We start from the raw sequence: 55,069 nt of genomic DNA on the forward strand, positions 1-55,069 counted from the left end.
CGGGCGCGTACATCCGTGAGCACTTCTTCGGCGGTGACCAGCGGCTTCGCGCGATGGTCGAGAACATGACCGACTACCAGATCCAGCACCTGGGCCGCGGCGGTCACGACCACAAGAAGGTGTACGCGGCGTACGCGGCGGCCAAGGCGCACAAGGGCCAGCCGACGGTGATCCTGGCGCAGACGGTGAAGGGCTGGACGCTCGGCCCGAACTTCGAGGGCCGCAACGCCACGCACCAGATGAAGAAGCTGACGGTCGACGACCTCAAGCGCTTCCGTGACCGCCTGCACATCCCGATCACGGACGCGCAGCTGGAGAGCGGCGCGCCGCCGTACTACCACCCGGGCCGCAATTCGCCCGAGATCCAGTACATGCACGACCAGCGCAGTGCGCACGGCGGCTACGTACCGACCCGCGTGGTGCGCGCCAAGCCGCTGCAGCTGCCGGACGAGAAGACCTACGCGGCCGCGAAGAAGGGCTCGGGCCACCAGTCGATCGCCACCACGATGGCCTTCGTCCGCATCCTGAAGGACCTGATGCGGGACAAGGAGATCGGCAAGCGCTTCGTGCTGATCGCGCCCGACGAGTACCGGACCTTCGGTATGGACGCCTTCTTCCCGAGCGCCAAGATCTACAACCCGCTGGGGCAGCAGTACGAGGCGGTTGACCGCGACCTGCTGCTCGCGTACAAGGAGTCCCCGACCGGCCAGATGCTGCACGACGGCATCTCCGAGGCGGGCTGCACGGCCTCGCTGATCGCCGCGGGCTCGGCGTACGCGACGCACGGCGAGCCGCTGATCCCGGTCTACGTCTTCTACTCGATGTTCGGTTTCCAGCGCACCGGTGACCAGTTCTGGCAGATGGCCGACCAGCTGGCGCGCGGTTTCGTACTGGGTGCCACCGCGGGACGGACCACCCTCACGGGTGAGGGCCTGCAGCACGCGGACGGTCACTCCCAGCTGCTGGCCTCGACGAACCCGGGCTGTGTGGCCTACGACCCGGCCTACGGGTACGAGATCGCGCACATCGTCCAGGACGGCCTGCGCCGGATGTACGGTCCCGAGGCCGAGGACGTCTTCTACTACCTGACCGTCTACAACGAGCCGATCCAGCACCCGGCGGAGCCGGCGGACGTCGACGTGGACGGCATCCTCAAGGGCATCCACCGGGTCTCCCAGGGCGCGTCGGGCTCCATCCCGGCCCAGCTGATGGCGTCCGGTGTGGCCGTGCCGTGGGCGCTGGAGGCGCAGCGGATCCTCGCCGAGGAGTGGAACGTCAGGGCGGACGTCTGGTCGGCGACCTCGTGGAACGAGCTGCGGCGCGAGGCCGTCGAGGTGGAGGAGCACAACCTGCTCCACCCGGAGGAGGAGCAGCAGGTCCCGTACGTGACGCGGAAGCTGTCGGGTGCGGAGGGGCCGTTCGTGGCGGTCTCGGACTGGATGCGCTCCGTTCCGGACCAGATCTCGCGGTGGGTGCCCGGCGCGTACACCTCGCTGGGCGCGGACGGCTTCGGCTTCGCGGACACGCGCGGTGCGGCCCGGCGCTTCTTCCACATCGACGCCCAGTCGGTGGTACTGGCGACGCTGACCGAGCTGGCCAAGGCGGGGAAGGTGGACCGCTCGGCGCTGAAGCAGGCCGTCGACAAGTACCGGCTGCTGGACGTGGCGGCGGCGGACCCGGGCGCGGCCGGCGGCGACGCCTGACCCCTGCCGGGGGCCCGACGGACGGGGTGGGCGCGGGCCGGTCGAGCCCGGGCCTCACCCCGCCCGCCCTCTGCCGACGGCTGGACGCCGCGTGAGCGGTGCTGGGCGCGGGTCCCGGCTCCGGCCGGGGCCCGCGCCCTTTTATGCGTTGCTTACGATGCTGCGCATGAAGGAACCATCCCGCCAGCTGCTGTGGGAGCGGCGGACCCAGACCCCGCTGCTCGTCCTCGCCGTGGCCTTCGCAGTGGCGTACGCCGTGCCCATCGTCGCTCCGGACGCGAGCGCGCGGGTGCACGGCGCCTGCACCTCCGTGGAGTGGGTGGTGTGGGGCGCCTTCGCCGTCGACTACCTGGTGCGGCTGGCCCTCTCGGCGGACCGGCGGCGGTTCGTGCGGACCCACTGGCTGGACCTGGCGGCCGTGGTGCTGCCGCTGGTGCAGCCGCTGCGGCTGCTGCGGCTCGTCGCCACTTTGATGCTGGTGGGCCGGCGGGCCCGGATGGCCCCGCAGATCCAGTTGACGACGTACGTGGCCGGGGCGGTCGTCGGACTGCTGATGTTCGGCTCGCTGGCCGTGCTGAGCGTGGAGCGGGACGCCCCCGAGGGGAACATCAAGAACCTGGGCGACGCCGTGTGGTGGTCCTTCACCACGATGACGACGGTCGGCTACGGCGACCACTCGCCCACCACCGGCCTCGGCCGTGTCCTGGCGGTCGGGCTGATGCTGTCCGGGATCGCGCTGCTCGGTGTGGTGACCGCCAACATCGCCGCGTGGTTCATCTCCCGCTTCGAACGCGACGACCAGGCGGAGCGGCTCCAGCTCGCCGCGATCCGGGAGCTCCAGGCGGAGGTACGGGCGCTGCGCGGCGAGGTCGCCCGCCTGGGCGGCGCCGCGGAAACGGCCACCGCCCCGGCAGCCATCGCCCAGGTGACCACCGCCCCGGCAGTCATCGCCCAGGTGACCACCGCCCCGGCGGCCGCCGCCGGGCCGGGCGACCTCGCCGCGCAGCGTGGGACTACCTCTCCCACACCTTGAAGGCCCGTACCTGGTAAGGGGACTGGGGCAGCCAGACCCCGTCGCCCGGATAGGTCTGGAACTCGCCGGTCTCCGCGCATTCCGCCGACTGGTACGTGGTGACCGGGCGCCCGGTGCGGTTGACCAGCGACTGGGCGCTGGTGCCGGCGGGCAGGGCGGTGCAGCTGTTGATGTCCAGGGTGCTCAGCTCGTGGGTCTGCCGGGTGCCCTTGAAGTCCGGTTTCGCCCACAGGCACAGCTGTCCGCTCGCGCAGGCCCCGAGGCCCGGCGGGCCCGCGGCGTGCGCCGTGGCGGCGGTGCTCGGGATGAGGGCGGTGAGGGCCAGGGCGGTCGCGGCGAGGGTGGTGGTGACGCGCGTGGTTCCACACGTACGCATGACGGGTCAACTCCTTGTGGACGGCGGGCGCCCGGACCGCTTCCGGTGCTCCGCCGACACCACGCTGACCTGCGGTGACGGTTGAGGGGAAGGGGCCCGGGGAGGGTCCACCCTGATAGGCGACAGTCCCGGTGGAACCGTCCGGCGGGCCTTTCGCCCCGTGCGGAGTTGACCCGTCCGGGGCCTGCTCGGAAGCCCGCGCCCGCCCCCTTGGAGCTGCGGGCGCTCCCCGTGGCCGACCCGAACGTGTCATGCGCGACCCGCCGTTCGCGTGCGGCCGTGCCTGCCGGCCGTTCGCAAAACGGCTCAACGGATCGGCCGCGGCGCCGTCGGGCACGGGTAATCTGACCGCCCACCCGGCGTCAGGAAGGAGCCCGGCGGTGACGATCGACAAGCGGACGGCGCCGGCGGCGCCGGTGGGCGGACTGCGCGAACGCAAGAAGCTGCGCACGCGGAGCGCGCTGCTGCGCGCCTCGCTCGCGCTCTTCGTCTCCCAGGGGTACGAGCGCACCACCGTCGACGAGATCACGGCGGCCGTGGCGGTGTCGCAGCGCACCTTCTTCCGCTACTTCGCCAACAAGGAAGAGGTCGTCTTCGCCGTCCAGGACCTGGTGGAATCGCATTTCGTCGCCGAACTGCAGGCCCGGCCGGCGGCCGAGGGGCCCCTGGAAGCGATGCGGGGCGCCGTGCTCGCGGTGTGGGACACCGTCGACGACGCCCTCCGCGAGGTGGTCCCGGTCGACCTCTACATGCGCAGCTACCGGCTGATCGAGTCCACGCCGGCCCTGCTCGCCGTACACCTGCGGCGTTCCACGTGCCTGGAGGAGCGGATCTCCCGGCTGATCGCCGCCCGCGAGGGCCTGGACGTGGACGCCGACCCGCGGCCCCGGGTGGCGGTCGCCGCGTTCTTCGGCGTGATGAGGGTCACGGGGCGGCTCTGGGGACGGGGCGACGACACCAGCGTGGAGGCGATCCGCCGGCTGACGGACACTTACCTCGACGGCATCGGCCCAGCTCTGGCGGGGCGCTGGCACTGAGCCACTCCCGAAACGCGCATTCCGGATCTTTCGCCCAGGCCCTGGCGGCCGCCCGTTCGCCCCGCCCGGGGTCCCACGGTCGGGCGTGAACCCCGTCACCCGGCGCGGCGCGCCCGGAATCGGTCTCCTACGCTGATCCCAGTGAATCTGCCCGGCCTCGCCCACACCACCGTTCCAGGCGCCGACCCGCGCCCGGCCGCCCTGCGCGCCCTGCTCGCGCTGGCGGTCGTCTTCATCATGCTGGCGACCACCGGCTGGACGGCCGTGCACCGGCCGAAGGGCGGCCCGCCGCTGCGGGCCGCGGCCCTCGACGCCTGGTCCAAGGCCCGCTTGGACGGCCGTCCGGTGCCGCCGGCGGACGCCCCCGTGCGCACGGTGGCGCGTTTCTTCGCCGGCCTCGACGGCGCGCAGCGGGCCCGACTCGCCGACGGCTACCCGCTCGTCGTGGGCAACCTCGACGGGGCGCCGATCGCCACCCGCTACCGGGCCAACCGACACGGCCTGGAGAAGGCCCGCCTGGTGGAGGACGCCCGCAGTCGCGACGTCGCGCTGACCCCGGCCGACCGGGCCGAGGCCACCCGGCGCTCCCACCGCTTCGCCTCGCTGGCCGAACCGGGGCGGCAGATCCTCGCGTTCGACCCCACCGGCGGCGGTCGGGTGGCCGAGGTCTTCGGCGACCTCGCCGGCGCCGAGCGGGTCTCGGTGATCGTTCCCGGCGTGGACACCGACCTCCTCACCTTCGAGCGCACCCAGCGCCGGCTGACCTCCCCGGTCGGCATGGCCGAGGCGCTGCACACGGCCGAGCGGGCGGCCGCGCCGAACAGCCGGACGGCGGTCATCGCCTGGGCCGACTACACCGCCCCCACCGGGGTCGGCATGGACGCCGCCACGGGCCGGATGGCCTTCGACGGCGCCGTCCGGCTGAAGGCGCTGACGGTCTCCCTCCCCGGGAATTCGAGCGTGGCGCTGTTCTGCCACAGCTACGGGTCGGTGGTGTGCGGGGTGGCCGCGCACGAGCTGCCGAACCGGGTGACGGACGTGGTGGTGGCGGGCAGCCCCGGCATGCGGGCGGAGAACGTCGCGGGTCTGCGCACCTCGGCACGGGTCTGGGCGACGCGGGACGAGGGCGACTGGATCGCGGACGTGCCGCACCTGGAGGTCGGCGGGCTGGGCCACGGCGCCGATCCGGTGTCCCCGGACTTCGGCGCGCGGCTGCTGTCCTCGGCCAGGGCCAAGAGCCACACCGGCTATTTCGCGCCAGGTACGGACTCGGTGGCCAACTTCGCCAAGATCGGAACCGGGGCGTTCGCTTCCGTTGTGTGCGCGACCGGCGACGACACGTGCCGGCAGGGAATTTCCGGGACAGAGCGGGACTGACGCGCGTAGAGGCGCGGAAAACGGCTCCCGCTTCGAGGGGGACGCGCGGGGGCGGAGCCCTCTACCATGTGGCGCATGGGTGACGTACTGGCCGGAAACCATGCCGTCTGGGAGTTCGACTCGGACTCGGTGCTCATCCGCTTCGCTCGGGGGATGCGAACGCCAAGACTGTGGCAAGCGCTGGGTTCGCGCCGGATCCCCCTGGAAGCGGTGTCCGCTGTGACCGTGACCGCCGGAAGGCGGGACACGGTGGTCCTGCGTGCCGTGCCGCGGCCGGGCGCCGACCCGCTGATGGAGGCCGCCGCCGGACAGCTGAAGGACGCCTGCGACCCGTACCGGATGGTGCTGCCGGGCGAGCGGGCGACGTCGGCCGCCGCGTTCGCCGCCGCCCTGCGCTCCCGGCTCGGGTCCGACGCCGCCGAGCCCGCCCCGCGCTTCCTGGTCGACGTCCCGCAGCCGCCGCTCCAGCTGAAGGCGTACGACGCACGGGTGGGCTTCGACGGCTCGTCGGTCGGCTTCCACTGGTCACGCACCGGTGCCACCGGCACGAAGTGGAAGGCGGGCGACCAGCAGTACCCGCTGGCCGAGCTCACCGGCGTCGAGTGGCGCTCCCCCGGCGGAACCGGCGGTCACCTGCGCCTGCTGCTGCGGGAACCCCAGCAGACCCCGCCCGACCCCCGCCCGGACCACGATCTCGCGACGGCCGTCTTCAGCGTCGGCTACGGGGCGGTCCACGAGTCGCTGCCGTTCGCCGCGGCCGTCCTCGCCGCCACGCGCAGCCGCACCCCGGTCGCCGCCGCACGGGGCCGCTCCGGCGACGAGCGGCTGCGGCACCTGAGCGAGCTCTACTCGGCCGGCCTGCTGACCGACGGCGAGTACGCCGCCCTGCGGGACCGTTTCACCGCCGAGTCCCGCTAGACGGCCCGGTCCCCAACCCGCCCGACAAAGGCGCCCGTTGACATGTGACGCGGCGTGCAGCACCCTTTCACTACTTAACTAGTGAAAGGGGGCTGCACGTGCTGGAATACCGCATCGACCGGCGCAGCGGCATGGCCACCTACCTGCAGATCGTCCACCAGACGAAACAGGCCCTGCGCCTGGGACTGCTGGAACCGGGCGACAAGCTGCCCACCGCGCGCGAAGTCGTCGAGGCGACGGCCATCAACCCGAACACGGTGCTCAAGGCCTACCGGGAGCTGGAGCGCGAGGGCCTCGTGGAAGCACGCCGGGGCATGGGCACCTTCGTGCGCAGGTCCCTGGGGGGCGCCCCGGCCGACTCGCCCCTGCGAGAAGAACTGGCCGACTGGGCACGGCGCGCGAGCGCCACGGGGATGGAGCGGGACGACGTGGCCGCACTCTTCACCGCAGTACTGGACCAACACTTCAAGGGGGACGACAGATGACGGACGATCCGGTGATTGAGGCGACGGGGCTGGGCGTGCGCTACTCACGGCGGCGCGGCTGGGCCCTGCGCGACTGCTCCTTCGGGCTGCCGGCCCACCGCGTCTGCGCGCTCGTCGGCCCCAACGGCGCGGGCAAGTCGACCCTGCTGGCGCTCGCTGCGGGACTGCTCCGGCCGACCGAGGGCACCATCAGCGCGCCGCCGCGCGAGGAGACGGCGTACGTGGGCCAGGACAAGCCCCTCTACCCGCAGCTGACCGTCGACGAGACCCTGCGCATGGGACGCGAGCTCAACCCGGGCCGCTGGGACACGAAGAGCGCAGCGCGGATCGTCGGGGAGGGCGGGCTCGACGCCGGCGCCAGGATCCGGTCGCTCTCGGGCGGCCAGCGCACCCGGGTCGCCCTGGCCCTCGCCCTCGGCAAGCGCCCCCGCCTGCTCCTGCTGGACGAGCCGATGGCCGACCTCGACCCGCTGGCCCGGCACCGGCTCATGGGCGCGCTGATGGCCGACGCCGCGGAGAACGGCACGTCCGTGGTGATGTCCTCGCACATCGTCGCCGAGCTGGAGGGCGCCTGCGACCACCTGCTGCTCGTCGACGGCGGTCGCGTCCGCCTGTCCGGCCCCGTCGACGACATCGTCGCGGCACACCGGCTGATCACCGGACCGGCGGCGGCCCTCGCCGACCTGGCCTCTCATACCGTCGTCGAGTCACGGACGACCGGCCGCCTGCTCACGGCGCTCGCGAGGCCGAACGGCCCGCTCGCCACCGACACCTGGCAGACGACCCACCCGTCACTGGAGGAACTCCTGCTCGCCCATCTGCGCTCCCCCGACGCCCCGGCCCTCGCCATCGGCCCCCGCGCCGCCGAGGCGGTGCGGGCATGAGCATGCTGACCTTGAAGGGCCCGCGCTGGGTCACCGTCCGCCAGCACCGCCGCACGCTGTGGGCGCTGCCCGCCGTCGTCGCCGCGAGCCTGGCCGGCGTCGTCGCGCTGCGGTGGTGGGCACAGAACGCCGCCGACCTGTACCCGGCCGACCCGGACGGCCCGCTGCGGTCCGCGATGGATGCCGCCGGCACCGCCATGCTGCTCCTGCCGCTGCTGGCGGGGGCCTTCGTCGCCGGTCCGATGGTGGCCCGCGAACTGGAGAGCGGCACCTACCGCCTCGCCCTGACCCAGTCGTCGACGCCCAGGGCCTGGCTCGCCTCGAAGATCACGGTCGCTGCGGCGGCCACCACGGCCTGCTCGGCCGGGCTGGTCGGGGTGTACCGCCTCGGCCTGATCCCGCTCGGCGGCACGTACCGGTTCAGCTGGCCGGACCGGGGACCGTACGAGTCGACCGGCACGGTGGTGGTGGCGTACTGCCTGCTGGGCGTGGCCACCGGAGCCCTCGTGGGCCAGCTCGTGCGGCGCACCCTCCCCGCCATGGCCGCCACCGGCCTCGTCACCGGCCTGGTGATGCTGGTGCTGGGCGCCCTGCGATGGTCCTTCCTGCCCGTGCAGACCATCACCGCGCCCCTGGGCTCCGGAACCCCGAAGCTGCCGAAGGACGCCTTCATGATGGACCTCGGACTCACCACGGCCTCGGGCGGACGGCTGCCCGAGTGGGCCTGCTTCCGGCACACCCACAGCCTGAACCAGTGCCCCGCCGACCTGAACGTGACCGGGTGGTACGTCGAATACCACCCGGTCAGCCACTACTGGCCGACCCAGTCCATCGAGACGGCCGCGGTCCTGGTCCTGGCCGCCCTCGCCCTCTGGGGTGCCTTCGCGGTACTGCGGGCCCGGCACCCATGACGCGGCCCGCCTCTACGCCTCCCGCGCCGCCGAGGTGAAGGTCATGTCCGGGTAGCGGTCGCCGGCGACCTGCGCGGCGATCGGCTCCAGCAGGGCCAGCTGCGCGGGCGTCAGGGCGATCCGGGTCGCCGCGATGTTCTCGCGCAGCCGCTCCGCCCGGCGGGTGCCCGGGATCGGGACCACGGTCAGCCCGTGCACCGCCGCGCGCTGCTGGACCCAGGCCAGGGCGATCTGCGCGGGGCTCGCCCCGAGCTCCCGCGCGATCTCCCGGACCGGGGCCAGCAGTGCCGCGTTCGTCTTTGCGTTGTCGCCGGTGAAGCGCGGCTGGTGGCGCCGGAAGTCGCTCTCCGACAGCTCCGCGGACGCGTCCGCGAAGGACCCGGTCAGGAAGCCCCGGCCGAGCGGGGAGTACGGCACGAAGGCCACGCCCAGTTCCGCCGCCGCGGCCACCGCGCTGCGCTCCACGTCCCGGCTGAACAGCGACCACTCCGACTGGAGCGCCGCGATCGGGTGCACGGCGTGCGCCTCGCGCAGCTCCGCTCCGGTGACCTCGCTCAGCCCGAGGTGGCGCACCTTGCCCTCCCGCACCAGCTCCGCCATGGCGCCCACCGACTCGGCGAGCGGCACGGCCGGGTCGCGCCGGTGCATGTAGTACAGGTCGATGACGTCCACGCCGAGCCGGCGCAGACTGCCCTCGACGGCACCGCGGACGTACGCGCGGTCGTTGCGGATGCCCCGGTGGGCGGGGTCGTCGGTGCGCTCTATGGCGAACTTCGTCGCCAGGGTGATCTCGTCCCGGTGCGCCGCCACGAACGGGGCGAGGAACTCCTCGTTGCGGCCGCGGCCGTAGACGTCGGCCGTGTCGAAGAGGGTGACCCCGGCGGCCAGCGCCGCCTCCAGGGTCTCCCGGGCGGCTGCCTCGTCGGTGTCGCCGTAGAACTCGCTCATGCCCATGCAGCCCAAACCCTGGACGCCGACCCTCGGGCCGCCCTTGCCGAGCTCGGCCCGGTCCAGGGTGTTGCCGTAATCCGTCATCGCTGTCCCCTCCGCGAAACCGTCTTCATCGTGTGCCCGCATACATGTCGATCTTGTAGTCAAGTACGGCCAGTGCGTCCGTCAGCTCCGTGATCCGCGCCCGCACCTCGCGCCGCGTCCGTTCCAGCAGCTCACGGCGTTCCCCGCGGGTGTGCTCGCCCTCGCGGACCAGTTCGGCGTACCGGACCATGTCCGCCACCGACATCCCCGTGGCACGCAGCTTGCCCACGAAGCCCAGCCAGTCGAGGTCCTGGTCGGTGAAGCGGCGCTGGCCCGAGTGGGAGCGGTCCACGTGCGGCATCAGCCCGATCCGCTCGTACCAGCGCAGGGTGTGCTGGCTCAGACCGGTCCGGGCCGCCACCTCGCTGATCGTGTACCGCGTCTGCGTCAGGCTCAGGCTCTGGCTCATGGCCCCACGCTAAAACCCTTGAGTGCACTCCAAGCAAGTAGGCTCGGCCGCATGGACAGCAAGGAGGCCGTCAACGGCATGGAAAGCCTGCGGATCATCGAGACCTGGCCGGTGGACACCGCCGCGGCGGCCGTCGTACGTGCGGACGGGAGCCTCGCCGGCTCGCACGGGCCCGTCGACCACCGCTTCGCGCTGGCGTCGGTCACCAAGCCGCTCGCCGCGTACGCCGCCCTCGTCGCCCACGAGGAAGGCGCGATCGAGTTGGACGAGCCGGCCGGACCGGAGGGGTCGACGGTCCGTCACCTGCTGGCGCACACCAGCGGCCTGGCCTTCGACGAGCACCGCGCGATGGCCGCGCCCGGCACGCGCCGGCTGTACTCGAACGCCGGTTTCGAGGTGCTCGGCGACCACATCGCCAAGGCCACCGGCATCCCCTTCGCCGAGTACGTGCACCAGGCCGTCTTCGAGCCGCTGGGCATGGCGTCGACCACGCTGGACGGCTCGCCCGCCAAGGACGGCGTCTCCACCGTCGCCGACCTGCTGCGCTTCGCCGCGGAACTGCAGGCGCCCCGGCTGCTCGACGTCCGTACGGTCGCCGAGGCGACCTCCGTCGTCCACCCCGGGCTCAAAGGCGTCCTGCCGGGGTACGGCAGCCAGTCCCCCAACGACTGGGGCCTCGGCCTGGAGATCCGCGACCGCAAGTCCCCGCACTGGACCGGCAGCACGTCCTCGCCCCGCACGTTCGGCCACTTCGGGCAGGCCGGCACCTTCCTGTGGGTGGACCCGGACGCGCGCGCCGCGTGCGTGGCGCTCACGGACCGGCCCTTCGGCCCGTGGGCGGTCGAGGCCTGGACGCCGTTCACCGACGCGGTCCTGGCCGAACTCCGCTCCCTCTAGGTTTCCCCTAGGCCGGCAGTTCCCAGATCAGCAGCTCCCCCGGGGACCCGGCGATGATCTCCAGCCCTTTCTCGGCGGTGATCCGCGCCGAGTCCCCGGGTCCCAGCTCCGCGCCGTCCAGGCGCAGGTCCCCGCGCACGACGTGCAGGTACACCCGCTCGGCGGCCGGTACGGCGACCCGCTCGCCCGCGCCGGGACGCCGTACGTGCAGGGCGGCGCCGGCTGCGGGGACCTCGTAGGGCGTGCCGTCGGGGACGCCGCGCAGCACCTCGTACGAGGGGTCGCCGCCCGCGGCGAGCGGCGAGAGCCACATCTGGACGAAGCGCAGCGGCCGGTCGCCGTCGTTGCGCTCGACGTGGCGTGCCCCGGATCCGGCGCTGAGCCGCTGGACGTCACCGGGCAGGACGGTGCTCTTCTCGCCGGTGCTGTCCTGGTGGGTGAGTTCGCCGTCGATCACCCAAGTCACGATCTCGGTGTGGCTGTGCGGGTGCTCGTCGAAGCCGGCGCCGGCCGCGAGGGTCTCCTCGTTGCAAGCCAGGACGGGGCCGAAGCGCAGGTTGTCCGGGTCGTAGAAGGACCCGAAGGAGAAGGCGTGGCGGGTGGTGATCCCGGCCGCCGGGTCCCCTCCCTCGTACCGGTCGGCGCCGCGGCGTACATCAATCATGAGGGCCACCGTAGCGGCCGGACTGGGGCCCGGCGCGGGACCGGACTCGGCGCAGCCTTCCCGATAAGGCAGTCTTGTCCCGTGCCTCAACCCGAACGTGAGCATTCGCCCGCCACACACGCCGCGCATCCCGCTCCCGCCCATCCGCACGCCGCGACGCTGCGCCGCCTGGAGAAGTCCTCCGGCCGGCTCGCCGCCAACGCGATCGCGCGCATGGACGAGACCCTGCCGTGGTACCGGGCGATGCCACCCGAGAACCGCTCGTGGATCGGCCTGGTCGCGCAGGCCGGTATCGCCGCGTTCACCGAGTGGTTCCGGCATCCGGAGACTCCTCAGGCGATCTCCACCGACGTCTTCGGCACGGCTCCGCGCGAGCTGACCCGGGCGATCACACTGCGTCAGACCGTCGAGATGGTCCGCACCACGATCGAGGTCATGGAGACCGCGATCGAGGAGGTGGCGGCCCCCGGCGACGAGTCGATCCTGCGCGAGGCGCTGCTGGTGTACGCGCGGGAGATCGCCTTCGCGACCGCCCAGGTGTACGCGCAGGCCGCCGAGGCGCGCGGGGCGTGGGACGCGCGGCTGGAGTCCCTGGTCGTCAACGCGGTGCTGTCCGGCGAGGCCGACGAGGGCGCGCTGTCGAGGGCGGCGGCGCTGGGCTGGAACTCCCCGGAGCACGTGTGCGTGGTGCTCGGCACCGCCCCGGAGGGCGACAGCGAGCTGACGGTCGAGGCGATCCGGCGCGCGGCCCGGCACCACAAGCTCCAGGTCCTCACGGGTGTGCTCGGGGACCGCCTGGTCGTCATCGCGGGCGGCAGCGACAACCCGATGCAGGTGGCCAAGTCCCTGATCGGGCCGTTCGCGGCGGGCCCGGTGGTGGCCGGCCCGGTGGTGCCCGACCTGCTGAACGCGACGAAGTCGGCGCAGGCCGCGGCGGCCGGACTGAAGGCCTGTACGGCGTGGCAGGACGCGCCGCGGCCGGTCCTGGCGGATGATCTCCTGCCGGAACGCGCGATCGCCTCCGATCCGGCTGCCAGGGAACAGCTGGTGGAGGAGATCTACAGACCGCTTGAGGAGGCGGGGTCGGCACTGCTGGAGACGTTGAGCGTCTATCTGGAGCAGGCGAGCAGCCTCGAAGGGGCTGCTCGGATGCTGTTCGTGCACCCCAATACGGTGCGCTACCGGCTACGACGTGTGACCGACGTCACCGGCTGGTCGCCGTCGGATGTCCGGTCGGCGTTCACGCTGCGGATCGCCCTGATTCTGGGGCGTCTGGCTGACGGCGATACCCAGTCCTAAGATTTTGTGGGACATCAACAATTACCCCGACGGTTCTTGGTCCCTGTCCCCACGGGCGGCAGGGACCATCCACAAGAGAGAGTGTGAGGGTGCTCGTACTCGTCGCTCCCGGCCAAGGCGCTCAGACGCCCGGCTTCTTGACTCCCTGGCTCGACCTCCCCGGTGCCGCTGACCGCGTCGCCGCCTGGTCGGACGCCATCAAGCTGGACCTCGCGCGCTACGGCACGACGGCCGACGCCGAGGAGATCCGCGACACCGCGGTCGCCCAGCCCCTGCTGGTCGCCGCCGGCCTACTGTCCGCCTCCGCGCTGGGTTCCACCTCGGCCTTCGGCGCCGTCGCGGGCCACAGTGTCGGTGAGATCACCGCCGCGGCCATCGCCGGCGTGCTGCCCGAGGAGGACGCGCTGTCGTTCGTCCGGACCCGCGGGCTGGGCATGGCGGAGGCCGCCGCCGTCACCGAGACGGGCATGGCCGCGGTACTCGGCGGCGACCCCGCCGTCGTCGTCGCGCACCTGGAGAACCTCGGCCTGACCCCGGCCAACATCAACGGCGCGGGCCAGATCGTCGCCGCCGGCACGATGGAGCAGATCGAAGCCCTGCAGGCCGACAAGCCCGAGGGTTCCATGAAGGTCGTTCCCCTCAAGGTCGCGGGCGCCTTCCACACGCACCACATGGCCCCCGCGGTCGCCGAGCTGGCGAAGGCCGCCGAGGCCCTCTCCCCGGCCGACCCCGCCTTGAAGTACGTCTCGAACAAGGACGGCCTCGTCATCACCACGGGCGCCGACGTCGTCGCCCGCCTGGTCGGCCAGGTCGCGAACCCGGTCCGCTGGGACCTGTGCATGGAGACGTTCGCCGAGCTGGGCGTCACGGGGATCATCGAGCTGTCTCCCGGTGGCACCCTGACGGGTCTGGCCAAGCGCGCGCTGAAGGGCGTACCGAGCGTGGCGCTGAAGACCCCGGACGATCTCGAGAAGGCCGCGGCGCTGGTCGCCGAACTGACGGCCTGAGAGAAGGAGCCCACACAGCATGTCCAAGATCAAGCCGGCCAAGGGCTCCCCCTACGCCCGCATCCTCGGTGTCGGCGGTTACCGCCCGACCCGTGTGGTGCCCAACGAGGTCATCCTCGAGACCATCGACTCGTCCGACGAGTGGATCCGCTCCCGCTCCGGCATCGCGACCCGGCACTGGGCCTCGCCCCAGGAGACCGTCGCCGCGATGTCGGTGGAGGCCTCGGGCAAGGCGCTGGCCGACGCCGGTGTCGCCCCCGAGCAGATCGGTGCGGTGATCGTCTCCACGGTCTCGCACTTCAAGCAGACCCCGGCCGTCGCGACCGAGATCGCGCACCGGATCGGCGCCGTCAAGCCCGCCGCCTTCGACATCTCCGCGGGCTGTGCCGGTTTCGGCTACGGCCTGACGCTCGCCAAGGGCATGGTGGTGGAGGGTTCCGCGCAGTACGTCCTCGTCATCGGCGTGGAACGGCTCTCGGACCTCACGGACCTGGAGGACCGCGCGACGGCCTTCCTGTTCGGCGACGGCGCCGGCGCCGTGGTCGTCGGCCCCTCGGACGAGCCTGCCATCGGCCCCACGGTGTGGGGTTCGGAGGGCGACAAGTCCGACACGATCAAGCAGACCGTGCCGTGGGACGAGTACCTCGGCAAGGACGCCGGAGAGAAGTTCCCGGCCATCACGCAGGAGGGTCAGGCGGTCTTCCGCTGGGCCGTCTTCGAGATGGCCAAGGTGGCCCAGCAGGCGCTCGACGCCGCCGGGATCACCGCGTCGGACCTGGACGTCTTCATCCCGCACCAGGCGAACATGCGGATCATCGACTCGATGGTGAAGACTCTGAAGCTGCCGGAGCACGTCACGGTCGCCCGCGACGTGGAAACCACCGGCAACACGTCGGCCGCCTCGATCCCGCTCGCCATGGAGCGGCTCCTGGCGACCGGAGCGGCGAAGAGCGGCGACACCGCGCTCGTCATCGGCTTCGGGGCGGGGCTCGTCTACGCCGCCACGGTCGTTACCCTCCCCTAGGGCCGGGATCCACATCCCGGTCTTCCTACCCAGTTACCAGAGAAGGAGCGCCACATGGCCGCCACGCAGGAAGAGATCGTCGAGGGCCTCGCCGAGATCGTCAACGAGATCGCGGGCATCCCGGTCGAGGACGTCGAGATCGACAAGTCCTTCACCGACGACCTGGACGTCGACTCCCTGTCCATGGTCGAGGTCGTCGTCGCCGCCGAAGAGCGCTTCGACGTCAAGATCCCGGACGAGGACGTCAAGAACCTCAAGACGGTCGGCGACGCCGCGGACTACATCCTGAAGAACCAGGCCTGAGCCTGACGAGCGTTTGTCGCCACCCGGCGGTGGCGCCGTGACAATTCAGCACCCCCTGAGACGTGGAGAAAGAATTCCTGTGAGCCCGACCAATCGCACCGTGGTCGTCACCGGTATCGGCGCAACCACTCCGCTGGGTGGCGACAGCGCTTCGACCTGGGAAGGTCTGCTCGCCGGCCGTTCCGGCGTCAAGCCCCTGGAGGGCGAGCGCTTCGCCGAACTCCCGGTACGCATCGCCGCCCCTGTCGCCGTGGACCCGAGTGAGGTCCTCCCCCGGCCGCTGGCCCGCAAGCTGGACCGCTCGGCGCAGTTCGCCGTCATCGCGGCCCGCGAGGCGTGGGCCGACGCCGGCTACACCGCCCCGGCCGGCGAGGACGAGTCCATCGCACCCGACCGGCTCGGCACCGTGATCGCCTCCGGCATCGGCGGTGTCACCACACTGCTCGACCAGTACGACGTACTGAAGGAAAAGGGTGTGCGCCGGGTCTCCCCGCACACCGTTCCCATGCTCATGCCGAACGGCCCGTCGGCCAACGTCGGCCTGGAGGTCAACGCCCAAGCGGGCGTGCACACTCCGGTCAGCGCATGCGCGTCCGGCGCCGAGGCCATCGGCTACGCCGTCGAGATGATCCGCACCGGCCGCGCCGACGTGGTCGTCGCGGGCGGCACCGAGGCCGCGATCCACCCGCTGCCGATCGCCGCCTTCGCCAACATGATGGCGATGTCGAAGAACAACGAGAACCCGCAGACGGCCTCGCGTCCGTACGACAAGGCCCGTGACGGCTTCGTCCTGGGCGAGGGCGCGGGCGTCGTCATCCTGGAGTCCGCCGAGCACGCCGCCAAGCGCGGTGCCCGGGTCTACTGCGAGGTGCTGGGCCAGGGTCTGTCCGCGGACAGCCACCACATCGCGCAGCCCGAGCCGACCGGCCGCGGTGTCGCGGCCGCGGTGCAGAACCTGCTCGACAACACGGGTCTCGACCCGGCCGAGCTGGTCCACGTCAACGCGCACGCCACGTCCACCCCGCAGGGCGACACGGCCGAGATCAAGGCCCTGCGCAAGGTCCTGGGCGACGACCTCGACCACATCGCGATCTCCGCGACCAAGTCGATGACCGGTCACCTGCTGGGTGGCGCGGGCGGTATCGAGACCGTCGCCACCGTGCTGGCGCTGTACCACCGGCTGGCCCCGCCGACGATCAACGTCGACGCGCTCGACGACGACATCGACGCCGACATCGTCATCGGCGAGCCGCGCAAGCTGCCGGCCGACGGTCCGATCTCCGCGATCAACAACTCCTTCGGTTTCGGCGGCCACAACGTCACCCTGGCGTTCCGCACGGTCTAGTGCGCCCCTGAAACACGTCAGAAGGCCCACCCGGGTGATCCCGGGTGGGCCTTCTGCGTTGGACGGGGGGTCAGACCACCTGGTGGAGCCAGCGGACGGGCGCGCCCTCGCCCGCGTAGCGGAAGGGCTCCAGCTCGTCGTCCCAGGGCTTGCCGAGCAGTTTGGCGATCTCCGCCTCCAGCTCGGTCTCGCCGCGCGCCGACCGGGCCAGGGCGGCGCGCAGCCGGTCCTCCGGGATGAGGATGTCGCCGTGCATACCGGTGACGGCGTGGAAGATGCCGAGCTCCGGTGTGGAGCTGTAGCGCTCGCCCTCTGCGGTCGGACAGGGCTCCGCGGTCACCTCGAAGCGCAGCAGGTGCCAGCCGCGCAGCGCGGAGGCGAGTTTCGACGCGGTGCCCGCTTCGGCCTGCCAGGAGAACTCGGCTCTCCAGGTGCCCGGGGAGGCGGGCTGCCTGATCCAGTCGAGGTTCGCCCGCACCCCGAGCACGCCCGCTACGGCCCATTCCACGTGCGGGCAGAGCGCGCGCGGTGCGGAATGCACGTACAGAACTCCACGTGTCGTCACCGGGACCTCCAGTGGTGGACGAGGTCGGGAATAAACTCCAGAAAACGGACAGTTTGTGACGTGATGTAATGTAACGGAAATTATTTGACATTGCGCTACGGGACCTGCGGCCGAAACGCCACGGGAAAAAGCTACCGTGCGCCAGGGGTCATGGTGTGACGTACGGTCGCTCCAAGACCGGTAAACACAGAGCTTTCACTCACCAGGCCCCCCGGTCGACGTGGGGGCCACAAGGAGGGGTCCTTCCCATGCGCACCACCGCCGCCGGACGCCGCGCGCGCCGTACTCTCGCGGGCGCGGGCACGGCGGTCGCGCTGCTGGCCGGGGCTCTGAGCGGGTGTCAGTCGGGCGGGTCGCCCGACCGCGGCGAGCGCGGAGCGCAGTCGGGGCCCCGGTGGAACACGGCGCCCACCTCGGTCGCGGCCGCCGGCGACTCCATCACACGTGGTTTCGACGCCTGTTCGGTCCTCGCCGACTGCCCCGAGGTCTCCTGGGCCACCGGCAACGACCCCGCCGTCCGCTCCCTCGCCAGCCGGCTGCTGGGGCAGGCCGCGGTGCCCGAGCGCAGCTGGAACTACGCGGTGACCGGCTCGCGCATGGCGGACCTGCCGGCCCAGCTGACTGCGGCCGCCGCGCACAAGCCCGACCTGGTCACGGTGATGGTGGGGTCGAACGACGCCTGCCGGCCCACCGCTTCGTCGATGACCCCGGTGGCGGACTTCCGGTCCGGCTTCGAGCAGGCCCTCGCGCAGCTGCGGGCCGCGTCCCCGACCTCCCAGGTGTACGTCTCCAGCGTGCCGGACCTGCAGCGGCTGTGGGAGCAGGGCAAGGACCTCCCGATGGTGCGCCAGGTGTGGAAGCTGGGCATCTGCCAGTCGATGCTCGCCGATCCGCTGTCGCTGGCCACGGGGGCCAAGGCCCGGCGCGAGCAGGTGCGGGCACGGGTGGTCGAGTACAACGAGGTGCTGCGCGAGGTCTGCGGGAAGGACGCGCTGTGCCGCTACGACGGCGGCGCGGTGTTCCAGTACCCCTTCGCGGCGGAGCAGTTGAGCCGCTGGGACTGGTTCCACCCGGGCAAGGACGGACAGGCGCGGCTGGCGGAACTGGCACACCGCCAGGTGACGGCGGCGGAGCCGCCGCGTTGACGTCAGTGCGCGGAGGGTCCGGGGACGGGTGTCAGGGCCCGTCCCCGGACCGGTTCTCAGGGGTGGTTTCCGGCCATACGGAGTGTCACGCGATGTCGAGCGTCACGGTCAGCCGGGTGTCGCCGTGCGCGTGGCTCGCGCGCACCTCGTAGGCACCGCCGATCCGGCGCCAGCCGCGGGCCTCCTCGTCCCAGACCTCGAAGGCCCGGGCGGGCAGCGGGATCTCGGTCTCGACGCTCTCGCCGGGGCCCGCGGCGACGCTCGCGAAGCCCGCCAGCCAGCTCGCCGGACGCTCGACGGCCGTGCTCCGCGCGCCGTCGGACGCACCGTCGGACGCGGTGTCCACGGGCGCCAGGTAGACCTGGACGACCTCGCGGCCGGGCCGGGTGCCGGTGTTGGTGACGCGGACCCGTACGGTCTCGGCGGTGGCCTCCAGGGACTCGTACGCCCAGTCGGTGTAGCCGAGGCCGTGCCCGAAGGGGTAGGCGGGGGTGACGCCCCGCCGCTCGTAGGCCCGGTAGCCGATGAACAGGCCCTCGCCGTACTCCAGGCGGCCGTCCGTGGGGACGACCTCGGTGACGGGCGCGTCGGCGAACCGGGCGGGCCAGGTGGTGGGCAGCCGGCCGCCCGGCTCCGCGTCCCCGAGGAGTACGTCGGCCAGCGCGGCCCCGCCCTCCTGCCCGGGGAACCAGGTCAGCAGGACGGCGGCGACGTCCTCGCGCCACGGGAGCTCCACCGGGGAGCCGGCGTTGACGACGACGACGGTGTTCGGGTTGACGGCGGCGACGGCCCGCACCAGGTCGTCCTGGCGGCCCGGGAGGGCGAGGTCGCTCCGGTCGAAGCCCTCGGACTCCACGCGCTCGGTGGTGGCGACGACCACGACGGCGGTGTCCGCGGCGCGGGCGGCCTCGACCGCCTCGGCGATCAGCTCGTCGGGGTCGCGCCGCGGGGGGAGGTGGAGCAGCGAGAACATGATCGCCCTGAGCGGCAGCGCACTCATGTCGGGGACCTGGAAGGTCAGTGACACCTCGACGGGCTCGCCCTCGGCGAGGGTGACGCGGGCGCGCTCGCTGGGCGCCCCGAAGAAGGCCTCGAAGGGGTCGGCCTCGTCGCCCATCTCCTGGACGCCGCTCCACAGCCGCCGTCCGCCGACGGCGAGGGCGAAGGCGCCGAGTCCGCGGGTGCCGAAGGCGTGCTCACCGCTCTCGCGCGGCACGAACGTACCGCGGACCTCGATGCTCGCCATGGCCTCGTACGTGGCGCCCGCGGGCAGGTCGTCGCCGATCCACTGGACCTGGCCGGTGGGCAGGCCGCCCTCGCCGAGGACGGCCCCCGAGGCGTCGCGGCACACGGCGACGAGCTCGAAGCCCTTGTCGGCAGGGGTGAGTTCCTCGGAGGGGTCGGCGCCGACCGCGTAGCTCAGGGCCCCCTCCGGGAGGGCCGCGGCGAGTCCGTCGAGCGGGGAGACGACCCGTTCGGGGAAGACGGTGGCACTGCCGCCGCCCAGCACCCGGGCATCGCGCGCGGCCGCCCCGAGGAGGGCGACGGTACGGCCGGCGGAGGCGTCCAGCGGCAGGGCGCCGTCCTCGTTGCGGACGAGGACGAACCCGCGGGCGGCGAGTTCGCGGGCCAGCGCCTGGCCGTCGACGGGGGCCGGGGGAGTCTCGACGACCGGGGGCGCGCCCTCCAGGGCCCCGACGCGGGCGGCGAGGCGCAGGACGTTGCGCACGGCTTCGTCGACGGCGGACTCGGGGACCTCCCCGGCGCGCACGGCCTCGGCGAGGGCGGGTCCGTAGACGGTGGTCGGGCCGGGCATCGCCACGTCCATGCCGCCCAGGATGTCGCCGGTGGTGGAGCGGGCGGCCATCCAGTCGGAGACGTTGGCGCCGTCGAAGCCCCACTCGCCGCGCAGGACCTCGTTCACGAGGTACCGGTGCTCGGTCATCGTCGTGCCGTTGACCTGGTTGTAGGCGGTCATGATGCCCCATGGGCGGGCATGGGCGACGATGGCCTCGAAGGGGGCCAGGTACAGCTCGCGCAGCGGGCGTGGGGCGATGACGCTGTCGACGGTGAACCGGTCGGTCTCGGCGTCGTTGCCGACGAAGTGCTTGACCGTGGTGCCGACGCCGCCGTCCTGGACGCCGTTGACGTAGCCGCTGCCGATGGCCCCGGTGAGGTACGGGTCCTCGGAGTAGCACTCGAAGTGCCGTCCGCCGAGCGGGGAGCGGTGCAGGTTGACGGTGGGCGCGAGCAGGACGTGGACGCCCTTGCGGCGGGCCTCCTGGGCGAGGAGCCGGCCGGCGCGGCGGGCGAGCTCCGGGTCCCAGGCGGCGGCGAGCGAGGTCGGGGAGGGCAGGGCGACGGACGGGTCGTCGGCGGTCCAGCGCACGCCGCGGACCCCGACGGGGCCGTCGGACATGACCAGGGACTGCAGCCCGATGGCGGGGATCGCGGGCAGGGACCACATGTCGCGGCCCGCCAGGAGAAGGGCCTTGGTGTCGAGATCGAGCTTGCCGAGCGCCGCCTCCACGGCGTCGTCCCGTATCTGGTCGCGGACCTGATCGGCATCGGTCACGGCCGAGCCTCCTCGTCGAGAGCGGTGCGGTTGCGCGGAGCGGTGCGGTGCGGTGCGGTGCGGTGCCCCCATCGTGAACCTGTTGCCTGTTGAACGGTCGGGTTTGTCATCTCTTCGTGATGTTCGAATGCCGTACGGTCCTCCTACGGTCCTGCGGACGGGAGTGGACGGAAGGAGTGCCATGGCGATGGCCAGGGCGAGGAGCGAGGAACGCCGCGGGGAGATCGTCCGCGCGGCCGTCGAGGTGATCGCGGAGCGCGGCTACCGGGGCGCGTCCCTGGGCACGGTCGCCGAGCGCGTGGGCCTGACCCAGCAGGGACTGCTGCACTACTTCCCGACCAAGGAGGCGCTGCTCGTCGCGGTGCTGGAGGAACGCGACCGGTGGGACACGGGCGGCGGCTCGCGCGCCGCGGCGGACACCTGGCGCCTCGACCTGCTGGCCTCGCTGGTGGAGTACAACGCCATGCGCCCGGGCATCGTGCAGACCTTCTCGGCACTGCTGGGCGAGAGCGTCACCGAGGGGCATCCGGCCCGGGAGTTCTTCACCGAGCGCTACGCGCAGGTCCGCTCGGAGATGGCGGCGGTGCTGCGCGCCGAGTTCGGCGACCGCCTGCCCTCGGGGCTCACCCCGGAGCAGGCTGCCCCGCTTCTGACGGCGGTCATGGACGGACTGCAGTACCAGTGGCTGCTGGCCCCCGAGTCCGTGGACATGCCCGCCGCCTTCCGGGCCTTCCTGACCCTGCTGCGAGGGCCCGACGCCGCCTAGTCGATCTGGAGCTCGCCCATCCGGCTCCAGCCGTTCGCACCCTCGACGGTCGTGCTGACGATCTCGGGCGTACGGGTCACCATCGGCCGCATGGTCTCCAGTGCGGCGCGGAAGTGCTCCGAGGTGACGTGCGCCTCGGCGGCGCCGTCCTGGAAGGCCTCGACCAGGACGTAGGTGTCCGGCTCCTCCAGGCTGCGCGACCACTCGAACCAGAGGTTCCCGGGTTCGGCGCGGGTGGCGCGGGTGAAGGGCGCGACCTTGTCGGGCCACGCGTCGACGTATTCGGGCTTGACGGGGAATTTCACCACAATGAAGATCACACAGGCATTTTATGCAGGTTGATCCGGACCGTGGGGCGAAGTCCCGGCCCGCCGACCCGGCCTGGTCAGGCGCGGAGGGCGGAGAGGTCCCGGTCGGCCAGGTCCGGACGGGACGTCAGGGCGGCGTGGACCGACTCCAGGACCGGCAGCGCCGCGTGGGCGGTGGCCAGGGCCACGTCCTTCGCGGCCAGGGAGACCGGGAAGTCCGAGGCATCGGCGTACGCACGGGCCACCGCGCCCGCCAGCGGCCCGCGGGCCAGCTGTCCGCGGACCAGCTCCTCCGGCAGGCCCAGGGCGCCGCCCAGCCTCAGCACCTCGGCCACCAGGGCCACCCCGCCGACCGCCGCGTTGATCAGCACCAGCTTCAGCGCCGCGCCGGAACCGGCCGGGCCGCACACGGTGACCCCGCCGAGGCTGTCCAGGACCCGCCGGACCGGACCGGGCAGCGGGTCACCGCCCGCCAGCACCCACAACTCCCCCGCGGTCGCCCGGTCGACGCTCCCCATCACCGGCGCGTCGGTCAGCGTCACCCCCGCCGGCAGCCGCCCGGCGAGCTCCCGTACCGCGTCCGGCCCGACCGTCGAGGTGTCGATCCAGTGGACGCCGGGCCGCAGCGCGGGCAGCACGCTCTCCGCGACGGCCCGCAGGGCCGCCGGATCGGCCAGCATGGTGATGACGAGGTCCGCGTCGCGGACGGCCCCGGCGGGCGAGGCGGCGACCGTCGCGCCGGCCCCGACCAGCGGCCGCGCCTTCTCCGGCGTCCGGTTCCACACCGTCAGCTCGTGGCCGCGCGAGAGCAGGTGACGGGCCATCGGAGCCCCCATGCTGCCGAGCCCGAGGAATGCGATCTTCTGCGCTGTGTCCATGCCCACGACGCTAGACACGGCCCGTCCATGCGACAAGCGACTGTCTAGCATGGCCGCCATGCCCACTCCGCAGAGCTTGTACGAGGTCTTCCTGCACGTGGCCCGCCTGGGCTCCCTCACCGCCGCCGCCCGCTCCCTGGGCTACACCCAGTCCGCCGTCTCCCGGCAGATCCAGACCCTGGAGGACGAGTGGGGCGCCCCGCTCTTCGACCGCCTCCCGCGCGGTGTCCGCCTCACCGAGGCCGGCCACGTGCTGCTCCCGCACGCCGAGGCCGTCGGCGAACGCCTGCGCACCGCCCGCGCCGAGTTCGAAACGCTGCGCACCCTCGGCGCCGGGCGGCTGCGGATCGGCTCCTTCTCCACCGCCGACGCCGCGCTGCTGCCGCGGGCGCTGGCCGCCTTCCGGGCCCGCCATCCCGGCGTGGCCGTCACCCGTACGGAGGGTCCCTCCGCCAAGCACCTCGCCCTCCTCTCGGCCGGGGAGCTCGACCTCGCCGTCGTCGCCGAGACCTCCGGCCGGCCGCCCCGGGAGTGCACCGCGCACCACCTGCTGGACGAGCGGATGTACGTGGCGCTGCCGGACGGCCACCGGCTGGCCGGGCGGGCCGGGCTGCGACTGGCCGAACTGGCCGACGAGGAGTGGATCGCCGCCGGCACCCGCCCCGAGGAGACCCTCATGCACTCGGCGCTGGCGGGCGGTTTCCGCCCCAGTACGGGCTTCGTCGCCGCCGACTGGATCGCCAAGCAGGGCTTCGTCGCCGCCGGGCTCGGCGTCACGCTGGTCCCGGAACTCGCCGCCTCCGCGGTACGGCCCGACCTCGCGCTGGTCCCCCTGCACCCGGACGACGCCCCCCGCCGCGGGGTGTACGCGGCCACCCCGCGCGGTACCGCCCCCTCCCCCGCCGCCGCGGCCCTGCTGGCCTTGCTGAAGGAGGCCGCGGACGGACTGGCATCCTGAGCCGGTGAAGATCGCCGCCGCACAGATGACGTGCGTCCCCGCCGATGTCCGGTCGAACGCCGCGCGGGCCGCCGCCCTCGCCGTGACGGCCCGTGAGCAGGGCGCCGCGCTGGTCGTGTTCCCCGAGTTCACGCTCACCGGCTACGAACTGGAGGCGCTCGCCGGCGACCCCGGCCTCTGGACGGCCGCCGACGACCCCCGGCTGGACCCGGTGCGCGCCGCCGGTATCGCCACCGCGGTCAACGTGGCCCTGCCCGGTGAGGGCCCGCGGCCCGCCATCGCGACGCTGGTCCACGACGCGGACGGAGCGCACGTGACGACGTACCGCAAGCAGCACCTGTTCCGCCGCGAGCAGGACGTCTTCGAGGCCGGCACGGAGGACGGGAGCTTCGAACTCCTCGGCGTCCGCTTCTCGCTGGGCGTCTGCTACGACAACCACTTCCCCGGAGTGCCGGGCCGCGGCGCGGCCGACGGCTGCCGGGTCCACCTGGCGAGCTCCCTCTACGGCACCGGCGACGGGATCCACGAGCGCGCCACCGTGTACCCGGGGATCGCCGAGCGGCACGGCCTGTACGTCGTCCTCGCCAACCACGTCGGCCGGGCGGGCCCGTGGACCGGCTGTGGCGGCGCGGCCGTATGGGCGCCGGGCGGGGCGCTGCTCGCCGAGGCGGACGACCGCACCCCGTCGGTGGTGACGGCCGAGATCGGCCCCGCCGAATGACGGGGCCGCCCGGCCGCGGTGCACCCGGCCGCTACGGCCGTGCGGCGCAGGGCCGCCTCGGCCGCAGTGCACCGAGCCGCTTCGACCTCGGTGCGCCGGGCCGGTTCGGCCGTGCGGCGTCGCGTCAGGCCGTTACGGCCGTGCGGCGTCAGGCGGGCTCGTGGACCCGCGGGTGGCGGTCCGGACGCGGGGCGGCGCGGTCCGGGTGCCGCGCGGCGGCGTTCTCGCGGTCGGGGAGCAGGGCGGGCAGCACGACGGCGACGGCGGCCACCGCGTACACGCAGGTCCACAGGGCCCAGCCGCCGGGCGGCGCCCAGTGCGCCGAGGTCGCCACCCACGAGCCCTTGGTGCCGACGGCGAACCGCCGCAGCGTCCAGTAGAAGGCCGCCACGTCGGCCAGGGCGAGGCCGGCGACGGAGAACCCGACCAGCCGCCGCCAGGGGAAGCCGTGCCCGGGGGCGCGCGTGGCGCAGACCAGCACGGCCATCAGCGGCAGCCCGACGGCGAAGGGCAGCAGGTAGCGGCCCTGCCACACCATGCCGATCCGCTCCGCCTGGGAGGCCTGCGCGACCACCGGCACCATCACGACGGCCGCGAGCATGCCGAGGACCGCCACCACGTCGCGCGTGCGGCCGTGGACGAGAGCCAGCACGACGACGGTCGCGAGGACCCCCATCCACACCAGGTACATGAGGGCGGGGGCGGGCGTGTCCAGCCAGCCGAAGAATCCGAGCATCTGCTTGATGTAGACCTCGGTGTTGCCGAGGGTCTTCTTCGCGGCCACGCCCGTGGTCAGCGAGTCGGGGATGTCGATCTTCGAGTTGTCGGGGTGCCCCGCCGCCCACAGCAGCGCACCGGCCGTCGCCAGGCCCAGCAGGCCCGTCCAGAGCCACAGCGCCTTGCGCCGCAGCACCTGTCCCAGCACTCCGCGCCGCTGCGTCAGCAGCAGGCAGAAGACGACCGCCCCACCGAACCAGATGAGGCCGAGCGGCCGGATGTTGATCAGCACCAGGCCGCCGATGCCCAGCCTGGCCAGCCGGCGGTTCAGCAGCACCGGGTCGGGTGACAGGACGATCGACAGCAGGGCCGTCCATACCAGGATCCCGGCGGCGATCTCGCCGCCGCTGGGGTTGACCATGCCGGCCATGTAGAGCGTCATCGGCGTGGCCGCGGCGAACACGCCGAGCATCGCCAGCGACCGGCGCCGCCATTCGGCGGCCGTGACCACGGCGCTCGCCAGCAGCGCCGAGCAGAGGAGCGCCGACATGAAGCGCATGAGGTACAGCCCCTTGGGGCCGTCGACCAGCAGGCTCGGCCAGCCGGTCACCAGGTAGTAGCCCGGGTGGTAGCGGCCGGCGGCCGTGGTGGCCTGCTGAATCTTCTCGGAGTTCCCGAGCGAGGGTGTGCAGGACGCCGGCTGCGCCTGCCGCCACGAGTAGCACTCGTGCACGGCGGGCAGGTTCCGGTACCACTCCGGGAGCTGCACCCCGGTCTCGGCGAAGTGGCCATCGATGCCCGCGACCGTGTGCGGGACCATCACCTCGGTCCCGCCGATCTGGCCCCTGGCGACGGCGGCGCCGCGGATGAAGTGCGCGTGCTCGTCGGGAGAGCTGCCCAGCGGGCTGGCGGCCGCCCACGCGCCCGTGAGCGTGAAGAACAGCGCGAACGAGATCAGCCAGAGCCGCTTGGGTGTCCTGGCCGACCAGTCGGCCAGCCGCGTCAGTGCGGAAGTCATCGGTCCCCCGGGGTCATCGGATGAAGCTGAGCCAGCTCTGGTCGCCGTCCTTGGAGCACGTGCCGCCGGGCGCGTACTTCGGGCAGCTGCCGTCCTGCTCCGTGATGGTGTGCGACACCCACGGCAGGATCCGGTACGTGTTCTCCTTGGCCGGCATGTAGCGGTCGGCCATCGAGGAGGAGACGGTGCCGAGGAGCAGCAGCAGGGCGCACATGGCCCCGATCACCGCGCCTTCGCGACCCGGGAAACCGGTGCCCCCCGCGTCCGCGGTGGCCGCCGTGGGTTCGGCGTCCGCCGAGGACTGCGCGCGGCGCGCGGCCATCCGCTGCGAGACCAGGTGGACGACGAGCGCGCACAGCAGCAGCCCGCAGTAGAGCAGCTGGTTGTTCGTGCGGGTGTAGAGCTGGACGGTCTGCGTCTCGTACATGTGCGAGGCGATGTACATGCGCATCACCCACGCGCTGATGAACATGGCGGCGATGGTGACCACCATCGGCTTGCGCATGCCCAGCCAGATCGCGGCGCCGAGGCCGACGAAGGTGACCAGGGCGAACAGCCCGACCCCGCCGTACTCGCCGGGCAGCGGCCACTCGCCGACCTTGCCGGGCATGTCCGTGCGCCACATGAGGTAGTACGCCGGGTCGGTGAAGTTGTCGAACCGGAAGTTGTAGTCCTTGGTGGTCTGCCCCTCGGTCAGCATGACCATGAGGTAGCGCCCGGCGACCACCAGGAACGCCGCGAGGGAGGCTCCGAGGAAGGCCGCGCCCTTGATCCGGCCGAGCCGGCCGTCCCGCCACGGGAAGTACAGCAGTGCGGCGAACAGCACACCCGCCGCGCTCCACAGGAACCAGCCCGAGTAGGTGAGGAAGAGCACGCCGAGCAGCGCGCCGAATCCCGCGCCCTTGAGCAGCAGGGGGCGCCAGCCCTGCGTGCCGCTGCGGCTCAGCGACACCACCATCGCCACCAGGACGGGCACCAGCACGACGAGGACGGTCTGGCTGTACGGCTTGTACGCGTCGATCAGCGCGAAGGCGGGGGCGACGCCGAAGGCGAGGGCCCGGACGGGACCGAGCAGCATGCGCCAGGAGAGGTAGACCAGCGGTCCGAACGCGGCGGCACCGAGGATCTGGAGGTCCTTGAAGGCATACGCGGTGTTGCCGCCGCGGAACCACTCGGCGTAGTGGCCGAGGGTGTGCAGGGGGGCCGGCGGGTAGACCGGCGAGCCCGAGGGGCGGCCGTTGGCCACGGCGTGGGCCCATTCGACGATGCGGCCGCTGTCGCCGTTGAGGCCGAACATCGGCCAGGGCGTCCCGTGGAGGGCGACGACGGCGCCGGCGGCGACGAAGCCGCTGGCCAGGCCTGCGAGGGCGGCGGAGGCGAACCGGGTGGCCAGGTCGAAGTGCCGGCCCCCGCGCAGTCGTACGGCCAGCGCCACCGCGCCGATGAAGACCAGGCCTATGAGCGCGAACCGCAGCTGGATCGCGGCGAGGCCGCTGACCTGCGCGATCCGGTCGAGGGGGTTGAAGTTGAAGCCGCGCGCCAGCAGCGGGAGCACGAGCGCCGCGGCGAAGGCGACGGCGGCTTCGAGGAGCAGGAGCGTGCCGCGTGAGCCGAGCCCGCGCCGGGCGGCCGGTATCGGGCGGGCGGGCGCGGCCGGTCCGCCCGGGGGCAGCACGGTCGCCGTGCCCTCGGTACTGACTGTCACTGCTGTGTCCCTACTGCTGGTCGGTCCTCGGCCCGGTGGCCGGTCCTGGCGGCAAGCCGCTGCGCGACTCCGGCCCCCCGCCGAAGCTCCGGGCCAGGGCGAACTCAAGGGCAGTGAGAGACAGCCTTGGCACTTGCTGGGATGCATCCTACGGGCCCGGCCCCTTGGGCCGAATCCGGGAGGAGGTGCTTGGTGCCCCACTCCCCCAGCGGTTCCAGGGCGGCGTTCAGGTCCTGGCCCAGCGGGGTCAGGGAGTACTCGACGCGCGGCGGGACCTCGTCGTAGACCTCGCGGTGCACGATGCCGTCGGTCTCCAGCTCGCGCAGCTGGGCGGCGAGCACCTTCTCGGAGACGCCGGGGACGAGCCGGCGCAGTTCACCGAAGCGGCGCGGGCGCTGCTCCAACTCCCACAGGAGCGACACCTTCCATTTGCCGTCGATCACGGACATCGCCGCGGCGATCCCGCAGTGATCCGCACCGGGCCTTCGTGCCACCGCCATCGCGCACCCTCCCGACCTGCTCGCTCACCTTGGGGTAACCACCCACTCCGAAGTGCGTACTTGAGCGCCCCACTGCCTGCTACCAGGCTAAACGCCATGACCGACACCACACCGCAGAAATCGCTCACCCTGCTCGGACTCGGCGACATGGGCACCGCCCTCGCCCGTACCTGGCTCGCGGCCGGGCACTCCCTGACCGTATGGAACCGCACCTCCGCCAAGACCGGGCCGCTCGCCGCCGAGGGCGCCGTCGTCGCCGCGAGCGCCGCGGCCGCGGTCGCGGCGAACACCCTGGTCGTGACCTGCCTGCTGGACGACGCCAGCGTCCGCTCCACCCTGGAGGGCGTCGACCTGACCGGCAAGGACCTCGTCGACCTCACCACCGGCACCCCCGCCGAGGCCCGCGCCCGGGCCGCCTGGGCCGAGGCCCGGGGCGCCCGGTACACCGACGGCGGGATCATGGCCACCCCCACGATGATCGGCGTCCCGGAGGCCGGCGGGTACGTCTTCTACAGCGGCTCGCGCGCCCTGTTCGACACCCACCGCGCGACGCTGGAGGTCCCTGCCGGGGCCCGCTTCGTCGGGGAGGACCCCGGGCACGCCGCCCTGCACGACGTGGCGCTGCTCAGCGCGATGTACGGGCTGTTCGCCGGCATCTCGCACGCCTACGCGCTGACCGAGGGCGAGGACATCGCCCCGAAGGACCTGGCTCCGCTGCTGTCCGAATGGCTGGGCGCGATGGGCTTCTTCGTCGGCAACGCCGCCGATCGGCTCACGTCGCGGGACTTCACCACCGGGGTGGTGTCCAACCTCGCCATGCAGGTCGCGGCCAGCGGCACCCTGCTCCGCACGGCGCAGGAGCAGGGGGTCAGTGCCGAGCTGATCTCCCCCTACCTGGACCTGATGCGCCGCCGGCTGACGGCGGACCCGGCGGTCCACGGCGGGGAGGACACGGCGGGGGCCATCCTGCTGCTGAAGCCGTAGCCGATCCGGGCCTGCGACCGGACCGGCGGCCGGCGGCCGGCGGTCTACGAGAAGGCCGGCGGCGGTCCGAAGTCCGCGGGGGTGGCTTCGGCGGCCGGTGACTCGTCGGTGCGCATCAGGTCGCGCGCCATCAGGGTGGCTCCAGCCACCGCGCCCGGCATCAGGAACACCGCGACGAGCGGGACCAGGAACGCCAGCACCAGCGGCACTCCGAAGCCCAGCACCAGCAGCCGCCGGGACCGCAGCAGCACCAGCCGCTCGGGCAGCCCCACCTTGCGGCGCTGGAGGGCGACGGAGGTGAGCTCCTGGGTCAGGAAGTAGCCGGAGACGCAGAACCCGAGCGCCGGGACGACGGTCTGGCCGATCACCGGAACGAAGCCGAGGACGAAGAGCCCGATGCCGTACAGCACCACCCGCCCGAGCACCTTCACGCTGTCCCGGGCCGAGATCCACAGCTCCCGCCAGAGCGGGAGGCCGGACCGCGGGACCTCCCCGCCCTCGCTGCGGTCGACCTGCTCCGAGAGGGACTCGTAGAAGGGCTGGCCGATCAGCAGGGTGACGGCGGTGAAAGTGATCACGGAGAGGAAGAGCCCGAGGCCGAAGAAGAGGGCGGTGAGGAAGCCGCGGAAGAGGCCGCGCCAGGGGGCGGACCAGTCGTCGGCGAAGGGGGTCGACCAGGCGGTCAGGTCGTCGGCGCCGTAGCCGAGCCCGATGAGGGCGCCGGCGTAGAGGGCGAGCGAGACCAGGCCGGGCAGCAGCCCGAAGCCCAGCCATCGCCCGTGTCCCAGCACCCATCGCTGTCCGGCCAGCAGATACCGGAAGCCCCCCGCAAGATCGCGCATGGCGCCAGTCTACGGCGAAGGCCGCACCCCGAACGGGGTGCGGCCTCCGCCGTGCGGCTGCCGGATCAGACGGCGAGCTCGACGGTGATGTTGCCGCGGGTGGCCTTGGAGTACGGGCAGACCTCGTGGGCCTTCTCGATGAGCTCCTTGGCGGTGGCGGCGTCCACGTTCGGGATCACGGCGGAGATCTTGACGATCAGGCCGAAGCCCTCGTCGTTCTTGCCGATGCCGACCTCGGCGGTGATCGTGGAGCCGGAGATGTCGGCGTTCACGTTCTTGGCGACGACGCCCAGAGCGCCCTGGAAGCAGGCGCTGTAGCCGGCGGCGAAGAGCTGCTCCGGGTTGGTGCCGGCGCCGCTGCCACCGAGTTCCTTGGGCGGGTTCACGACGACGTCGAGCTGGCCGTCGTTGGTGGCGACGCGGCCGTCGCGGCCGTTCTCGGCGGTGGCCACGGCGGTGTACGCGACGTCGGACTGCTGGATGGACATGAAGAATGTTCCTCCTGGTAATCGCCGCGACTCGCGCCCACGGTCACGACGGTTGTGGGGTGAGCCTAACCGGTGAAGGAAACGATCATCTTTCCGGTGTTCTCCCCGCGGAGCATGCCGAGGAAGGCGGAGGTGGCGTTCTCGACGCCCTCGACGACCGTCTCGTCGTAGCGCAGCTCACCGGAGCGCAGCCATCCGGCGACGTCCTGGACGAACTGCTGCTGGAGCCCGGCGTGGTCGCTGACCAGGATGCCCTGCAGGCGCAGCCGCTTGCCGATGACCTGCATGAGGTTGCGCGGGCCGGGGGCGACCTCGGTGTCGTTGTAGTGGGCGATCGCACCGCAGAGGGTGGCGCGGCCACCCACGTTCATGGAGGAGATGGCCGCCTCCAGGTGGTCGCCGCCGACGTTGTCGAAGTAGACGTCGACGCCCTCCGGGGCGGCCGCGCGCAGCTGCTCTGCGACGGGGCCGTTCTTGTAGTTGAAGGCGGCGTCGAAGCCGTACTTCTCCGTGAGGAGCGTCACCTTCTCTTCCGAGCCGGCCGAGCCGATCACCCGGGACGCGCCCTTGATCTTCGCGAACTGGCCGACGAGGCCGCCGACCGCACCCGCGGCGCCGGAGACGAAGACGGAGTCGCCCTCTTTGAAGGAGGCGACCTCGAAGAGGCCGGCGTAGGCGGTCAGGCCCGGCATGCCGAGGACGCCGAGGTAGGCGGAGAGCGGGGCGAGGGAGGCGTCGACCTTGGTGGCGTGCTTCGCGTCGAGCTCCGCGTACTCGCGCCAGCCCAGGCCGTGCAGGACGTGGTCGCCGACGGCGAAGCCCTCGGCGTTGGAGGCGACGACCTCGCCGACCGCGCCGCCGTCCATGGGCCGGTCGAGCTGGAAGGGCGGGATGTAGGACTTCACGTCGTTCATCCGGCCGCGCATGTACGGGTCGACGGACATGTGCAGGTTGCGCACGAGGATCCGGCCGGCGGCGGGTTCGGCGGACACGGGCACCTCGCGCAGGGCGAAGTCCTCGGCGACGGGCCACCCCTGCGGGCGACGGACGAGGTGCCACTCGCGGCTCACGGCGGGAATCTCAGGCATTGCGGCGCTCCTGGTAAGAACGAAATTGCTTCACTAGGTGAAACAACCATGCGCCTGGATATTTCATGTTGTCAAGTAAATGGTTACTCTGGATCCATGCCCAGTCGTCGTGTAGACCCAGTGACCGTCGAGGTCGTCGAACTCATCGGTGACGTCGTGACCCGGTACCACATGGAGTACGAGCACGCGGCGGCCAGCCATCAGCTGACCGGTGCCCAGGCCAAGGTGCTGAACCTGCTCGCGATGGAGCCGACGCCCATGCGGCGCATCGCACAGAAGCTGCGGTGCGAGCCGTCCAACGTGACGGGCATCATCGACCGCCTGGAGGGCCGGGGCCTGGTGGAGCGCCGCCCGGACCCCGCCGACCGGCGGGTCAAGCTCGCCGCCCCCACCGAGGAGGGCCTGCGGACGGCGGAGCGGCTGCGCGAGTCGCTGGACTTCGCGCGCGAGCCCCTGGCCGGGCTGTCCCCGGCGGAGCGGGCCGTGCTGCGCGACCTGCTCAAGCGGATGCTGGCCTGACCGGCCGGCCCCTAGAACCAGCAGAACAGCCAGCAGTCCTTCGTCGGCGTGGGCGTGGGGGCGGGGCTCTGGGACTGGGTCGGTGTCGGCTTCTGGCTGCCGCCGGTGCCGCCCGGCGAGGGTGAGCCGGAACCGCCGCCCTGTACGGAGGGCTTCGGGCCCGGGCTGCGGGAGGCCCTCCCGGACGCCGAGGGGCCCGGGTCGGACACGGCCTCCGTCGGCTCCGGCTGCCCGGCGCTGCCGGAAGGGACCCCGGTCCCCGACTTCTTCGTGGTCGAGCCGCCGGCCTTCGCGGTGGCCTTGCCGGAGCCCGTGGGCGCACCGGCCGTCGGCATGTCCGGCAGCGGGGCGGGCTGCTGGGGGCCGTCGTCGGTCAGCACCACCGTCGAGGCCCGGTCGGTGCGCTCCCCGTCGGCCGCCATGCCCGCCACCATCACGGAGCCCGCGGCCGCGAGCAGCACGCCCAGCGAGAGGGTCACCACGGTCCGGCGACGGCGCCGGTTCGCGGCCCGCCGCCGGGCGCCGGCCCTGCGCTCGTTCGGGGTGGAGAGCACCACGAGCGAGTCCGCGAACACATCGGCCAGCGCGGCCGGCGGGTCCGCGGCGGGCCCCTCCACGACGGGCGGCCCGGCGGCGGCGGGCGCGGCAGGTATCAGGTACTCGGCAGGCGTTCCGCATCCGGCGCACGCCAGCGCGCCGTTGAGGTGCCTCCGGCAGGCGTGGCAATAGTTCATGGCGCCCGCAGGCTACGCCGTGTGCGGCAACATCCGGATCCCGAGAACGTAAGGATCCTGTGTGGAATCGTTCCCTCCATGACATTTTTCGGGCCGGTCGGGTTCCAGTTGGTGCTGTTGCGGCGGATGGCCGACTTCCAGCCCGACCTCGCCGACGAGGCCCGCCGCCGGCTGGGCGCCTCGCTCGCGGACCAGCGGGAGGCGAACAAGCGCTGGCAGGCGATGGTGCGCTCGCCGCGCGCCCGCGGGGCGCTGGCCCGGTACCGCTCGGTGCTCGGGGCACCGGAGTCGGCCGAGCACCGCACGATCGGCGACCTGGAGTGCGAGGCCCTGCTGTGGCCGCTGCCGCTCTGGCCGGACCTGCGGTTCGAGGTTCTGGCGGCTCCGGACGGGGCGGTGTGGAACGAGTGGCTCGTACGGGCCCCGGGTGCGCGGGGGCCCGTACTGGAGTCGCCGGGCGACCTGCTGCCCTGGTCGGCGACGGTGGACGAGGTGGCGCGGGCCTTCGCGCCGGTCCGGCCGATGGAGGGCACCGCGCCGACGCGCTGGCGCCTCGCCTTCACCGCGCAGGGCCGGCCCTGCCTGGCCGAGTTCACCTACGGCCTGCTCCAGCGCGTGGACACCCCTTAAGTCGTGTCGTCATGGTCCCGCCTGGCCGGCGGGGCCTGGCACGCATGCCCTTCGGGCGGCCGAGGCTGCTTTGCGGACACTTCCCGGCGGTGGGCGTTTCGGGCGCTGTGCGCGATCCGCCGGAGCGGCGACAGCGCGTACCCGGCCGTCACGTACGCCGCGCCGACCGACAGGGACCCGAGCGCGGCGAGGACCAGCAGCGCGGAGGACCCCGGCGGGGCGTGGGGCCGCGCCCGCCCGGGGACCGGGCAGCCGGCGGGCGCCGGTACGACCGGACCTTCCGGTCCCAGTTCGAGGACGGGGCCGTTCGGATGCGCGCCTACGAGGTGAGGAAGGCGCGCACCGCGGCCGAGGTGCCGTCGTCGCCGAGCAGGTCGTTGTGCGCCAGGCAGCCGACCGGCGTGTTGCTGGCGCCCAGGAGCGGGACGCTGTCGTCGGGGTTGATCACCTCGTCGCAGTTCGACCAGAAGGTCGCGTACCTCACCGTGCCCGGGGTCGGGTCCCCGCCGCCCAGGTTCTTCACGACGTACGAGCCGGGGGTCATGTCCCGGCACGCCTGGTCCCACAGGGCGCAGGCCCAGGCGGTGGAGGTGCCGCGGTTGGGCCCGGCCAGCGAGACCCAGTGGCCGACGGCGGCCGCGCCCCCGCCGAACTTGACGTACCAGCGGCTGACCAGCGAGCCGAAGGAGTGCGCCACGAGGTCGACCTTGGCGGCGCCCGTCTCCCGGCGGACCTGCTCGACGTAGGCGGCGAGCCGGCCGGCGAGGACCTCGTTGACGGACTGGTGGGTGTCGTAGCCGAAGGAGAAGAGCTCCGCGTCGGTGTACCCGTCGGCGCGCAGGTCGGCACTGAGGGACCCCCAGACGCCCGGGCCGGCGTTGTACCCGTGCACGAAGACCACCGGGCTGCGCGGTGATGCCCGGTCAGGAGCGGGGGCCGGTCCCCGGCCGGCGGCATGGGCCGCGGCGGGTGCCACGAGCGCCAGGCAGAGCGCCAGGCAGAGCGCCAGGAGCACGATCGGTCCCTGTCGGGCCGTCAGCATCGGTTCCCCCTTACCTTGTTACGCGCGAGTAGCGCGTGCAGTGCGGGCATGCTGCTGCCTGTCGGTACAGAAATCCACCCCCATGCAGCCGCGACGCACCCCCGGCCGGAGCATTCCAACGGGCGCATAGTCCGAAATACCCGGGATGATATGAAAAGTGACCGGCACTTCCGCCGGTCCTCTTGCGTCAGCGCTCTCGGGAGGTTCTGCCGTGACCGTCAGTCTTGAGCAGTTGCGCCGCTGCCACGTCGCCGTCGACCTGGGGGCCGCCAGGACCCGCGTGTACGTCAAGGGCGCCGGCCTCGTGGTCGACGAACCCAGCGTCGCCGCGGTGAACACGCGCACCGGCGCACTCATCGCCGTCGGAACCTTCGCCGAGCGGATGACCGGCCGCACGCCCGACTACATCAGGGTCGTGCGCCCCGTCTCCGGCGGCACCGTCGTCGACATCGAGATGGCCCAGCGGATGCTGCGCCACCTCCTCGGCGAGAAGCTGCGGCGCGCCCTGCGGCGCAAGCCGCGGCTGCGAGCCGCCGCCTGCACCCCGCACGACGCGGACCCCCTCGCCCAGCGGGCGGCCGTGGAGACCCTGGTCGGACTCGGCGCACGGCGTGTCGAACTGGTCGACACCCTGATCGCGGCGGCCGTCGGCTGCGGACTGCCCGTGGAGCAGCCGACCGCGACGATGATCATGGTGTGCGGGGCCGCGGCCACCCAGGTCGCCGTCCTCTCCCTCGGTTCGATCGTCACCGCCCAGCGGATCCCCGTCGGCGGCGAGGCCATCGACCACGCCGTCGTCCAGCACCTGCGCCACGCGCACGAGCTGATGCTGCCCAGCCAGGCCGTCCGACCGCTCCAACTGGCCCTGCACGGCAACGGCCTCACCTCCGGGGGGCCGGCCTCCACCCTCATCCACGGCCGTGACGTCGCCACCGGACTGGCGCGTTCCGTCCACGTGGACACCGCTGCCGTGCGGGACGCCATCCACACGCCGCTGACCGCCGTCCTCGACGGGATCGGCAAGGTGCTGCGGGACTGCCCGCCCGACCTGGTGGCCGACCTGACGGACCGGGGAATCATGATGGTGGGCGGCAGCGCCCTGCTGCCGGGCCTGGACCAGATGCTGCGGGACGCCACCGGAATGCCCGTCGCCATCGCCGAACGGCCCGACGTGTGCGCCGTCATGGGTCTCGGCGCGATGCTCGAAGGGAAGATCGCCCCCATGGTCCTCAACCCGCTGGCCGGATGACGGACGAAGGGCACGGGAGGCCCGCCGACCGGTCCGACGAGCGCCGTCGACCGTCTGCTCACCTCGCAGTTCGCCTCCCGGGCCGCGCTGGCCCTCGTACTGGCGGACAAAATCGGGGGCGCGGGGCACGACGGTGACGTGGGAGTCGGCGCTCTGACGCGGGCCCCGCGTCAGGGCCGGCCCGGGCGGTTGGCCGCGCGCAGGGCGATCCGGGTGTTGGACTGGGCCACCCCCGCCTCCCGCTTCAGGCGGCGCAGCAGACCGTCGAGGGCGGCGGGATCGGCCGCCCGGGCGCGTACGAGGTAGTCGTGCGCGCCGGTCACGTGGACGACCTCGGTGATCCCGGGGAGCTTGGCGACCTGGCGCTCGAACTCCTCGTTGGTGGTGTCCTGGCGCAGGGTGACGTCGATGAAGACGACGAGGCCGCCGGCGGTGTCGGCGGCCGGATCCACCACGACGGTGAACGCGCGGATCACCCCCTCCCGGCGCATCCGCCGCACCCGGTCGGCGGTGGCGTTGGCGCTGAGGCCGACGCGGGCTCCCAGGTCGCGGTACGAGATCCGCGCATCCTGCTGCAGAATGCCGAGGATTTCCCTGTCGAGGCGGTCCATGCCGCGATTCTCGCAGTCCGAGCCGATACTCGCGCTCGTACCGCGGGGGTGCAGGAGGACGCTTCCCCGCATGAGCGAACTGATGACGCCGGCTCTGGCGGGCGCCGCCGCCGGTCTGGGCGTGGCGATGCCGATGGGCGCGATGAGCGTGCTGCTGCTCCAGGAGGCGATGCGGCACCGCCGGACCGCGATGGCCGCGGCCACCGGCATCGCCGCGGTCGACCTCGGCTACGCGGCCCTCGCCACCGCCGTCGGCCCCTGGGTGGCCGCCCACATCTCCCCGGTCGAGGCGTGGGTCCGGCTGGCCTCGGCGGCGATCCTGCTGGCCATCGCGGCCCACGGCCTCGCCGGAGCCCGCCCGAAGTACGCGGTCCCGCCGGCGCCCGGGGCGGACGGCCCGGGCGCGGCCGCCGGCACCTCGGGCGCCGCGCGGACCGCCACCGGCCTCCGGCCCGCCAGGACCTTCGCCCGCTACGCCGCCCTGACCGCGGTCAACCCCACCACCGCCCTCTACTTCGCCGCCCTCACCACCGCCCAGGGCGCCACCCTCGGCTCCGGCCCGGCGGGGGCCGCCTTCCTCGTCGGCGTCGGCGCGGCCTCCCTCCTCTGGCAGCAGGCCCTCGTCGCCCTCGGCGCCCTCACGGGCGCCCGCATCTCCGCCACCGCCCGCGTCTGGACCTTCCGCCTGGGCTACGGCCTGGTCGCCGCCTACGCGGTGAAGATCGCCCTGCCCCTCCCCTGACGGGCGTCCGGCCCGCGAATCGGCGGCGGCTCCCTCCTCGGCCCGATCCTGGTCGGCCGCGGAGCGCCGGTCGCCACCGTCGCCCCCGCCGCGCTCGCCGCGCCGCCGCGGCCTTCGTCACCTCGGTCGTCGGCGCGGCCACGTACGCACTGCTCTCCCTCGCCGCCACGGGCTCCGTCGCCCCGGACCGGGCCCTCGGGCCGTCGTGCGGGGCGGGCGGCCTGCTCGGCGGACACCTCGGCGCCCGGCTCCAGCCCCGGCTGCCCGAGACCGCGCTCCGGCTCCTGCTCGCCTCCCCGGCCGCGGCCATCGGGCGCTGTACGCCGTCCAGTTCCTGCGCTGACGGCACGGGCTCCGGCCGAAGTACTGTCGCCCGGACACGACTTCGGCCTATCCGACCTGGGGTGAACCCGTGACGACGACCCGACTCTCGGCCCGCGCGGCCATCGCCTCCGTGACCGACACCGGCAGCTTCACCGAACTCCCCGCACCCCGCGGGGAGTCCCCCGCCGACGGCCCGCTGGCCTGGGCCGGCTACGACGACTCCCGTGCCCGCGCCACCGAGCGCACCGGCGAAGACGAGTCCGTCGTCACCGGCACCGCCCGCATCGGCGGCCGCGAAGCCGTCCTGGTCTCCTTCGAGTTCGGCTTCCTCGGCGGCTCGCTGGGCCGGCGCACCGGAGACCGGCTCGAAGCCGCGTACGCGCACGCCCGCGAGAGGCGCCTCCCCCTGGTCTCGCTCATCGCCACGGGCGGCTCCCGCATGCAGGAGGGCATGCTCGCGCTGACCCAGCTGCAGCGCGTGGCCCGCCAGAGCGTCCTGACCCGGGCCGCCGGACTCCCCCAGCTCGCCGTGCTGCGCGATCCGACCACCGGCGGCGGCTGGGCCACCCTCGGGGCCGGGGCCGACGTCGTCCTCGCGCTGCCCGGCGCACAGGTCGGCTTCGCCGGGTCCCGGGTCCGTCCGGCGGACGCGGACCCGGCGGCTTACACCGCCGAGGGGCAGTACGCCGCCGGCCACGTGGACGCCGTGGTCCCCGCCGCCCACCTGCCGGGCACCCTCGCGAACTGGCTCCGCGTCCTGGCCGCGCCCCGCTCCGGCGGGCCGGTCGAGCCGCCGGCCGCGCTGGCCGGCGTACGACCGCCCGACACCGGCTGGGACGCGGTACGGCAGGCCCGCGACCCCGGCCGGCCGCACGCCGAGGCGTACCTGGACGCGTACTTCGAGCTCCGCCTGCACCTCTCCGGGGACCGGGCGGGCGGCACGGATCCGGGCATGCTGTGCGGATTCGGGCTGCGGGAGGGCCGGGCCGTGGCCTACGCCGCCCAGTGCGGCACCGCCACCCGCCCGGCGGGATACCGCACGGCCGCCCGCGTGGTCCGCCTCGCGGACCGGCTCGGGGTCCCCGTCCTCACCCTGGTGGACACGCCGGGCGCGGCCAACGACGCCGCCGCCGAGCACGCGGGCGCGGGCGCCGCCATCGCCGACACCTTCGCGGCGCTGGCGGCGGCCACCGTCCCGGTCACCACCCTCCTGATCGGCGAGGGCGGTTCGGGCGGCGCCCTCGCGCTGGCCGCGCCGGGGAACACCTGGGTGACCCCGGACAGCTACTTCTCGGTCATCGCCCCGGAACTGGCCGCGGCCATCCTCAAGCGCCCCCCGTCGGCCGCCCCCGCCACGGCGGACCAGCTCCGCATCCGGCCCCAGGACCTGGTGGCGCTGGGCGTCGCCCGCGGCATCGTCGGCCCGGAGGACACCCGCTAGAGGGGCGGGCCCGCAGCCGGAGTTCGATCCGGTAGGACCGTGGCACCTGCTGGGCCGGCTCGTTGTCGTCGCTGACCAGCAGGACCCAGCCGCTAGGTCGTGTCGTCAAAGTCCCGCCTGCCCGGCGGGGCCTGCCCCGCCCTTCGGGCGGCCGACGCCACTTTGACGACACCCCTAGGCCTGCGGCGAATCGGCGTTGTAGCGGGCGAAGTTGCGCCATCTCAGGGCCAGCAGACCCACCACCAGGACGCAGGCCAGTCCGCCGCACGTGACGGCGACGGCCGGGGAGGTCAGGTCGGCGGCGGTCCCGGCGAGGAAGTCCCCGAGCCGGGGCCCGCCGGCGACGACCACGATGAAGACGCCCTGGAGGCGCCCGCGCATGTCGTCGGGGGTGGCGGCCTGCAGCATGGTGGTGCGGAACACCATCGAGACGGTGTCCGCGTAGCCGGCCAGGGCCAGGAAGAACAGGCCGAGCCACAGGTTCCGCGTGAGGCCGAACACCGCGATGGCCGACCCCCATCCGGCCACGGCGAGCAGGATCGCCAGCCCGTGCCTCCGGATGCGGGACTGCCAGCCGGAGAACAGACCGCCCATCAGCGCCCCGGCGGCGATCGCGGCCACCATCAGGCCGACCGTTGTCGCCTCGTCGCCGTACCAGAGGAGGGCGATGGCGGGGAACAGCGCCTTCGGCTGGGCCAGCACCATCGCGGCCATGTCGGTGAAGAACGTCATCCGGATGTTGGGCCGGGTACCGAGGAAGCGCAGTCCGTCGGCGACGGAGGCCCTCCCCCGCGCGCCCTCGGCCCGGTCCGGCTTCATCGACGGCAGCCGCCACATCGCGTAGAGCGCGGCGGTGAAGGTCACGGCGTCGATCAGATACGCCCACTCGCAGCCCCCGACGGCGACGATCAGCCCGCCCAGGGCGGGGCCGACCATCGTGCCGAAGGTCATGGTCACGGAGTTCAGGGCGTTGGCCGCGGGCAGCTGCTCCGCAGGCAGCAGCCTCGGGATCATGGCGGAGCGCGCCGGTCCGGTCAGCGCCCCGCAGACGGCCTGGAGCGCGACGACGGCGTACAGGAACCAGACGCGGTGGTAGCCGAGCAGTGCGGCCGCGGCGAGTAGGACCGACAGCGCGGCGGCGCCGAGGGAGCTGTAGAGGCCGAGCTTGCGCCGGTCCACGGTGTCGGCGACGGCACCGCCGTAGAGACCGAACACGATCAGCGGGACGAGGGAGAAGAGCCCCACCAGACCGACGGCGAAGCTGGACCGGGTGATTTCGTAGACCTGCAGGGAGATCGCGAGGGCGGTCATCGCCTGGCCGACCCAGGAGATCGTTCCGCCGAGCCACAGTCTCCGGTAGTCCGGGGACGCGCTCAGCGGGGTGAGGTCGGCGAATATTCGCCGCCGGGGGCGGGTCGGCTCAGTAGTACGAGTCACATCGGATGATAAGCATCAGCCCGTCGGCGCCCCCAGGGCGCCGTCCGCCTTCTTCGCACACCGGCAACAGTCGCCCCACCCTGCTCCGGGCTCCCGGAGCAGAGGGCTTATTGCCGGTAACTCGCCACTATCACCGGACATTTGACCGAATCGGCGTGCGCTCCTCCCCTCGGGTTCAGCTCATGATGAAAAGACTCGTATGTCCAGGGAGGCGTAGTGATCGAACCTGGCAACAGCACCACGAGCACCGGTACGACGCAGAAGACGGTGCGCCCCACCGTGCCCCTCACCGTCGGCGTCGAGGAGGAGTTCCTGCTCGTCGACGCCCGCACGCTCCGGGTGGTCCCCGCCGCCCCGCTGGTCCTGGCGACGGCCGCCGGGCTGCCGGGCGAGATGCACCCCGAAGGCACCCGCTACCAGGTGGAGATATCCACCCCGGTTGCCGACTCGGCGGCCTCGCTGCGCGCCGAACTCGTCACGCTGCGGCGCACCCTCGGGCGGGCGGCCCGCGCGCACGGCTGCCGGCTCCTGGCCGCGCCCTCGCCGGTCCTCGCGGTGGAGGGGCCGCTGCACCTGACGGATGACGAGCCGCGCCAGCGCGAGCAGCACCGCCGCTTCGGCGCGCTCACCGACACCCTGGTCAGCTGCGGCCGCCACGTCCACATCGGCACGCTCGACGTGGACACGGCGGTGGCGGTGTCCAACCGGATCAGACCATGGCTGCCCACTCTGATCGCGCTGGCCGCCAACTCGCCGTTCTGGGGCGGACGGGACACCGGCCACTCCAGCTGGCGGGCGATGGCCTGGTCCGGCTGGCCCTCGGCGGGCCCGCCTCCGCACTTCACGTCCACGGCCCACTTCCGGCGCTCCGTGCAGACCCTGCTCGGCTCGGGGGCCGCCCTGGACACCAAGATGGTCTATTGGGACCTCCGCCCCTCGGGGCACTGGCCGACGCTGGAGTTCCGGGCGCCGGACATGTCCCCGGACGTCGACTCGGCGGTCCTGCAGGCCGAACTGGCCCGCGCGCTGGTGGCCACCGCGCTGCGCGAGATCCGCGAGCAGCGCCCCGAGCCGGCCGTGCGGGACGACGTACTGCGCCTCGCGCGCTGGCGGGCGGCCCACGACGGCCTGGAGGGCTTCGGCCTCGACCCGTACACGGGCGCGGAACTCCCGGCGGCCGACCTCGCGGAGGCCCTGCTGGACCTGGTCGCCCCGGAACTGGCCGCCGCCGGCGACCTGGACCATGCGGCCAAGACCCTCGCCGCCCTCCTGCGCGACGGCTCGGGCGCCCACCGCCAGCGAGCGGCCTACGCCCGCCGCCAGGACCTGACGGACGTCCTGCGCCACCTCGTGGACGAAACGGAGGACTTCTGACGGGCCGCTCCCCAGGAAACCCCCAAGGCGCGGGCGCGCGGTCGGCGCGCCCGCGCCTCAGGACGGGACGCGGCCGGTCGAGACCCTGCACGACGCGCCCCGCCGCGTCCCTGCGTCGCCCCCGACGTCCTGCCGCTGCTCGTCAACGCCTGCTCGGCCGCCCGCTCGGCCGCCTGCTCGGCCCCTTGCGGGCGCAGCCCCCGGGCGAGCGCGCCTGACGGCCCGGCACCCCCGGAAAACGCCAAAGCCGCAGGTGCGATCGTTTCTGCACCTGCGGCTCGCAGTGGGGCGGGTGGGACTCGAACCCACGGCCGACGGATTATGAGTCCGCTGCTCTAACCGGCTGAGCTACCGCCCCTTCACGGCGTGGCGCGTACACGTGTGCGCGCCGTCTGCCGCAGCATAGCCGCTCATACGATCTCCTGCTTCGGATGCCTCGCATGATCGGCTTCGCCTGTTCAGAGAGACCGCGCCGAGGGCTGCCCGGTTCCCGAAAAGGCCGATAAAGAGAAAAGAGGACCCCGTAGGGCCCTCTTCTCTGCCTTGCTCCCCCGGCTGGACTCGAACCAGCAACCCTCCGGTTAACAGCCGAATGCTCTGCCAATTGAGCTACAGGGGACTGCGCTCCCCCGACTGGACTCGAACCAGTAACCTGCCGGTTAACAGCCGGCTGCTCTGCCAATTGAGCTACAGGGGATTGCTGCGGTGCATCGAACAGCCCACCTCCGGCCTTGCCGGGGGGCGAGCGCCCGTTGCGAGACATAGATTAGCGCAAGCAGGGGGGTGCTCCGCCAATCGGTATCGACAGCAGGCCGGGCACCACACGACGAAGGGTGACAGGCATGCGGTACAAGGTCACGTTCGTGGTCGGACTGGCTCTCGGGTACGTGCTCGGAACGCGGGCCGGACGCGAGCGCTACGAGAAGCTGAAGAAGTCCGCCCGGCAGGTCGCGCAGAACCCCGCGGTGCGCAACGCCGCCGAGACAGCGGGCCACACCGGGCGCGAGTACGCCGGGAAGGCCTTCGCCGCCGTGAGCGAGAAGGTCGGCGACGCCGTACCGGACTCGCTCGCCGGCCGGGTGCGCGGACTGCGCGGCCGGGCCGGGGGCCAGGCCGCCGAGGACGAGTGGGGCACCAGCAACACCTGACGTGCCACGGGCCACATCCGGAGCCCTTGGGACCCATGAGGTTTCAGGGGCTCCGGGACGGTCGACACCGGCCCCGCGTGCGGCAGAATTCTCCGCATGGGGATAGTCGCCGGGCTGGACAGCTCTTCCGCCTTCACACGCATCGTCGTCTGTGACGCCGAGACCGGCGCCGTGCTGCGCCAGGGGTACGCACCCCATCCACAGCCCGTGGGCGAACCGGACGGCGCCAGCCCCCACGAAACCGATCCACAGGCCTGGCTGCTCTCGCTCGGCGAGGCCGCGGGTGGCGGGATCCTGGAGGGGGTCCAGGCCATCGGGGTCTCCGCGCAGCAGCACGGCCTGCTCCCGCTGGACCCGCAGGGCACCCTGGTGCGCCCGGCCCTCGTCGGCAACGACAAGCGCGGCCAGGTCGCGGCCGCCGACCTCACCGAAGCCCTCGGCGGGCGGCACGCCTGGGCCGAGGCGGTGGGCTCGGTCCCGCACTCCGCGCAGCCGGTCGCGAAGCTGGCCTGGCTGGCCCGCACCGAGCCCGAGGCGGCCCGCCGGGTGGCCGTGCTGATGTCCCCGCACGACTGGCTGGTCTGGCAGCTGCTCGGCCGCCCGGCGCGGCGGACCACCGACCGCGGCGGCGCCTCCGGAACCGGTTACTGGTCGGCGGCCGCCGGAGCCTGGCGCCCCGACCTGGTCGAGCTGGCGCTCGGGCACCGGGCGCTGCTCCCCGAGGTGCTCGGCCCGGCCGACGCCGCCGGGACCACGCCCGAGGGGCTGCTGATATCCGCCGGCACCGGCGAGACGATGGCCGCGGCGCTCGGCCTGGGGCTGGGCCCCGGCGACGCGGTGGTCTCCCTCGGTGCCTCCGGCTCGGTGATGGCGGTGCACCACGAGGCGCTGTCCGAGCCGGGCGGGCTGATCACCTCCCTGGCCGACGCCACCGGCATGCACCTGCCCGTGGTGAACACCTCCAACGCCGTACGGGCCCTGCGCGGCACCGCCGAGCTGCTCGGCACCGACCTGGACGGGCTGTCCGAGCTCGCGCTGAAGTCGACGCCGGGCGCGCACGGCCTCGTACTCCTGCCGTACCTGGAGGGTGAGCGGACGCCGAACCTGCCGCATTCCGCCGGGACCCTGAGCGGCCTGCGCCGGGACTCGATGAAGCCGGAGCACCTGGCCCGGGCGGCCTTCGAGGGCATGCTGTGCGGCCTGGTGGACGCCCTCGACGTCCTGCGCTCGCGCGGGGTCGAGATCCGCCGGGTGTTCCTGCTGGGCGCGGCCGCCGAGCTGCCCGCCGTGCAGGCGGCGGCCCCCGGGCTGTTCGGCACGCAGGTCGTCGTACCGGCGCCGGCCGACTACGCGGCGCTGGGCGCGGCCCGCCAGGCGGCCTGGGCCCTCGGCGTGGCGCGGGGCACACTGGCCGCGCACACCCCGCCCGTCTGGCCCGCCCCCGCGGCGCAGGTCTTCGAGCCGGGCGAGGAGTTCGCGGCCTGGCAGGGCGTCCGCCAGCAGTACGTCGCGACGCGGGAGCAGATCCACCCCGGCGCGTTCTGAGCGGCAGCGACGCTGTTTCCGGCCCCGCCGCCAAGGTCGTAGGACCCGCGCGGCGGGGCTGGTCCTTTTGACCGGCCTTTGCGAAATCCGGTGGGGATCACAGGGCCGGTTGGCCGAAGATGGGGTGAACCCCTCGATCATGCCGACCGGAGCCTGCGCGTGCTCATACGACTTCTGCGGACCCATCTGGGTCCGTACCGGAAACCCATCTCGGCGCTGGTCCTGCTGCAACTGCTGCAGACCAGCGCCAGCCTCTACCTGCCCACCCTGAACGCCGACATCATCGACAACGGTGTCGTCAACGGCGACACCGGCTACATCCTGCGCTTCGGCGCGCTGATGCTCGGCGTGTCGCTCATCCAGCTCGTCTGCAACGTCGGGGCCGTCTACTACGGCGCCCGCACGGCCTCGGCCGTCGGGCGCGACGTCCGCGGCGCCGTCTTCGACCGGGTGCAGAGCTTCTCCGCCCGGGAGCTCGGCCAGTTCGGCGCCCCGTCGCTGATCACCCGTACGACGAACGACGTCCAGCAGGTCCAGATGCTGGTGCTGATGACCTTCACCCTGATGGTGTCGGCCCCGATCATGTGCGTCGGCGGCATCGCCATGGCGCTCTCGCTGGACGTACAGCTGTCGGGCGTCCTGCTGGCCGTGGTCCCCGTACTCGGGATCTCGGTGGGCGCCATCGTCTACAGGACGCGGCCGCTGTTCCGCCAGATGCAGGACCGCCTGGACACCGTGAACCGGGTGCTGCGCGAGCAGATCACCGGCAACCGCGTGATCCGCGCCTTCGTCCGCGACGACTACGAGAAGGACCGCTTCCGGGAGGCCAACGCCGATCTCACCGGCGTCTCCCTGGCCTCGGGCAAGCTGCTGGCGCTGATGTTCCCGACCGTGATCGTGGTCGTGAACATCTCCAGCGTCGCCGTCATCTGGTTCGGTGCGATGCGCGTCGACAGCGGCGGCATGGAGATCGGCCAGCTCACGGCCTTCCTCGCCTACCTGATGCAGATCGTCATGTCCGTGATGATGGCCACCTTCATGTTCATGATGGTTCCGCGCGCCGAGGTCTGCGCGGAGCGGATCCAGGAGGTGCTGGACACCGAGTCCAGCGTCGTCCCGCCCACCGACCCGGTGCGCGAACTCACCCGCCGCGGGCTGCTGGAGCTGCGCGGCGCCGACTTCGGCTACCCGGGTGCCGAGGCCCCGGTCCTGCGCGGCGTGGACCTGGTGGCCCGCCCCGGCGAGACCACGGCGGTGATCGGCTCCACCGGAAGCGGGAAGTCCACGCTGCTGGGCCTGGTGCCGCGGCTCTTCGACGCGACCGGCGGCGAAGTGCTCGTCGACGGCGAGGACGTACGCCGGCTCGACCCCGAACTGCTGGCCAGGACGGTCGGCATGGTTCCGCAGAAGCCCTACCTGTTCTCCGGCACCGTCGCCTCCAACCTGCGCTACGGGCGCCCGGAGGCCAGCGACGAAGAGCTGTGGCAGGCCCTGGAGGTCGCCCAGGCCAAGGAGTTCGTCTCGGCGCTGGAGGGCGGTCTGGAGGCCCCCGTCACCCAGGGCGGAACGAACGTCTCCGGCGGCCAGCGCCAGCGTCTGGCCATCGCCCGCACGCTCGTCCAGCGCCCGGAGATCTACCTCTTCGACGACTCCTTCTCGGCCCTGGACTACGCGACGGACGCGGCGCTGCGCGCGGCGCTCGCCCGCGAGACCGAGGACGCGACCGTGGTCATCGTCGCCCAGCGGGTCGCCACGATCCGCGACGCCGACCGGATCATCGTCCTGGACGAGGGCCGGGTCGTGGGCGAGGGACGCCACCACGAGCTGATGGCCGGCAACGAGACCTACCGGGAGATCGTGCTCTCCCAGCTGACGGAGGCGGAGGCCGCATGAGCGGGCCCGGAGGACGGATGATGATGGGGCCGGCCCAGCGGTCCCTGGACTTCAAGGGATCGGGCAAGCGGCTCCTGGCCCAGCTCGCGCAGGACCGGGCCAAGCTGTGGGGCATGGTCCTCGCCGTCGTCGGCAGTGTCGCCTGCGCCGTCGTCGGACCGAAGATCCTCGGCGAAGCGACCGACCTGGTCTTCGCGGGGATCGTCGGCCGGGAGATGCCGGCCGGTGTGACCAAGCAGCAGGCGCTGGACGGAATGCGCGCCCGCGGTGACGAGGGCATGGCGGACATGCTGTCCGGCACCGCCTTCACCCCGGGCCAGGGCATCGACTTCGGCGCGGTCGGGGTCGTGGCGATCTGGGCGCTGGTGGTCTTCACCCTGGCCGGCCTGCTGATGCTGGTCGCGACCCGGCTGTCGAACCACGTCATGAACGGCTCCCTGTACCGGATGCGCGAGGAGCTCCAGGCGAAGCTGTCGCGGCTGCCGCTGTCGTACTTCGACCAGCAGAAGCGCGGCGAGGTGCTGAGCCGGGCCACCAACGACATAGACAACATCGGCCAGACGCTCCAGCAGACGATGGGTCAGCTGCTGAACTCGCTGCTGACGATCGTCGGCGTGCTCGCGATGATGTTCTGGATCTCGCCGCTGCTGGCGCTGGTCGCGGTGGGGACCGTACCGGTCTCGGTCTACGTCGCCGCGAAGATCGGCAAGAAGTCGCAGCCGCAGTTCGTGGAGCAGTGGAAGACGACCGGCACGCTCAACGCCCACATCGAGGAGATGTACTCGGGGCACAACCTGGTCAAGGTCTTCGGCCGGCAGAAGGAGTCCGCGGCGGTCTTCGCCGAGCAGAACGAGGCGCTGTACCGGGCCTCGTTCAAGGCGCAGCTGGTCAGCGGCATCATGCAGCCGGTGATGTTCTTCATCTCGAACATCAACTACGTGCTGATCGCGGTGGTCGGCGGGCTGCGGGTCGCCTCCGGCACCCTGTCGATCGGTGACGTGCAGGCCTTCATCCAGTACTCGCGGCAGTTCTCGATGCCGCTGACCCAGGTCGCGTCGATGGCGAACCTCGTGCAGTCCGGTGTCGCCTCGGCGGAGCGGGTCTACGAGCTGCTGGACGCTCCGGAGCAGGAGCGCGACGCCGACGTGCCGGAGCGTCCGCAGGAGCTGCGCGGCCAGGTCACCTTCGACAAGGTGGCCTTCCGCTACGAGCCGGACCGGCCGCTCATCGAGAACCTCTCGCTCTCGGTGGAGCCGGGCCACACGGTCGCGATCGTCGGCCCGACGGGCGCCGGCAAGACGACCCTGGTGAACCTGCTGATGCGGTTCTACGAGGTCACGGGCGGGGAGATCGCCCTGGACGGGGTGGACATCGCCAAGATGACCCGCGAGGAGCTGCGCGGCGGCATCGGCATGGTGCTCCAGGACACCTGGCTGTTCGGCGGCACCATCGCGCAGAACATCGCCTACGGTGCTTCGCGCGAGGTCACGCGCGCCGAGATCGAGGAGGCGGCGCGGGCGGCGCACGCGGACCGGTTCATCCGGACCCTGCCGGACGGCTACGACACCGTGCTGGACGACGAGGGCGCGGGCGTCAGCGCGGGCGAGAAGCAGCTGATCACCATCGCCCGGGCGTTCCTGTCGGACCCGGTGATCCTGGTCCTCGACGAGGCGACGAGCTCGGTGGACACCCGTACCGAGGTGCTGATCCAGAAGGCGATGGCGCGGCTCGCGCACGGCCGGACGTCCTTCGTGATCGCGCACCGGCTGTCCACGATCCGCGACGCCGACCTGATCCTGGTGATGGAGAGCGGCTCGATCGTGGAGCAGGGCACGCACGAGGAGCTGCTGGCGTCGGGCGGTGCCTACGCGCGGCTGTACGCGGCGCAGTTCGCCCAGGCGGTCGCCGAGGTCGACTGACCACGGCATGAACGGGTGGGGGCGTCCTTCGGGGCGCCCTTTCCCGTTCCCCTTCCCGTTCCCCTTCCCGTTCCCCTTGCCGTTTCCTCTGCCGTCGTTCAGTCGAGGTAGCCGCGCAGCTGGTCGGCGAAGGCGTGGTCGCGCAGCTTGTTGAGGGTCTTGGACTCGATCTGGCGGATCCGCTCGCGCGTCACGCCGAAGATCCGGCCGATCTCCTCCAGGGTGCGGGGCCGCCCGTCCGCGAGCCCGTACCGCAACTGCACGACCTTGCGCTCGCGTTCGCCGAGGGTCGACAGGACCGCTTCCAGGTGCTCGCGCAGCAGGAAGAAGGCGGCCGACTCCACGGGGGAGGCGGCGTCGCCGTCCTCGATGAGGTCGCCGAGCGCGACATCGTCCTCCTCGCCGACGGGGGCGTGCAGGGAGACCGGCTCCTGGGCGAGGCGCAGCACTTCCAGGACGCGCTCGGGGGTCAGCTCCAGGTGGACGGCTACCTCTTCGGCGGTGGGCTCGTAGCCGCGTTCCTGAAGCATGCGGCGCTGCACGCGCACGACGCGGTTGATCAGCTCGACGACGTGGACGGGCACGCGGATGGTCCGGGCCTGGTCGGCGAGTGCCCGGGACATCGCCTGCCGGATCCACCAAGTGGCGTAGGTGGAGAACTTGTACCCGCGGGCGTAGTCGAACTTCTCAACGGCCCGGATCAACCCGAGGTTCCCCTCCTGCACCAGGTCGAGCATGGTGAGCCCGCGGCCGACGTACCGCTTCGCGACGGAGACGACCAGGCGCAGGTTCGACTCGATGAGACGGCGTTTGGCCATGCGTCCCATGACGACGAGCCGGTCGAGGTCGAGGGCGAGCTGGGAGTCGAGGTCCGGAGTGGTGCCGAGCTTCTCCTCGGCGAACAGCCCGGCCTCGACGCGCCGTGCCAGATCCACCTCCTCCGCGGCGGTGAGCAGCGGGATCCTGCCTATCTCGCGCAGGTACTGGCGGAACAGGTCGGCGGAGGGTCCCGCTCCGCCCCCGTTCTCGCCGCTGTCCCGCCTGCGCTGCACGGGCACCGGCTCGATCAGCTCCAGTACCTCGGGCTCTTCGTCCACGGCTTTGGCCTCCGAGGACTCGCTCGCGTTCACGGTCAGGGTCCGGGTCTGCACGGGTGCGACCTCCAGGGCTCCGAGGACGGGGGCACCGCATTCAGTGTGGGGTAAGACGCATCGCTGCCACGAGGGGCGTGCGAGCACTTTCTGAGTCCGGCGCGTGACCGATGGTTACCCCCCGCCGGGAACCCCGATGCGGGTCGGACACATGTCCGAGGTGGTCGGCTCCCTGTCTCCGTACGGAACCCGCGTGAACGGTGCGCGCGCGGACGCGGCGGAGCCGGCGCGGCTCGACGCCTGGGCCGGTGCGGCGGCGGCCTACGACGCGCTGGTCGCGGCGCCCGGCGCGGTCCGGGTCTGAATCGACGCGCAGGAGCGGAAGTTCGTGCTGTACGGCGGTGACCCGTCGGTGGACGACGGGTGGTTCGACGACTTCGCCTAGGCCGGCTCGACGCGGACCGCGCAGACCTTGAACTCCGGCATGCGCGAAGTGGGGTCCAGGGCCGGGTTGGTCAGGGTGTTGGCGCGGCCCTCGCCCGGCCAGTGGAAGGGCATGAAGACCGTGTCCGCGCGGATGGCGTCCGTGATCCGCGCCGGGGCCACGGCGCGGCCGCGCCGGGAGGTGACCGCCAGGGGGCTGCCGTCGACCGCGCCGATGCGGGCGGCGAGGCGCGGGTGGAGTTCCACGAAGGCACTGGGGGCGGCCTGGTTGAGCTCGTCCACCCGGCGGGTCTGGGCGCCGGACTGGTATTGGGCGACCACGCGGCCGGTGGTGAGCAGGAGCGGGTACTCCGCGTCGGGGACCTCCGCGGCGTCGCGGTGCGCGACGGCGACGAAGCGGGCCCGGCCGTCGTCCGTGGCGAAGCGGTCCAGGAAGAGGCGCTCGGTGCCGGCCGAGCCTTCGGGGCAGGGCCAGAAGACGCCCTGTTCGGACTCGATGCGGTCGTAGGTGATGCCCGAGTAGTCCGCCGGGCCGCCGGCCGAGGCGCGGCGCAGCTCGTCGAAGACCTCCTCGGGGGCGGTGGGGAAGCCCTTCTCGACGCCGAGGCGGGCGGCGAGCCCGTGCAGGACGTCCAGGTCGCTGCGGACCCCCGGGGGCGGGGTCAGGGCGCGGCGCCGCAGCAGGACGCGGCCCTCCAGGTTGGTGGTGGTGCCGGTCTCCTCCGCCCACTGGGTGACGGGGAGGACGACGTCCGCGAGGGCGGCCGTCTCGGACAGCACGACGTCGGCCACGGCGAGGAAGTCCAGTGAGCGGATCCGGTCCTCGATGTGTGCGGCGCGCGGCGCCGAGACCACCGGGTTGGAGCCCATCAGCAGGAGGGACTTCACGTCGGTGCCGAGGGCGTCGAGGAGTTCGTAGGCGCTGCGGCCGGGCCCGGGGAGGCTGTCGGGGTCGACGCCCCAGACCTCCGCGACGTGCGCCCGCGCGGCCGGGTCGGTGAGCTTGCGGTAGCCGGGGAGCTGGTCGGCCTTCTGCCCGTGCTCGCGTCCGCCCTGGCCGTTGCCCTGGCCGGTGAGGCAGCCGTAGCCGGAGAGCGGGCGGCCGGCCCGGCCGGTGGCCAGGCACAGGTTGATCCAGGCGCCGACGGTGTCGGTGCCCTTGGACTGCTGCTCGGGGCCGCGGGCGGTCAGCACCATCGCGGAGTCCGGGGCGCAGAAGAGGCCGACCGCCTCGCGCAGGGCCGGGACCGGGACGCCGGTGATCCGTTCCACCAGCTCGGGCCAGTGGGCCATGGCGGCGGCCCGGGCCTCCTCCCAGCCGGTGGTGCGGGCGGCGATGAACTCTTCGTCGGTGCGGCCGTCGGCGACCACGAGGTGCAGGAGGCCGAGGGCCAGGGCGAGGTCGGTGCCGGGGCGCGGGGCCAGGTGCAGGTCGGCCTGCTCGGCGGTGCGCGTGCGGCGCGGGTCGATGACGATCAGCGTGCCGCCGTTGGCCTTGAGCTCGGTGAGGTAGCGCAGGGCGGGCGGCATGGTCTCGGCCAGGTTCGAGCCGACGAGGATCACGCAGCCGGTGCGGGGGATGTCCTCCAGCGGGAAGGGCAGGCCGCGGTCGAGCCCGAAGGCCTTCTGGTGCGCGGCGGCGGCCGAGGACATGCAGAAGCGGCCGTTGTAGTCGATCTGCGAGGTGCGCAGGGCGACGCGGGCGAACTTCCCGAGCGCGTACGCCTTCTCGTTCGTGAGCCCGCCGCCGCCGAAGACGCCGACCGCGTCCGGTCCGTACGCGCGGGCCGTGCGGGCGAGGCCCGCGGCGACGGCGTCGAGGGCCTCCTCCCAGGTGGCCGGTTCGAGCCGCCCTGCGTGGGTGCGGACGAGCGGCTCGGTCAGGCGCACCCGGGAGGAGAGCACGGCGGGCGCGGTGCGGCCCTTGCCGCACAGCGCGCCTCGGTTGACCGGGAAGTCGGCGCGCTCCTCCACCGTCACGCCCGCGCCGCCCGGCTCGGGGCGCAGGTTCATCCCGCACTGCAGCGCGCAGTAGGGGCAGTGCGTGGCGGTGGCGGTGGTGGCTCCCGGGGTGTGCATACGGTCCAGCGTGCGTCGGGGGTGTTACGCCCGCCGCCGCCCCGCGTTACGGCTCGGGGTGCTCCACCTCAGCACGGTGCGCCGCCCCCGGTGAGGGCGGCGGCGAAGGCTGCGGCGAGGGCCGGCCGCAGCTCGGGCCGGTCGAGGACCTCCACGAACATGATCCGGCCGTGGACGACGTCGAGGATCAGGCACCCCCTGGCCGGGACCAGCGCCACGTTGCGGTGGCCCGGCCCGTAGGGCGTCCCCGGCCGGTGGGGCTCGGTGCGGAAGCTCTGGCAGAAGTCGTCACCGCAGCCGCAGTCGGCGAGGAGTCGGAGGTCGTGGGCGCAGACAGCGAGATCGCGTTCACCCTCCTCCTCCAGCAGTCGGACGAGTTCGGCGCTCAGCCCGGGGAGGACGTCGCGCAACAGGGGTGCGGTGGTGTGGTCGTCTTGTTGCACAGGGCGGACCGTAGCCCGGCGCCCCCGTCGAGGCACGCGATTGTGCGGCCGCAGGACCGGCGGGGCGGCAGGGCGTGCGGCGGGCGGGAGCCGCCGCACGCGTCAGCGGCCCGTCAGGTGTTTCACCATCTAGCGGTGCGTCAGTCTCCCAGTGCCGCCAGGGCCCGCGACACCCCTTGTTCCTTCGGCCCCAGGAAGTGCGGTGCGGGCTTGAAGGCCGCGTCCAGGGCCGCCTTGCCCGAGGCCAAGAACTCGCGCGCCTGGCCGTAGTACCAGGTGGAGTCGTGCACGTCGGCGACGCCCACGCCGTACGAGTCCAGGCCCGCCGCCTGGCACAGGGCGACGGCCCTGCGTATGTGGAAGCCCTGGGTGACCAGCACGGCCCGCTCGACCCCGAAGATCTCCTTGGCCCGCACGCAGGAGTCCCAGGTGTCGAAGCCGGCGTAGTCGCTGACGATCTGGGTGTCGGGAACCCCGTGTTCGGTCAGGTACCTGCGCATGGCGTCGGGCTCGTCGTACTCCCGGCGGCTGTTGTCCCCCGTGACCAGGACGACCTTCACCTTGCCGGTTCGGTACAGCTCGGCGGCGGCGTCGAGCCGGTCGGCGAGATAGGGGGTGGGCCGCCCCCGCCACAGGCCGGCCCCGAACACCACCGCCACGTCGGCGGCGGGCGCTTCGGCCGTCGTCCGCAGCCGGTCGGCGGCCGACGCGTGCGTCCACGCCGACGGGAGCAGCGCCAGCACACAGGCCGCCATGACGGCCTGCACCGCCAGCCGCCTGGCCGGGACCCCCCGCAGCCGCCGCGGCGGTCCCGGCCGCCGGTCCGCCACCGCGCCCACCACGGCCCTCGCTCCCGCCCTCGCTCGCGCCGTCGACCTCGCCACAGCCCTCGCGACAGCCCTCGCCCAGCCCTTGATCTCCATGACCGCCCCTCCCGTGCACCGCCCGCACCACACACCGTTCGCACACATTGACGATCACCGACTGGCCCGGAGTTCCGCCGCCGCCCCCTTTCACTCGTACGAACGACCGAGTGAGCACCCCGCAAACACCCGTCACCCCCGCGCAACGCACCCGCAATGTCCGACCCGCAGGATCGGTTCATGACGGAGCCGGTGCACCCTCCCGACAGCCCCTCCCTCCCGTTCGGCAGCGCGGCCGAGCTGCTGACCCGGATCACCGCCCAACTCGGCACGCAGCTCAGCGGACTGCGACCGCCCCGCACCCGCCCCCTGGGAGACCGCCCATGCAGCAGCCCACCCTCGTCGCCGTGGCCCACGGCAGCCGGGACCCGCGCGCCCTGCGCACCGCCCTCGCCCTCCTCGAACGGGTCCGCGAGCTCCGCCCGCGCCTCGACGTCCGGCTCGGCCACATCGAGCTGAACGAGCCGCTGCTCGACGACACCCTGCGCGCGACGTCCGGCGCGGCCGTGCTCGTCCCGCTGCTGCTCGGCCGGGGGTACCACGTCAAGCGCGACCTCCCCGCGGCCGCCGCCCGGGCCACCCACCTGGACACCCGCGTGGCCGCCCCGCTGGGCCCCCACCCGCTGCTCGTCGAGGCCCTGTACGAGCGGCTCGTGGAGGCCGGCTGGACCGCCGGCACGGCCGTGGTGCTCGCCGCCGCCGGGTCCCGCGACCCCGACTCGGCCGCCGACACCCGCCGCACCGCCGCCCTGCTCGCCGGGCGACTCGGCGGCGTCCCGGTGGTGCCCGCCTACGCCTCGGCCACCGCGCCCAGCGCCCCCGAGGCGGTCCGGGCCCTCTCCGCCCGCGGCCACCACCGGATCGCCGTGGCCTCGTACTTCGCCGCTCCCGGCCGGTTCGCCACCCAGACCGCCGATGCCTCGCCCGCCCTCGCCGCCGCCCCCCTGGGCGACCACCCGGCCCTGGCGCGGCTGTTGCTGCGCCGCTACGACGAGGCCCTGGGCCGTCCCGCCGCCCGCCCCCGGCCGGAACTCGTCTCCGCCTGATCCCGGTTTGTCAGTCGTTGCGGTTACCGTCTTGTCATGGAAGGCACCGCGCACGCCCCCGCAGACGACCTCTACTCGCCCTACGACCCGGCCGACACCGAGCGCTGGGCCGCCGAGCCCGACAAACGGCCCGGGCGCACCGCCTTCCAGCGCGACCGGGCCCGGGTGCTGCACTCCGCCGCGCTGCGCCGGCTCGCCGGGAAGACCCAGGTGGTCACCCCCGGCAGCCGCTCGTACGACTGGGACGCCAGCCCCCGTACGCGCCTGACCCACTCCCTGGAGTGCGCCCAGGTCGGACGGGAGCTGGGCGCCGCGCTCGGCTGCGACCCCGACCTCGTCGAGGCCGCCTGCCTCTCGCACGACATGGGCCACCCGCCCTTCGGCCACAACGGAGAGGAGGCGCTCAACGAGTTCGCCAAGGACTGCGGCGGCTTCGAGGGCAACGCCCAGTCACTGCGCCTGCTGACACG

53 protein-coding genes, 3 tRNA genes and 1 pseudogene (2 of these 57 running past the window's edge) are annotated in these 55,069 nt (G+C 73.0%); 32 read left to right on the plus strand and 25 right to left on the minus strand.

The genetic code is table 11. From position 1 onward, the window contains the following. On the plus strand, positions 1-1,703 hold the 3' portion of the coding sequence (aceE, locus tag AB0F82_RS15725; protein ID WP_356810346.1) for a pyruvate dehydrogenase (acetyl-transferring), homodimeric type. 1,030 nt of this gene lie to the left of the window's left edge; the window shows 1,703 of its 2,733 coding nt (coding positions 1,031-2,733); the start codon falls outside the window, past its left edge; the stop codon is at positions 1,701-1,703. Between the two features lie 166 nt (positions 1,704-1,869). Next, complete coding sequence (locus tag AB0F82_RS15730) at positions 1,870-2,736, plus strand: potassium channel family protein (RefSeq protein ID WP_362627539.1); 867 nt, start codon at positions 1,870-1,872, stop codon at positions 2,734-2,736. On the opposite strand, the gene AB0F82_RS15735 is transcribed toward AB0F82_RS15730, so the two are convergent. Continuing rightward, on the minus strand, positions 2,717-3,112 hold the full coding sequence (locus AB0F82_RS15735; protein WP_362627542.1) for a peptidase inhibitor family I36 protein: 396 nt from the start codon (positions 3,110-3,112) through the stop codon (positions 2,717-2,719). The two genes, AB0F82_RS15730 and AB0F82_RS15735, sit on opposite strands and share 20 nt — an antisense overlap. Positions 3,113-3,492: 380 nt before the next feature. On the opposite strand from AB0F82_RS15735, the gene AB0F82_RS15740 reads away from it, so the two are divergent. The 6 genes from AB0F82_RS15740 (at position 3,493) to AB0F82_RS15765 (ending at position 8,724) form a co-directional block, all read left to right on the plus strand. Beyond that, positions 3,493-4,149: a TetR/AcrR family transcriptional regulator gene (locus AB0F82_RS15740; protein ID WP_362627545.1), complete on the plus strand. Its 657-nt coding sequence runs from the start codon at positions 3,493-3,495 to the stop codon at positions 4,147-4,149. A 237-nt stretch (positions 4,150-4,386) separates the two neighbouring features. After that, entirely contained in the window at positions 4,387-5,526 is a 1,140-nt protein-coding gene (locus tag AB0F82_RS15745; protein ID WP_362627702.1) for an alpha/beta hydrolase, read from the plus strand. 75 nt (positions 5,527-5,601) lie between these two features. Beyond that, positions 5,602-6,444 carry a DUF4429 domain-containing protein gene (locus tag AB0F82_RS15750; protein ID WP_362627548.1) on the plus strand — a complete coding sequence of 281 codons (843 nt, stop codon included), beginning with the start codon at positions 5,602-5,604 and terminating at the stop codon, positions 6,442-6,444. Positions 6,445-6,542: 98 nt separating this feature from the next. Then, positions 6,543-6,929 (plus strand): GntR family transcriptional regulator, encoded by a 387-nt coding sequence (locus AB0F82_RS15755; RefSeq protein ID WP_362627551.1) that lies wholly within the window; start codon positions 6,543-6,545, stop codon positions 6,927-6,929. Further along, positions 6,926-7,813 (plus strand): ABC transporter ATP-binding protein, encoded by an 888-nt coding sequence (locus AB0F82_RS15760; protein WP_362627554.1) that lies wholly within the window; start codon positions 6,926-6,928, stop codon positions 7,811-7,813. The genes AB0F82_RS15755 and AB0F82_RS15760 overlap by 4 nt, the downstream gene beginning before the upstream one ends. After that, positions 7,810-8,724 (plus strand): ABC transporter permease subunit, encoded by a 915-nt coding sequence (locus AB0F82_RS15765; protein ID WP_362627557.1) that lies wholly within the window; start codon positions 7,810-7,812, stop codon positions 8,722-8,724. Before AB0F82_RS15760 ends, AB0F82_RS15765 begins: the two co-directional genes overlap by 4 nt. Positions 8,725-8,736: 12 nt before the next feature. Here AB0F82_RS15765 and AB0F82_RS15770 read toward each other — a convergent pair whose 3' ends face one another. Further along, a complete protein-coding gene (locus tag AB0F82_RS15770; protein WP_362627560.1) occupies positions 8,737-9,759 on the minus strand; it encodes an aldo/keto reductase in 1,023 nt (340 codons plus the stop codon). A gap of 25 nt (positions 9,760-9,784) precedes the next feature. Then, a complete protein-coding gene (locus AB0F82_RS15775) occupies positions 9,785-10,168 on the minus strand; it encodes a MerR family transcriptional regulator (RefSeq protein WP_356810352.1) in 384 nt (127 codons plus the stop codon). Positions 10,169-10,246: 78 nt separating this feature from the next. Between AB0F82_RS15775 and AB0F82_RS15780 the strand changes: the two genes are divergently transcribed. Continuing rightward, positions 10,247-11,065 (plus strand): serine hydrolase domain-containing protein, encoded by an 819-nt coding sequence (locus AB0F82_RS15780; protein WP_362627705.1) that lies wholly within the window; start codon positions 10,247-10,249, stop codon positions 11,063-11,065. 7 nt (positions 11,066-11,072) lie between these two features. Here the strand turns inward: AB0F82_RS15780 and AB0F82_RS15785 are convergent, their stop codons facing one another. Then, the gene (locus tag AB0F82_RS15785; RefSeq protein ID WP_362627563.1) at positions 11,073-11,729 is read right to left on the minus strand and encodes a pirin family protein; all 657 of its coding nucleotides are present in this window, start codon (positions 11,727-11,729) and stop codon (positions 11,073-11,075) included. Positions 11,730-11,810: 81 nt separating this feature from the next. Between AB0F82_RS15785 and AB0F82_RS15790 the strand changes: the two genes are divergently transcribed. The 5 genes from AB0F82_RS15790 (at position 11,811) to fabF (ending at position 16,707) form a co-directional block, all read left to right on the plus strand. Further along, complete coding sequence (locus AB0F82_RS15790) at positions 11,811-13,028, plus strand: PucR family transcriptional regulator (protein ID WP_351000247.1); 1,218 nt, start codon at positions 11,811-11,813, stop codon at positions 13,026-13,028. A gap of 89 nt (positions 13,029-13,117) precedes the next feature. After that, positions 13,118-14,035 carry an ACP S-malonyltransferase gene (locus AB0F82_RS15795; RefSeq protein ID WP_362627566.1) on the plus strand — a complete coding sequence of 306 codons (918 nt, stop codon included), beginning with the start codon at positions 13,118-13,120 and terminating at the stop codon, positions 14,033-14,035. 19 nt (positions 14,036-14,054) lie between these two features. After that, positions 14,055-15,059 carry a ketoacyl-ACP synthase III gene (locus tag AB0F82_RS15800; RefSeq protein ID WP_356810355.1) on the plus strand — a complete coding sequence of 335 codons (1,005 nt, stop codon included), beginning with the start codon at positions 14,055-14,057 and terminating at the stop codon, positions 15,057-15,059. Positions 15,060-15,113: 54 nt separating this feature from the next. Continuing rightward, positions 15,114-15,362, plus strand: coding sequence for an acyl carrier protein (locus AB0F82_RS15805; protein ID WP_356810356.1), 249 nt, complete (start codon positions 15,114-15,116; stop codon positions 15,360-15,362). 79 nt (positions 15,363-15,441) lie between these two features. Beyond that, entirely contained in the window at positions 15,442-16,707 is a 1,266-nt protein-coding gene (gene fabF, locus AB0F82_RS15810; RefSeq protein ID WP_356810357.1) for a beta-ketoacyl-ACP synthase II, read from the plus strand. Between the two features lie 70 nt (positions 16,708-16,777). Here the strand turns inward: fabF and AB0F82_RS15815 are convergent, their stop codons facing one another. Continuing rightward, the gene (locus AB0F82_RS15815) at positions 16,778-17,272 is read right to left on the minus strand and encodes a DUF3145 domain-containing protein (protein ID WP_356810358.1); all 495 of its coding nucleotides are present in this window, start codon (positions 17,270-17,272) and stop codon (positions 16,778-16,780) included. Positions 17,273-17,520: 248 nt separating this feature from the next. Between AB0F82_RS15815 and AB0F82_RS15820 the strand changes: the two genes are divergently transcribed. Then, positions 17,521-18,417 carry an SGNH/GDSL hydrolase family protein gene (locus AB0F82_RS15820; protein WP_356810359.1) on the plus strand — a complete coding sequence of 299 codons (897 nt, stop codon included), beginning with the start codon at positions 17,521-17,523 and terminating at the stop codon, positions 18,415-18,417. An 85-nt stretch (positions 18,418-18,502) separates the two neighbouring features. Here the strand turns inward: AB0F82_RS15820 and AB0F82_RS15825 are convergent, their stop codons facing one another. Beyond that, positions 18,503-20,992, minus strand: a complete 2,490-nt coding sequence (locus tag AB0F82_RS15825) for a beta-glucosidase family protein (protein WP_362627570.1) — start codon at positions 20,990-20,992, stop codon at positions 18,503-18,505. Between the two features lie 187 nt (positions 20,993-21,179). On the opposite strand from AB0F82_RS15825, the gene AB0F82_RS15830 reads away from it, so the two are divergent. After that, the gene (locus AB0F82_RS15830) at positions 21,180-21,758 is read left to right on the plus strand and encodes a TetR/AcrR family transcriptional regulator (RefSeq protein WP_362627573.1); all 579 of its coding nucleotides are present in this window, start codon (positions 21,180-21,182) and stop codon (positions 21,756-21,758) included. Here the strand turns inward: AB0F82_RS15830 and AB0F82_RS15835 are convergent. Together AB0F82_RS15835 and AB0F82_RS15840 are read right to left on the minus strand one after the other, a co-directional pair. Then, positions 21,755-22,078 (minus strand): putative quinol monooxygenase, encoded by a 324-nt coding sequence (locus tag AB0F82_RS15835; protein WP_362627576.1) that lies wholly within the window; start codon positions 22,076-22,078, stop codon positions 21,755-21,757. The genes AB0F82_RS15830 and AB0F82_RS15835 overlap by 4 nt on opposite strands. Positions 22,079-22,143: 65 nt before the next feature. Further along, on the minus strand, positions 22,144-22,944 hold the full coding sequence (locus AB0F82_RS15840; RefSeq protein ID WP_362627579.1) for an NAD(P)-dependent oxidoreductase: 801 nt from the start codon (positions 22,942-22,944) through the stop codon (positions 22,144-22,146). A 49-nt stretch (positions 22,945-22,993) separates the two neighbouring features. On the opposite strand from AB0F82_RS15840, the gene AB0F82_RS15845 reads away from it, so the two are divergent. Beyond that, the gene (locus AB0F82_RS15845) at positions 22,994-23,902 is read left to right on the plus strand and encodes a LysR family transcriptional regulator (protein ID WP_436842097.1); all 909 of its coding nucleotides are present in this window, start codon (positions 22,994-22,996) and stop codon (positions 23,900-23,902) included. Between the two features lie 4 nt (positions 23,903-23,906). After that, positions 23,907-24,623, plus strand: coding sequence for a carbon-nitrogen hydrolase family protein (locus AB0F82_RS15850; RefSeq protein WP_362627585.1), 717 nt, complete (start codon positions 23,907-23,909; stop codon positions 24,621-24,623). A 148-nt stretch (positions 24,624-24,771) separates the two neighbouring features. Here the strand turns inward: AB0F82_RS15850 and AB0F82_RS15855 are convergent, their stop codons facing one another. The 3 genes from AB0F82_RS15855 to AB0F82_RS15865 form a co-directional block, all read right to left on the minus strand. After that, positions 24,772-26,358: a DUF2142 domain-containing protein gene (locus tag AB0F82_RS15855; RefSeq protein ID WP_362627588.1), complete on the minus strand. Its 1,587-nt coding sequence runs from the start codon at positions 26,356-26,358 to the stop codon at positions 24,772-24,774. 13 nt (positions 26,359-26,371) lie between these two features. After that, positions 26,372-28,063: a hypothetical protein gene (locus AB0F82_RS15860; RefSeq protein WP_356810367.1), complete on the minus strand. Its 1,692-nt coding sequence runs from the start codon at positions 28,061-28,063 to the stop codon at positions 26,372-26,374. Between the two features lie 104 nt (positions 28,064-28,167). Then, a complete protein-coding gene (locus AB0F82_RS15865; protein ID WP_362627591.1) occupies positions 28,168-28,512 on the minus strand; it encodes a winged helix-turn-helix transcriptional regulator in 345 nt (114 codons plus the stop codon). A 147-nt stretch (positions 28,513-28,659) separates the two neighbouring features. Here AB0F82_RS15865 and AB0F82_RS15870 point away from each other — a divergent pair, with 147 nt between their 5' ends. After that, on the plus strand, positions 28,660-29,547 hold the full coding sequence (locus AB0F82_RS15870; RefSeq protein WP_362627594.1) for an NAD(P)-dependent oxidoreductase: 888 nt from the start codon (positions 28,660-28,662) through the stop codon (positions 29,545-29,547). A gap of 44 nt (positions 29,548-29,591) precedes the next feature. Here the strand turns inward: AB0F82_RS15870 and AB0F82_RS15875 are convergent, their stop codons facing one another. The 3 genes from AB0F82_RS15875 to AB0F82_RS15885 form a co-directional block, all read right to left on the minus strand. Beyond that, positions 29,592-30,389 (minus strand): EI24 domain-containing protein, encoded by a 798-nt coding sequence (locus AB0F82_RS15875; RefSeq protein ID WP_362627597.1) that lies wholly within the window; start codon positions 30,387-30,389, stop codon positions 29,592-29,594. Positions 30,390-30,454: 65 nt separating this feature from the next. After that, positions 30,455-30,877, minus strand: coding sequence for an organic hydroperoxide resistance protein (locus AB0F82_RS15880; RefSeq protein ID WP_356810371.1), 423 nt, complete (start codon positions 30,875-30,877; stop codon positions 30,455-30,457). Positions 30,878-30,942: 65 nt separating this feature from the next. Continuing rightward, a complete protein-coding gene (locus tag AB0F82_RS15885) occupies positions 30,943-31,965 on the minus strand; it encodes an NADP-dependent oxidoreductase (RefSeq protein ID WP_362627600.1) in 1,023 nt (340 codons plus the stop codon). A gap of 96 nt (positions 31,966-32,061) precedes the next feature. On the opposite strand from AB0F82_RS15885, the gene AB0F82_RS15890 reads away from it, so the two are divergent. Continuing rightward, the gene (locus tag AB0F82_RS15890; RefSeq protein ID WP_356810373.1) at positions 32,062-32,484 is read left to right on the plus strand and encodes a MarR family winged helix-turn-helix transcriptional regulator; all 423 of its coding nucleotides are present in this window, start codon (positions 32,062-32,064) and stop codon (positions 32,482-32,484) included. 11 nt (positions 32,485-32,495) lie between these two features. On the opposite strand, the gene AB0F82_RS15895 is transcribed toward AB0F82_RS15890, so the two are convergent. Further along, a complete protein-coding gene (locus tag AB0F82_RS15895; RefSeq protein ID WP_362627603.1) occupies positions 32,496-33,218 on the minus strand; it encodes an SCO2400 family protein in 723 nt (240 codons plus the stop codon). A 78-nt stretch (positions 33,219-33,296) separates the two neighbouring features. Between AB0F82_RS15895 and AB0F82_RS15900 the strand changes: the two genes are divergently transcribed. After that, entirely contained in the window at positions 33,297-33,848 is a 552-nt protein-coding gene (locus tag AB0F82_RS15900) for a hypothetical protein (protein ID WP_362627605.1), read from the plus strand. Between the two features lie 319 nt (positions 33,849-34,167). On the opposite strand, the gene AB0F82_RS15905 is transcribed toward AB0F82_RS15900, so the two are convergent. Further along, positions 34,168-34,890: an esterase/lipase family protein gene (locus AB0F82_RS15905; protein WP_362627608.1), complete on the minus strand. Its 723-nt coding sequence runs from the start codon at positions 34,888-34,890 to the stop codon at positions 34,168-34,170. A gap of 211 nt (positions 34,891-35,101) precedes the next feature. Here AB0F82_RS15905 and AB0F82_RS15910 point away from each other — a divergent pair, with 211 nt between their 5' ends. Further along, on the plus strand, positions 35,102-36,139 hold the full coding sequence (locus AB0F82_RS15910) for a rod shape-determining protein (protein ID WP_030037471.1): 1,038 nt from the start codon (positions 35,102-35,104) through the stop codon (positions 36,137-36,139). Between the two features lie 170 nt (positions 36,140-36,309). Here the strand turns inward: AB0F82_RS15910 and AB0F82_RS15915 are convergent, their stop codons facing one another. Beyond that, positions 36,310-36,750 carry an Lrp/AsnC family transcriptional regulator gene (locus tag AB0F82_RS15915; protein ID WP_356810378.1) on the minus strand — a complete coding sequence of 147 codons (441 nt, stop codon included), beginning with the start codon at positions 36,748-36,750 and terminating at the stop codon, positions 36,310-36,312. 70 nt (positions 36,751-36,820) lie between these two features. Between AB0F82_RS15915 and AB0F82_RS15920 the strand changes: the two genes are divergently transcribed. From AB0F82_RS15920 to AB0F82_RS15930, 3 genes and pseudogenes are all read left to right on the plus strand, one after another. Continuing rightward, positions 36,821-37,492: a LysE family transporter gene (locus AB0F82_RS15920; RefSeq protein WP_362627612.1), complete on the plus strand. Its 672-nt coding sequence runs from the start codon at positions 36,821-36,823 to the stop codon at positions 37,490-37,492. A gap of 18 nt (positions 37,493-37,510) precedes the next feature. Continuing rightward, positions 37,511-37,835: pseudogene (locus AB0F82_RS15925) on the plus strand (TSUP family transporter); the annotation flags it as partial. A gap of 69 nt (positions 37,836-37,904) precedes the next feature. Next, positions 37,905-39,257 (plus strand): carboxyl transferase domain-containing protein, encoded by a 1,353-nt coding sequence (locus tag AB0F82_RS15930; RefSeq protein ID WP_356810380.1) that lies wholly within the window; start codon positions 37,905-37,907, stop codon positions 39,255-39,257. Positions 39,258-39,431: 174 nt separating this feature from the next. On the opposite strand, the gene AB0F82_RS15935 is transcribed toward AB0F82_RS15930, so the two are convergent. Then, positions 39,432-40,694: an MFS transporter gene (locus AB0F82_RS15935; RefSeq protein WP_362627616.1), complete on the minus strand. Its 1,263-nt coding sequence runs from the start codon at positions 40,692-40,694 to the stop codon at positions 39,432-39,434. Positions 40,695-40,910: 216 nt separating this feature from the next. Between AB0F82_RS15935 and AB0F82_RS15940 the strand changes: the two genes are divergently transcribed. Beyond that, entirely contained in the window at positions 40,911-42,068 is a 1,158-nt protein-coding gene (locus AB0F82_RS15940; protein ID WP_356810382.1) for a carboxylate-amine ligase, read from the plus strand. 284 nt (positions 42,069-42,352) lie between these two features. On the opposite strand, the gene AB0F82_RS15945 is transcribed toward AB0F82_RS15940, so the two are convergent. From AB0F82_RS15945 to AB0F82_RS15955, 3 genes are all read right to left on the minus strand, one after another. Then, positions 42,353-42,426, minus strand: a tRNA-Ile gene (locus tag AB0F82_RS15945). 188 nt (positions 42,427-42,614) lie between these two features. Then, a tRNA-Asn gene (locus AB0F82_RS15950) sits at positions 42,615-42,687 on the minus strand. Between the two features lie 5 nt (positions 42,688-42,692). Next, a tRNA-Asn gene (locus tag AB0F82_RS15955) sits at positions 42,693-42,765 on the minus strand. A gap of 145 nt (positions 42,766-42,910) precedes the next feature. On the opposite strand from AB0F82_RS15955, the gene AB0F82_RS15960 reads away from it, so the two are divergent. From AB0F82_RS15960 to AB0F82_RS15975, 4 genes are all read left to right on the plus strand, one after another. Then, positions 42,911-43,216, plus strand: a complete 306-nt coding sequence (locus AB0F82_RS15960) for a YtxH domain-containing protein (RefSeq protein WP_356810383.1) — start codon at positions 42,911-42,913, stop codon at positions 43,214-43,216. A gap of 96 nt (positions 43,217-43,312) precedes the next feature. After that, positions 43,313-44,761 (plus strand): FGGY family carbohydrate kinase, encoded by a 1,449-nt coding sequence (locus AB0F82_RS15965; protein ID WP_362627620.1) that lies wholly within the window; start codon positions 43,313-43,315, stop codon positions 44,759-44,761. Positions 44,762-44,920: 159 nt separating this feature from the next. After that, a complete protein-coding gene (locus tag AB0F82_RS15970) occupies positions 44,921-46,654 on the plus strand; it encodes an ABC transporter ATP-binding protein (protein WP_362627624.1) in 1,734 nt (577 codons plus the stop codon). Then, positions 46,651-48,573 (plus strand): ABC transporter ATP-binding protein, encoded by a 1,923-nt coding sequence (locus AB0F82_RS15975; RefSeq protein WP_362627627.1) that lies wholly within the window; start codon positions 46,651-46,653, stop codon positions 48,571-48,573. Before AB0F82_RS15970 ends, AB0F82_RS15975 begins: the two co-directional genes overlap by 4 nt. Positions 48,574-48,671: 98 nt before the next feature. Here the strand turns inward: AB0F82_RS15975 and AB0F82_RS15980 are convergent, their stop codons facing one another. The 4 genes from AB0F82_RS15980 to AB0F82_RS15995 form a co-directional block, all read right to left on the minus strand. After that, positions 48,672-49,724 carry an RNA polymerase sigma factor gene (locus AB0F82_RS15980; protein WP_030657144.1) on the minus strand — a complete coding sequence of 351 codons (1,053 nt, stop codon included), beginning with the start codon at positions 49,722-49,724 and terminating at the stop codon, positions 48,672-48,674. A 381-nt stretch (positions 49,725-50,105) separates the two neighbouring features. Next, positions 50,106-52,187 carry a molybdopterin oxidoreductase family protein gene (locus AB0F82_RS15985; protein ID WP_362627630.1) on the minus strand — a complete coding sequence of 694 codons (2,082 nt, stop codon included), beginning with the start codon at positions 52,185-52,187 and terminating at the stop codon, positions 50,106-50,108. Positions 52,188-52,255: 68 nt separating this feature from the next. Further along, complete coding sequence (locus tag AB0F82_RS15990) at positions 52,256-52,630, minus strand: hypothetical protein (RefSeq protein ID WP_362627633.1); 375 nt, start codon at positions 52,628-52,630, stop codon at positions 52,256-52,258. A 140-nt stretch (positions 52,631-52,770) separates the two neighbouring features. Beyond that, positions 52,771-53,385: a SanA/YdcF family protein gene (locus AB0F82_RS15995; RefSeq protein WP_362627708.1), complete on the minus strand. Its 615-nt coding sequence runs from the start codon at positions 53,383-53,385 to the stop codon at positions 52,771-52,773. Between the two features lie 491 nt (positions 53,386-53,876). Here AB0F82_RS15995 and AB0F82_RS16000 point away from each other — a divergent pair, with 491 nt between their 5' ends. Beyond that, positions 53,877-54,599, plus strand: a complete 723-nt coding sequence (locus AB0F82_RS16000; protein WP_390076852.1) for a sirohydrochlorin chelatase — start codon at positions 53,877-53,879, stop codon at positions 54,597-54,599. A 36-nt stretch (positions 54,600-54,635) separates the two neighbouring features. Next, positions 54,636-55,069: the beginning of a deoxyguanosinetriphosphate triphosphohydrolase gene (locus AB0F82_RS16005; RefSeq protein ID WP_362627636.1), read on the plus strand. The gene runs 892 nt beyond the window's last position; 434 of the gene's 1,326 nt are visible here — the first part of the coding sequence; the start codon lies at positions 54,636-54,638; its stop codon lies off the right edge, out of view.

It is taken from the genome of Streptomyces virginiae, assembly GCF_040638905.1.
GTDB classification, from domain to species: Bacteria; Actinomycetota; Actinomycetes; order Streptomycetales; family Streptomycetaceae; genus Streptomyces; species Streptomyces virginiae_B.

What these genes read in the sequence shown, in the direction of transcription:
- AB0F82_RS15845 (WP_436842097.1), top strand. Translation starts at nt 22,994, where the DNA reads ATGGCCGCCATGCCCACTCCGCAGAGCTTGTACGAGGTCTTCCTGCAC.
- AB0F82_RS15880 (WP_356810371.1), bottom strand. Translation starts at nt 30,877, where the DNA reads ATGTCCATCCAGCAGTCCGACGTCGCGTACACCGCCGTGGCCACCGCC.
- AB0F82_RS15865 (WP_362627591.1), bottom strand. Translation starts at nt 28,512, where the DNA reads ATGTCCGTGATCGACGGCAAATGGAAGGTGTCGCTCCTGTGGGAGTTG.
- AB0F82_RS15785 (WP_362627563.1), bottom strand. Translation starts at nt 11,729, where the DNA reads ATGATTGATGTACGCCGCGGCGCCGACCGGTACGAGGGAGGGGACCCG.
- AB0F82_RS15730 (WP_362627539.1), top strand. Translation starts at nt 1,870, where the DNA reads ATGAAGGAACCATCCCGCCAGCTGCTGTGGGAGCGGCGGACCCAGACC.
- AB0F82_RS15820 (WP_356810359.1), top strand. Translation starts at nt 17,521, where the DNA reads ATGCGCACCACCGCCGCCGGACGCCGCGCGCGCCGTACTCTCGCGGGC.
- AB0F82_RS15775 (WP_356810352.1), bottom strand. Translation starts at nt 10,168, where the DNA reads ATGAGCCAGAGCCTGAGCCTGACGCAGACGCGGTACACGATCAGCGAG.
- AB0F82_RS15995 (WP_362627708.1), bottom strand. Translation starts at nt 53,385, where the DNA reads ATGGCGGCCTGTGTGCTGGCGCTGCTCCCGTCGGCGTGGACGCACGCG.
- AB0F82_RS15855 (WP_362627588.1), bottom strand. Translation starts at nt 26,358, where the DNA reads ATGACTTCCGCACTGACGCGGCTGGCCGACTGGTCGGCCAGGACACCC.
- AB0F82_RS15915 (WP_356810378.1), bottom strand. Translation starts at nt 36,750, where the DNA reads ATGGACCGCCTCGACAGGGAAATCCTCGGCATTCTGCAGCAGGATGCG.
- AB0F82_RS15770 (WP_362627560.1), bottom strand. Translation starts at nt 9,759, where the DNA reads ATGACGGATTACGGCAACACCCTGGACCGGGCCGAGCTCGGCAAGGGC.
- AB0F82_RS15750 (WP_362627548.1), top strand. Translation starts at nt 5,602, where the DNA reads ATGGGTGACGTACTGGCCGGAAACCATGCCGTCTGGGAGTTCGACTCG.
- AB0F82_RS15735 (WP_362627542.1), bottom strand. Translation starts at nt 3,112, where the DNA reads ATGCGTACGTGTGGAACCACGCGCGTCACCACCACCCTCGCCGCGACC.
- AB0F82_RS15920 (WP_362627612.1), top strand. Translation starts at nt 36,821, where the DNA reads ATGAGCGAACTGATGACGCCGGCTCTGGCGGGCGCCGCCGCCGGTCTG.
- AB0F82_RS15800 (WP_356810355.1), top strand. Translation starts at nt 14,055, where the DNA reads ATGTCCAAGATCAAGCCGGCCAAGGGCTCCCCCTACGCCCGCATCCTC.
- AB0F82_RS15805 (WP_356810356.1), top strand. Translation starts at nt 15,114, where the DNA reads ATGGCCGCCACGCAGGAAGAGATCGTCGAGGGCCTCGCCGAGATCGTC.
- AB0F82_RS15830 (WP_362627573.1), top strand. Translation starts at nt 21,180, where the DNA reads ATGGCCAGGGCGAGGAGCGAGGAACGCCGCGGGGAGATCGTCCGCGCG.
- AB0F82_RS15965 (WP_362627620.1), top strand. Translation starts at nt 43,313, where the DNA reads ATGGGGATAGTCGCCGGGCTGGACAGCTCTTCCGCCTTCACACGCATC.
- AB0F82_RS15875 (WP_362627597.1), bottom strand. Translation starts at nt 30,389, where the DNA reads ATGCGCGATCTTGCGGGGGGCTTCCGGTATCTGCTGGCCGGACAGCGA.
- AB0F82_RS15765 (WP_362627557.1), top strand. Translation starts at nt 7,810, where the DNA reads ATGAGCATGCTGACCTTGAAGGGCCCGCGCTGGGTCACCGTCCGCCAG.
- AB0F82_RS15780 (WP_362627705.1), top strand. Translation starts at nt 10,247, where the DNA reads ATGGAAAGCCTGCGGATCATCGAGACCTGGCCGGTGGACACCGCCGCG.
- AB0F82_RS15885 (WP_362627600.1), bottom strand. Translation starts at nt 31,965, where the DNA reads ATGCCTGAGATTCCCGCCGTGAGCCGCGAGTGGCACCTCGTCCGTCGC.
- AB0F82_RS15870 (WP_362627594.1), top strand. Translation starts at nt 28,660, where the DNA reads ATGACCGACACCACACCGCAGAAATCGCTCACCCTGCTCGGACTCGGC.
- AB0F82_RS15960 (WP_356810383.1), top strand. Translation starts at nt 42,911, where the DNA reads ATGCGGTACAAGGTCACGTTCGTGGTCGGACTGGCTCTCGGGTACGTG.
- AB0F82_RS15905 (WP_362627608.1), bottom strand. Translation starts at nt 34,890, where the DNA reads ATGCTGACGGCCCGACAGGGACCGATCGTGCTCCTGGCGCTCTGCCTG.
- AB0F82_RS15760 (WP_362627554.1), top strand. Translation starts at nt 6,926, where the DNA reads ATGACGGACGATCCGGTGATTGAGGCGACGGGGCTGGGCGTGCGCTAC.
- AB0F82_RS15900 (WP_362627605.1), top strand. Translation starts at nt 33,297, where the DNA reads ATGACATTTTTCGGGCCGGTCGGGTTCCAGTTGGTGCTGTTGCGGCGG.
- AB0F82_RS15975 (WP_362627627.1), top strand. Translation starts at nt 46,651, where the DNA reads ATGAGCGGGCCCGGAGGACGGATGATGATGGGGCCGGCCCAGCGGTCC.
- AB0F82_RS16000 (WP_390076852.1), top strand. Translation starts at nt 53,877, where the DNA reads ATGCAGCAGCCCACCCTCGTCGCCGTGGCCCACGGCAGCCGGGACCCG.
- AB0F82_RS15985 (WP_362627630.1), bottom strand. Translation starts at nt 52,187, where the DNA reads ATGCACACCCCGGGAGCCACCACCGCCACCGCCACGCACTGCCCCTAC.
- AB0F82_RS15745 (WP_362627702.1), top strand. Translation starts at nt 4,387, where the DNA reads ATGCTGGCGACCACCGGCTGGACGGCCGTGCACCGGCCGAAGGGCGGC.
- AB0F82_RS15895 (WP_362627603.1), bottom strand. Translation starts at nt 33,218, where the DNA reads ATGAACTATTGCCACGCCTGCCGGAGGCACCTCAACGGCGCGCTGGCG.
- AB0F82_RS15840 (WP_362627579.1), bottom strand. Translation starts at nt 22,944, where the DNA reads ATGGACACAGCGCAGAAGATCGCATTCCTCGGGCTCGGCAGCATGGGG.
- AB0F82_RS15890 (WP_356810373.1), top strand. Translation starts at nt 32,062, where the DNA reads ATGCCCAGTCGTCGTGTAGACCCAGTGACCGTCGAGGTCGTCGAACTC.